The sequence below is a fragment of the Actinosynnema sp. NPDC004786 genome (assembly GCF_053601135.1).
Genome location: NZ_JBSGBG010000050.1, coordinates 1 through 57,671, shown reverse-complemented (window position 1 = coordinate 57,671; position 57,671 = coordinate 1). Strand labels below are relative to the sequence as shown.

At 74.7% G+C, this 57,671-nt stretch carries 43 protein-coding genes (1 of these 43 running past the window's edge); 16 read left to right on the top strand and 27 right to left on the bottom strand.

Annotated elements, in window-relative coordinates; genetic code table 11:
* From ACWEFJ_RS32905 to ACWEFJ_RS32890, 4 genes are all read right to left on the bottom strand, one after another.
* Nucleotides 1–763, bottom strand: the 5' portion of a protein-coding gene (locus tag ACWEFJ_RS32905) for a MerR family transcriptional regulator (RefSeq protein WP_378090753.1). The gene continues 104 nt to the left of window position 1, outside the view; the window shows 763 of its 867 coding nt (coding positions 1–763); it begins with the start codon at nucleotides 761–763; its stop codon lies off the left edge, out of view.
* Nucleotides 764–791: 28 nt separating this feature from the next.
* Complete coding sequence (locus ACWEFJ_RS32900; RefSeq protein WP_378090752.1) at nucleotides 792–1,076, bottom strand: WhiB family transcriptional regulator; 285 nt, start codon at nucleotides 1,074–1,076, stop codon at nucleotides 792–794.
* A 79-nt stretch (nucleotides 1,077–1,155) separates the two neighbouring features.
* On the bottom strand, nucleotides 1,156–2,118 hold the full coding sequence (locus ACWEFJ_RS32895) for a DUF5914 domain-containing protein (protein ID WP_449716123.1): 963 nt from the start codon (nucleotides 2,116–2,118) through the stop codon (nucleotides 1,156–1,158).
* A gap of 15 nt (nucleotides 2,119–2,133) precedes the next feature.
* The gene (locus ACWEFJ_RS32890) at nucleotides 2,134–3,261 is read right to left on the bottom strand and encodes a phytoene/squalene synthase family protein (protein WP_449716122.1); all 1,128 of its coding nucleotides are present in this window, start codon (nucleotides 3,259–3,261) and stop codon (nucleotides 2,134–2,136) included.
* A 147-nt stretch (nucleotides 3,262–3,408) separates the two neighbouring features.
* Here ACWEFJ_RS32890 and ACWEFJ_RS32885 point away from each other — a divergent pair, with 147 nt between their 5' ends.
* From ACWEFJ_RS32885 to ACWEFJ_RS32870, 4 genes are all read left to right on the top strand, one after another.
* Entirely contained in the window at nucleotides 3,409–4,515 is a 1,107-nt protein-coding gene (locus tag ACWEFJ_RS32885) for a polyprenyl synthetase family protein (RefSeq protein ID WP_449716121.1), read from the top strand.
* Nucleotides 4,516–4,531: 16 nt separating this feature from the next.
* On the top strand, nucleotides 4,532–5,998 hold the full coding sequence (gene crtI, locus ACWEFJ_RS32880; RefSeq protein WP_449716130.1) for a phytoene desaturase family protein: 1,467 nt from the start codon (nucleotides 4,532–4,534) through the stop codon (nucleotides 5,996–5,998).
* Between the two features lie 210 nt (nucleotides 5,999–6,208).
* The gene (locus tag ACWEFJ_RS32875; RefSeq protein ID WP_449716120.1) at nucleotides 6,209–7,240 is read left to right on the top strand and encodes a TerC/Alx family metal homeostasis membrane protein; all 1,032 of its coding nucleotides are present in this window, start codon (nucleotides 6,209–6,211) and stop codon (nucleotides 7,238–7,240) included.
* A 169-nt stretch (nucleotides 7,241–7,409) separates the two neighbouring features.
* Nucleotides 7,410–8,987: a lipase family protein gene (locus ACWEFJ_RS32870; protein WP_449716119.1), complete on the top strand. Its 1,578-nt coding sequence runs from the start codon at nucleotides 7,410–7,412 to the stop codon at nucleotides 8,985–8,987.
* A 4-nt stretch (nucleotides 8,988–8,991) separates the two neighbouring features.
* Here the strand turns inward: ACWEFJ_RS32870 and ACWEFJ_RS32865 are convergent, their stop codons facing one another.
* From ACWEFJ_RS32865 to ACWEFJ_RS32855, 3 genes are all read right to left on the bottom strand, one after another.
* Complete coding sequence (locus ACWEFJ_RS32865; protein ID WP_449716118.1) at nucleotides 8,992–10,845, bottom strand: hypothetical protein; 1,854 nt, start codon at nucleotides 10,843–10,845, stop codon at nucleotides 8,992–8,994.
* A gap of 1,044 nt (nucleotides 10,846–11,889) precedes the next feature.
* The gene (locus ACWEFJ_RS32860; protein ID WP_449716117.1) at nucleotides 11,890–13,221 is read right to left on the bottom strand and encodes a toll/interleukin-1 receptor domain-containing protein; all 1,332 of its coding nucleotides are present in this window, start codon (nucleotides 13,219–13,221) and stop codon (nucleotides 11,890–11,892) included.
* Between the two features lie 82 nt (nucleotides 13,222–13,303).
* On the bottom strand, nucleotides 13,304–14,311 hold the full coding sequence (locus ACWEFJ_RS32855) for a substrate-binding domain-containing protein (RefSeq protein ID WP_449716116.1): 1,008 nt from the start codon (nucleotides 14,309–14,311) through the stop codon (nucleotides 13,304–13,306).
* A 286-nt stretch (nucleotides 14,312–14,597) separates the two neighbouring features.
* On the opposite strand from ACWEFJ_RS32855, the gene ACWEFJ_RS32850 reads away from it, so the two are divergent.
* Nucleotides 14,598–15,617, top strand: a complete 1,020-nt coding sequence (locus ACWEFJ_RS32850; protein WP_378092580.1) for a LacI family DNA-binding transcriptional regulator — start codon at nucleotides 14,598–14,600, stop codon at nucleotides 15,615–15,617.
* Between the two features lie 147 nt (nucleotides 15,618–15,764).
* Here ACWEFJ_RS32850 and ACWEFJ_RS32845 read toward each other — a convergent pair whose 3' ends face one another.
* Entirely contained in the window at nucleotides 15,765–17,375 is a 1,611-nt protein-coding gene (locus tag ACWEFJ_RS32845; RefSeq protein WP_449716115.1) for a peptide chain release factor 3, read from the bottom strand.
* 249 nt (nucleotides 17,376–17,624) lie between these two features.
* Here ACWEFJ_RS32845 and ACWEFJ_RS32840 point away from each other — a divergent pair, with 249 nt between their 5' ends.
* Nucleotides 17,625–18,470, top strand: a complete 846-nt coding sequence (locus ACWEFJ_RS32840) for a DUF4082 domain-containing protein (protein WP_449716114.1) — start codon at nucleotides 17,625–17,627, stop codon at nucleotides 18,468–18,470.
* A 5-nt stretch (nucleotides 18,471–18,475) separates the two neighbouring features.
* Here ACWEFJ_RS32840 and ACWEFJ_RS32835 read toward each other — a convergent pair whose 3' ends face one another.
* The 3 genes from ACWEFJ_RS32835 to ACWEFJ_RS32825 all read right to left on the bottom strand — a co-directional run bounded on the left by ACWEFJ_RS32835 (nucleotide 18,476) and on the right by ACWEFJ_RS32825 (nucleotide 23,669).
* Complete coding sequence (locus ACWEFJ_RS32835) at nucleotides 18,476–19,831, bottom strand: cytochrome P450 (protein ID WP_378092586.1); 1,356 nt, start codon at nucleotides 19,829–19,831, stop codon at nucleotides 18,476–18,478.
* A gap of 35 nt (nucleotides 19,832–19,866) precedes the next feature.
* Complete coding sequence (locus ACWEFJ_RS32830; RefSeq protein ID WP_449716113.1) at nucleotides 19,867–21,450, bottom strand: 4-hydroxyphenylacetate 3-hydroxylase family protein; 1,584 nt, start codon at nucleotides 21,448–21,450, stop codon at nucleotides 19,867–19,869.
* A gap of 359 nt (nucleotides 21,451–21,809) precedes the next feature.
* A complete protein-coding gene (locus ACWEFJ_RS32825) occupies nucleotides 21,810–23,669 on the bottom strand; it encodes a PLP-dependent aminotransferase family protein (RefSeq protein WP_378092590.1) in 1,860 nt (619 codons plus the stop codon).
* Nucleotides 23,670–24,067: 398 nt separating this feature from the next.
* Between ACWEFJ_RS32825 and ACWEFJ_RS32820 the strand changes: the two genes are divergently transcribed.
* Genes ACWEFJ_RS32820 through ACWEFJ_RS32810 form a run of 3 tightly spaced genes read left to right on the top strand, consistent with a single transcriptional unit; the run spans nucleotide 24,068 to nucleotide 30,726 of the window.
* A complete protein-coding gene (locus tag ACWEFJ_RS32820) occupies nucleotides 24,068–27,271 on the top strand; it encodes a hypothetical protein (RefSeq protein ID WP_449716112.1) in 3,204 nt (1,067 codons plus the stop codon).
* Nucleotides 27,261–29,882, top strand: a complete 2,622-nt coding sequence (locus ACWEFJ_RS32815) for a CHAT domain-containing protein (RefSeq protein ID WP_449716111.1) — start codon at nucleotides 27,261–27,263, stop codon at nucleotides 29,880–29,882. The genes ACWEFJ_RS32820 and ACWEFJ_RS32815 overlap by 11 nt, the downstream gene beginning before the upstream one ends.
* A complete protein-coding gene (locus tag ACWEFJ_RS32810) occupies nucleotides 29,866–30,726 on the top strand; it encodes a toll/interleukin-1 receptor domain-containing protein (RefSeq protein ID WP_449716110.1) in 861 nt (286 codons plus the stop codon). The genes ACWEFJ_RS32815 and ACWEFJ_RS32810 overlap by 17 nt, the downstream gene beginning before the upstream one ends.
* Here the strand turns inward: ACWEFJ_RS32810 and ACWEFJ_RS32805 are convergent.
* Complete coding sequence (locus tag ACWEFJ_RS32805) at nucleotides 30,701–31,654, bottom strand: hypothetical protein (RefSeq protein ID WP_378092598.1); 954 nt, start codon at nucleotides 31,652–31,654, stop codon at nucleotides 30,701–30,703. The two genes, ACWEFJ_RS32810 and ACWEFJ_RS32805, sit on opposite strands and share 26 nt — an antisense overlap.
* A gap of 274 nt (nucleotides 31,655–31,928) precedes the next feature.
* Here ACWEFJ_RS32805 and ACWEFJ_RS32800 point away from each other — a divergent pair, with 274 nt between their 5' ends.
* The 4 genes from ACWEFJ_RS32800 (at nucleotide 31,929) to ACWEFJ_RS32785 (ending at nucleotide 37,796) form a co-directional block, all read left to right on the top strand.
* Entirely contained in the window at nucleotides 31,929–34,133 is a 2,205-nt protein-coding gene (locus tag ACWEFJ_RS32800) for an ATP-binding protein (protein WP_449716109.1), read from the top strand.
* 128 nt (nucleotides 34,134–34,261) lie between these two features.
* On the top strand, nucleotides 34,262–35,935 hold the full coding sequence (locus ACWEFJ_RS32795; RefSeq protein ID WP_449716108.1) for a protein kinase domain-containing protein: 1,674 nt from the start codon (nucleotides 34,262–34,264) through the stop codon (nucleotides 35,933–35,935).
* Between the two features lie 158 nt (nucleotides 35,936–36,093).
* The gene (locus ACWEFJ_RS32790; RefSeq protein ID WP_449716107.1) at nucleotides 36,094–36,990 is read left to right on the top strand and encodes a hypothetical protein; all 897 of its coding nucleotides are present in this window, start codon (nucleotides 36,094–36,096) and stop codon (nucleotides 36,988–36,990) included.
* A 152-nt stretch (nucleotides 36,991–37,142) separates the two neighbouring features.
* Nucleotides 37,143–37,796 (top strand): helix-turn-helix transcriptional regulator, encoded by a 654-nt coding sequence (locus ACWEFJ_RS32785; protein WP_378097058.1) that lies wholly within the window; start codon nucleotides 37,143–37,145, stop codon nucleotides 37,794–37,796.
* An 11-nt stretch (nucleotides 37,797–37,807) separates the two neighbouring features.
* On the opposite strand, the gene ACWEFJ_RS32780 is transcribed toward ACWEFJ_RS32785, so the two are convergent.
* From ACWEFJ_RS32780 to ACWEFJ_RS32750, 7 genes are all read right to left on the bottom strand, one after another.
* Nucleotides 37,808–38,563: an SDR family NAD(P)-dependent oxidoreductase gene (locus ACWEFJ_RS32780; protein ID WP_449716106.1), complete on the bottom strand. Its 756-nt coding sequence runs from the start codon at nucleotides 38,561–38,563 to the stop codon at nucleotides 37,808–37,810.
* A gap of 103 nt (nucleotides 38,564–38,666) precedes the next feature.
* Complete coding sequence (locus ACWEFJ_RS32775) at nucleotides 38,667–39,848, bottom strand: MFS transporter (protein ID WP_378097052.1); 1,182 nt, start codon at nucleotides 39,846–39,848, stop codon at nucleotides 38,667–38,669.
* An 89-nt stretch (nucleotides 39,849–39,937) separates the two neighbouring features.
* On the bottom strand, nucleotides 39,938–40,516 hold the full coding sequence (locus ACWEFJ_RS32770; RefSeq protein ID WP_378097049.1) for a TetR/AcrR family transcriptional regulator: 579 nt from the start codon (nucleotides 40,514–40,516) through the stop codon (nucleotides 39,938–39,940).
* Between the two features lie 40 nt (nucleotides 40,517–40,556).
* Entirely contained in the window at nucleotides 40,557–41,048 is a 492-nt protein-coding gene (locus ACWEFJ_RS32765; RefSeq protein ID WP_378097046.1) for a cupin domain-containing protein, read from the bottom strand.
* A 26-nt stretch (nucleotides 41,049–41,074) separates the two neighbouring features.
* Nucleotides 41,075–42,019 (bottom strand): GNAT family N-acetyltransferase, encoded by a 945-nt coding sequence (locus tag ACWEFJ_RS32760; protein WP_449716105.1) that lies wholly within the window; start codon nucleotides 42,017–42,019, stop codon nucleotides 41,075–41,077.
* Between the two features lie 78 nt (nucleotides 42,020–42,097).
* A complete protein-coding gene (locus ACWEFJ_RS32755) occupies nucleotides 42,098–43,279 on the bottom strand; it encodes an acyl-CoA dehydrogenase family protein (protein WP_449716104.1) in 1,182 nt (393 codons plus the stop codon).
* A 38-nt stretch (nucleotides 43,280–43,317) separates the two neighbouring features.
* A complete protein-coding gene (locus tag ACWEFJ_RS32750; RefSeq protein ID WP_378097038.1) occupies nucleotides 43,318–44,775 on the bottom strand; it encodes an FAD-binding oxidoreductase in 1,458 nt (485 codons plus the stop codon).
* Between the two features lie 276 nt (nucleotides 44,776–45,051).
* Between ACWEFJ_RS32750 and ACWEFJ_RS32745 the strand changes: the two genes are divergently transcribed.
* Together ACWEFJ_RS32745 and ACWEFJ_RS32740 are read left to right on the top strand one after the other, a co-directional pair.
* Nucleotides 45,052–46,758: an HAL/PAL/TAL family ammonia-lyase gene (locus ACWEFJ_RS32745; RefSeq protein WP_449716103.1), complete on the top strand. Its 1,707-nt coding sequence runs from the start codon at nucleotides 45,052–45,054 to the stop codon at nucleotides 46,756–46,758.
* 481 nt (nucleotides 46,759–47,239) lie between these two features.
* A complete protein-coding gene (locus ACWEFJ_RS32740) occupies nucleotides 47,240–48,352 on the top strand; it encodes a transcription termination factor Rho, short form (protein ID WP_449716102.1) in 1,113 nt (370 codons plus the stop codon).
* 151 nt (nucleotides 48,353–48,503) lie between these two features.
* On the opposite strand, the gene ACWEFJ_RS32735 is transcribed toward ACWEFJ_RS32740, so the two are convergent.
* The 7 genes from ACWEFJ_RS32735 to ACWEFJ_RS32705 form a co-directional block, all read right to left on the bottom strand.
* Complete coding sequence (locus ACWEFJ_RS32735; protein WP_449716101.1) at nucleotides 48,504–49,076, bottom strand: M15 family metallopeptidase; 573 nt, start codon at nucleotides 49,074–49,076, stop codon at nucleotides 48,504–48,506.
* Nucleotides 49,077–49,176: 100 nt separating this feature from the next.
* Entirely contained in the window at nucleotides 49,177–50,598 is a 1,422-nt protein-coding gene (locus ACWEFJ_RS32730) for an ATP-binding protein (protein WP_449716100.1), read from the bottom strand.
* Nucleotides 50,595–51,284, bottom strand: coding sequence for a response regulator (locus tag ACWEFJ_RS32725; protein ID WP_378096765.1), 690 nt, complete (start codon nucleotides 51,282–51,284; stop codon nucleotides 50,595–50,597). Before ACWEFJ_RS32725 ends, ACWEFJ_RS32730 begins: the two co-directional genes overlap by 4 nt.
* A gap of 131 nt (nucleotides 51,285–51,415) precedes the next feature.
* Nucleotides 51,416–52,471: an ABC transporter ATP-binding protein gene (locus ACWEFJ_RS32720; protein WP_378096762.1), complete on the bottom strand. Its 1,056-nt coding sequence runs from the start codon at nucleotides 52,469–52,471 to the stop codon at nucleotides 51,416–51,418.
* Entirely contained in the window at nucleotides 52,471–53,292 is an 822-nt protein-coding gene (locus ACWEFJ_RS32715) for a carbohydrate ABC transporter permease (protein WP_378096759.1), read from the bottom strand. Before ACWEFJ_RS32715 ends, ACWEFJ_RS32720 begins: the two co-directional genes overlap by 1 nt.
* The gene (locus ACWEFJ_RS32710; RefSeq protein WP_449716099.1) at nucleotides 53,289–54,203 is read right to left on the bottom strand and encodes a carbohydrate ABC transporter permease; all 915 of its coding nucleotides are present in this window, start codon (nucleotides 54,201–54,203) and stop codon (nucleotides 53,289–53,291) included. Before ACWEFJ_RS32710 ends, ACWEFJ_RS32715 begins: the two co-directional genes overlap by 4 nt.
* Nucleotides 54,190–55,581, bottom strand: a complete 1,392-nt coding sequence (locus ACWEFJ_RS32705; protein WP_449716098.1) for an extracellular solute-binding protein — start codon at nucleotides 55,579–55,581, stop codon at nucleotides 54,190–54,192. The genes ACWEFJ_RS32710 and ACWEFJ_RS32705 overlap by 14 nt, the downstream gene beginning before the upstream one ends.
* Before the next feature lie 202 nt (nucleotides 55,582–55,783).
* Here ACWEFJ_RS32705 and ACWEFJ_RS32700 point away from each other — a divergent pair, with 202 nt between their 5' ends.
* Entirely contained in the window at nucleotides 55,784–56,176 is a 393-nt protein-coding gene (locus tag ACWEFJ_RS32700) for an STAS domain-containing protein (RefSeq protein WP_449716097.1), read from the top strand.
* A 208-nt stretch (nucleotides 56,177–56,384) separates the two neighbouring features.
* Here the strand turns inward: ACWEFJ_RS32700 and ACWEFJ_RS32695 are convergent.
* Nucleotides 56,385–57,671: alkaline phosphatase family protein (locus ACWEFJ_RS32695; RefSeq protein WP_449716096.1), on the bottom strand; the 1,287-nt coding region annotated here is incomplete at its 5' end.

Below are 57,671 nucleotides of genomic sequence, written 5' to 3'. Positions count from 1 at the left end.
CCGCGAGGACGGCGGTGGTGCGGCGGCACAGGTCCTCGATCGGCACGGTGGCGGCCAGGTCGGGGTGGTGCGCCCAGATCACCGCCACGGCGGGCCGCAGCCGGTCCAGCGCGTCGCACAGCGCGGGCACCGGGACCCGCGCCCCGAGGCTGCGCCACGAGCAGGACTCCTCGGACAGCGCCGCGCCCAGCGCCTCCAGCGCCAGCGTGTGCTGCTCGTCCGGCGCGCACGACAGCAGGGCGGCCAGCGTGCCGGTGCCGCCCGCGTGCGGCACCGCGCGCAGCGCGTGCAGCAGGCCGGTGCTGGCCACGTGCTCGACCTCGACGCCCGAGCCGCGTCGGTGCACCCGTTCGCCCAGCTCGACCAGGAACGGCGACAGCACCGCCTGCCACGCCGCCACGACGCCGTGCGCGCCGATCAGGTCGGCCGCGAGCCGGCGCACCCCCGGCTCGTCCAGCCGGTCGGCGGCGGTGAGGACACCGCGCCGGGCCGCCTTGGCGGTGGCCGCGGTGAGCGCCGGGCGGGTCGGTTCGGGACGGGCCGTCGTCGGCTGTCGCGCCTGCTCGGCGGCCTGGGCCGGGGCGACGCCCCGCGCGGTGAGGGCGACCATGCGCCGCAACTGCTCGACCTCGTCGTCGCGGTAGCGGCGGTGGCCACCGGCGGTGCGCCCGGAGGGCCCCAGCCCGTAGCGCTGGTCCCACGTGCGGAGCGTGGTGGGCGAGATGCCGAGCATCGCCGCGACCGCGCGGGGTGTCCAGCTCATCGCACTCCGGGCCCGTTCCCTGGCACGCTCACTTCCTGGCGCGCTCGGAGAGCATAGCCCTCAACTCGCTCTCGCCGAGGCCGCCCCAGATGCCGAACGTCTCGTGCACCTCCAGCGCGTGCTCCCGGCACTGCCGCATCACCGGGCAGCGTTGGCAGATCGCCTTGGCCGCCGCCTCCCGCTGCTCGCGGGCCGACCCGCGTTCGTTGGGCGTGTGGAAGAAGTACGCGCTGTCCATGCCGCGGCACAAGCCGGACAGCTGCCAGTCCCAGGACTCGGCGACCGGGCGGGGCAGGCGGGAGAGCTCGGGCATGGCGCACGTCCTCTGCGAGTCGACAACGCTGGTCCACCCATCCTAAATTCGACTCAGAATCGCTTCAACTTGAGCGGCGTCAGCCCGGCAACGACCCCTTGGCCCGCAGCGCGTACCGGCGCTCGGCGTAGGCCAGGTCGTCGCGCCACAGCCGCGCGGCGACCCGGCGCATCAGCGGCCGGATGACCGGTGCGGCGTGCCTGACCAGCGCGAACCCCCGTCGCTCCGAGTGCGCGATGGTCGCCTCCACGACCGCCGTCCGGCCCTGGTCCAGCGGGGTGGCGTGGGTCTCGACCACGCTGCCCTCCCCCTCCCCCGAGACGATCCGCATGACGACCGTCCGCGGCTCGGGGCAGTCGAACTCGGCCGTCACCGGCACGCCGAGCCGGCCCGCGACCCGGAACGTCACCTCGACCAGGAACCGGTCGTCCTCCTCGGTCGGCGTCTCCAGCACCCGCAGGTTCGCGAACGAGTACGGGTGGAACCACGCGCCGTGCCACGGGTCCAGCCGGTTGGCCACCACGTCCTCCGGCTCGCAGCGGCCGACCAGGGACGCGACCGCGTCCACCGCGCTGCCGGCGGGGCGCGCCGGCAGCACCGGCTCGGGCAGCGGTTCCTCGCCGCCCACGTCGTCCAGCCGCACCCACACCAGGACGCCGTCGTCGTGCGCGGGGTACGGGCTCCACCCGCCGAACCGCCCGCCGCCCAGCGCGAGCCCGTGCCAGCGGCAGACCAGCTCCCCGCCGGCGACCGCGCCGTCGCACAGCGGCGCGCCGAGGTGCGGGCACGCCCCGGGACCGGCCAGCAGCACGCCACCGGGTCCGCGCCACAGCACGACCTCGCGCCCGGCGACGGTCCGGCCGAGCGGCGCGTCGCGCCCGACGTCGCGGCTCGCGCCGACGACGAACCAGTTGCCGGACGGCCGGGCGGTGGCGCGTTTCAACGCGGCCTCGATGAGCGCCGGCTTCGCGTCCCGCCAGGTCGGTTCCTGTTTGGACCACGCCGGACTGGTGAAGGTGCGCAGCGGCAATCGCTTCGGCATCTCTCTCCTCGGGGATCAGGCGGCGCGGGCGAGCACGGCCTTGGCGAACGCGGGCAGCGCCACGGCGAGCCGCCTGCCGTGGGACACCACGACGCGCCGGGACAGCACGTCGGCGCCGGCCTCCTCGACCAGGTCGAGGATCCGGCCGTACAGCCGGTACGCGGTGCTGACGCAGGTCCGCGACCGGGGCGCGAGCAACGCGATACCCGGCACGGCCCGCGCGTAGACCTCGCGGGCGCGGGCGACCTGGTCGCGCAGCGCCGCCGCGACCCGGTCGTCCGCCCGACCGGTGGCCCGCGCGTGCGCCAGCCGGTCGCGGTCCACGCCGAACGCGGCCAGCTCGTCGGCGGGCAGGTACACCCGGCCGCGGTCGAGGTCCTCGCCGACGTCGCGCAGGAAGTTGGTGAGCTGGAAGGCGATCCCGAGCGCGGCGGCGGCCGGCTCCGCCTCCTCCCTCGGCCCGACCGTGCCGAGCACCGGCAGCACCTGAAGGCCGATGACCGCCGCCGAGCCGTGCACGTACCGGGACAGCTCGGCCCGCGTCGCGTAGTCGGTCACGGTCAGGTCCATCCGCATGGACGCCAGGAAGTCGCGGAAGTGCTCCGCCGGGATGTCGTACCGGCGCACGGTGTCGGCGAGCGCGACCACGACCGGCTCGACCGCCCGGTCCCCTGCGGCCACCACCGGGTCGGCGGCCGTGCCGCGGTCCGACGCGGGCACGACCCGGTCGGCCGCTGCGGCGCGGTCCGACGCGGGCGTGACCCGGTCGGCGGCCGTGCCGCGGTCCGACGCGGGCGTGACCGGTTGGCGATCGGTCCGGACGGCGAGGTCCGGCCGTGCGCGCCGGCGAGGTCCGCGTCGGCCGGCGGCATCGGTGAGCGCGGACGTGAGGGCGGCGTCGGCCGCCGCCAGGCCCGCGACCTTCTCCTCCAGTCCACTGTGGAGGTCGTCCACGATGTCGTCCACCCACCGCGCGAACCCGTACAGCGCGTGCACGGCGGGCCGCTGCCCGGGGCCGAGCATCCGCGTGGCGAGGTAGTACGTCCGGCCGTGCGCGGCGTTGAGCGCCCGGCACCGCCGGTACGCCTCGCGCAACGACGGTTCGGTGATGCCGGCGGCATCCAGTTCCCGCTCAGCGGACATGCGTCGGCGTCCTCTCCCGTGACGGCACTGCGCTCACGCTAGGTCGGCCCCGGTCGCTTCGCATGACCAGTGCGCTCGTTGTGCGGACCCCGCGCGGCGCTGCTTAGCTCCAACCACGACATCCCGGACACCACGAGGGGGCGACGCATGTCGCTGTTGGCCGACCTGGACCCCGGCACGTCCACGTCCCCGGCTCCCGACGAGTTCACCGCGCGGTTCGCGGCCGCGCTCGACGACTTCTTCCGGACCCGCCCGCCGGTCGACGCCGCCCGCGAGCTGGTGGACGAGCTGCACGCGCTGGTCCTGGCCGGCGGCAAGCGGATCCGGCCGGCGTTCGCGTGGTGGGGGTGGCGCGCCGCCGGTGGCGAGGTGCGCGGCGACGCGGCCGAGGCGACCGTGCGCGCGCTGGTGGCGTTGGAGCTGTTGCAGTGCTGCGCGCTCGTCCACGACGACGTGATGGACCGCTCGGAGACCCGGCGGGGCCGGCCGGCGGCGCACGAGGCGTTCGCCGCACAGCACCGCCGGCGCCGGTGGGCGGGCAGCGCGCGCCGGCACGGCGACAGCGCCGCGATCCTGGTCGGCGACCTGGCGCTGGCCTGGGCGGACGACGCGCTGGTCACCGCCGGGCTGTCCCCGGCGGCCCTGCAACGGGCCTGGCGGCCGTGGCAGGCGATGCGGACGGAGATGATGGCCGGGCAGTACCTGGACCTGCGCGCGACCGCCGGCCGGGACGGTTCGCTCGAGGGCGCGTTGCGCGTCGCCGCCCTGAAGACCGCCGCGTACACCGTCGAACGGCCGCTGCACCTCGGCGCGGCCCTCGCCGACGCGCCGCCGGACGTGATCGCGTGCCTGCGCGCGTTCGGGCAGGACGTCGGCGTGGCGTTCCAGCTGCGGGACGACCTGATCGGCGTGTTCGGCGACAGCGGGGTGACCGGCAAGCCCGTCGGCGGCGACCTGCGCGAGGGCAAGCGGACCCCGCTGATGGCGCTCGCGGTGGCGCACGCCACGGCGGCGGGCGACCACGCCGCGGCGCGGACGCTCTCGCGCTGCCTCGGCGGCGCGCCGGTGACGGAGGAGCTGGTGTCCGCCGCACGGGCGCTGCTGGTCGACCTCGGCGCGGTCGAGGCCGTGGAGGGGCACATCGACGCGCTGACCGCGAGCGGTCTCGCCGCGCTCGACCGGGCCGACGTGGACGAGGTGGCCCGCGCGCGGTTGAGGCGCCTGGCGGTCCGCGCCGTCCGGCGTCACGGCTGAGGGGGAGGACACCGTGGTGCGCGTGGTGCGCGGCCGGACGGATTCGGTGGTGGTGGTCGGCGCGGGGCTGTCGGGTCTGTCGGCCGCGCTGCACCTGCGCGGCGCCGGGCACGAGGTGACGGTGCTGGAGCAGCACGCCCACCCCGGCGGACTGGCGGGCCGGCTGGACGTGGCCGGGCACCGCATCGACACCGGGCCGACCGTGCTGACCATGCCCGACCTGCTGGACGAGGCGTTCGCGGCGGTCGGCCGGCGGCTGGCCGACCACCTCGACCTGGTGCCGCTGCATCCGGCGTACCGGGCGCGGTTCGCCGACGGCAGCACGCTCGACGTCCACACCGACGCGGCCGCGATGGAGGAGGCGGTGCGCGAGCTGGCCGGTGACCGGGAGGCGCGCGGCTACCGGGCGCTGCGCTCCTGGCTCACGCGGCTCTACCGGGTGGAGCGCGACCGGTTCATCGGCTCGGCCTTCGACTCGCCCCTCGACCTGGTCGGCCGCGACCTCCTCGCGCTCGCCCGGCTCGGCGGCTTCGGGTCGCTGTCGCGGGCGGTGGGCCGGTTCGTGCACGACGACCGGCTGCGCCGCGTCTTCACGTTCCAGGCCCTCTACGCCGGGGTGTCGCCGGCCGACGCGCTCGCGGCGTACGGCGTGATCGCCTACATGGACGCGGTGGCCGGCGTCTGGTTCCCGCGCGGCGGCATGCGGGCGGTGCCCCGGGCGCTCGCGGACGCGGCGGAGGCGGCGGGCGTGCGGTTCCACTACGGCGCCGGGGTGCGGGAGCTGGAACGCGCCGGCGCGCGCGTGACCGCGGTCCGCACGGCGACCGACCGCTTCCCGTGCGACGCCGTGGTGCTCGCGACCGGCCCCGCGGGGAGCACCCGGTTGCTGCGCGGCGAACCGCGCCGGGTCCGGCCGCTGCGGTGGTCGCCGTCCGCGGTGGTGGTGCACCTGGGCGCGCGGCGCGTGGTGGACGACCTGGCCCACCACACGATCTCGTTCGGCGGCGAGTGGGAGGGGACGTTCGACGAGATCATCCGCCGCGGGCGCCCGATGGGCGACCCGTCCCTGCTGCTGACCACGCCGACCCTCACCGACCCGGGGCTCGCGCCCGCCGGGCGGCACCTGCAGTACCTGCTCGCGCCGTGCCCCAACCTGGACACCGGCCCGATCCGCTGGGACGTCGTCGGGCGCCGGTACGCCGAGGAGGTCGTCGGCGAGCTGGTCTCCCGCAAGCTGCTCGACCCCGGCGTCGAGGTGCTGTCCGTGACGACGCCCGCCGACTGGGCCCGCGCCGGCCAGGCCGCGGGCACCCCGTTCTCGGCCGCGCACACGCTCGGCCAGACGGGCCCGTTCCGACCGCGGAACCTCCCGTTCCGGCACGGCAACGTCGTGCTCGCGGGCAGCGGCACCACCCCCGGCGTCGGGATCCCGCCGGTGCTCATCTCGGGCCGGCTCGCCGCCGAACGGCTGCGGCGACCGTGACGGGTGGCCCGCCCCGGTTTGACCCGAAAGAGTGACCTACACACCTTTACCAACGCTTTACTGACGTCGCCCGGTGCCCGATACTGTCCGGCGAGGGGAGTACTTCCCAAGCGCCTGCCCGGTCAGTACGGACGTCCCGTCGGCGTCCCCGGGAGGCCGCCCCGCCAGGGGTGAAGGAGACCTCGAACTCTTGTCGTTCGAGGAGGTCCGATGCCCCTGTCAGCAGCAGTGCCGGCGAGCCCGGTCGAGCCCGTGGGGTCGCCGTGGTTGTGGTTGGTCAGCATCGCCGTGCTGGTCGTGTTGCTGATCGCGGACTTCGTGGTCACCCACCGGCCGCACGAGGTGTCCATCCGGGAGGCCGTGGGCTGGTCGGTGTTCTACCTCGCGCTGCCCGTGGTGTTCGGGCTGTGGCTGTGGAACCACGCCGGCGGTGACCGGGCGCTGGAGTTCATGACCGGGTTCGTGGTCGAGAAGTCGCTGTCGGTCGACAACCTGTTCGTGTTCATGCTGCTGCTGGCGGCCTTCGCGGTCCCCGCCGAGGTGCAGCAACGCGTCCTGCTCTACGGCATCGTCGGCGCGCTCGTGCTGCGCGGCGTGTTCATCGCGGCCGGCGCGGCGATGCTGGCCGCCGGGACGTGGGCGTTCCTGGTGTTCGGGCTGGTCCTGCTGGTGTCGGCGATCAAGGTCCTGCGCCAGGCGATGGCCGGGGTCGAGGAGGCGCGGGACGTCTCGCGGATGCGGTCGGTCCGGCTGCTGCGCCGGCTGATGCCGGTCACCGACGACTACCACGGCGCCCGGCTGACCGTGAAGGAACGCGGTCGCCGCGCGCTCACGCCGCTGGCGGTCGTGGTGGTGGCGGTCTTCGCCACGGACGTGGTGTTCGCCGTCGACTCGGTGCCCGCGGTCTACGGCATCACCGACGACCCGTACCTGGTGTTCGCGACGAACGCGTTCGCGCTGCTGGGCCTGCGCGCGCTGTACTTCGTGCTGCACACGGCGCTGGCGAAGCTCGTGCACCTCAACCACGGGCTCGCGATCATCCTGGCGTTCATCGGCGTGAAGCTGGTGCTGCACTGGGCGCACGGGATCTGGCCGGGCCTGCCCGAGATCCCCACGCCGGTCTCCCTGGTGGTGATCATCGCCATCCTCGCCGTCGTCACCGTGACCAGCCTGCGCAGCAGGCGGCGTGCCGAAGCCCGTGCCGACCGACCGGGCGAGAAGGCCGCCGCGCCAGGGGACTGACCATGGTGTTCGAGTGGCTGCTCGACGTGCTGGTCACCACCGCCCTCACCGCGCTCGTCGTGGGGGCGCTGGTGATCAGCTGCGCCGCGCTGCACCCGCCACGCGGTCCGCGTCGCTGACCGGGATTCACCCGGTCGGCGACGCCCGGACCCGCTAACGTCCCGGTGACGTGACCGCCACCACGGACCCGGGCCGCCGGCCAGGCGACCTGATCCGCGCCGACCCGCTGCCGCGCCGGTTCCGGCCGGCGCACGCCGAGGCCGCCTACCGTGTCTTCTACCAGGGCGTCGGCCACGACGGGCGCGGTCGGCTGGTCACCGGCTCGGTGTTCGTCCCCGAGGGCGCGCCGCCGGGCGGCGGCTGGCCCGTGGTCAGCTACGCCCACGGCACGACGGGCCTGTCCGACCGCACCGCGCCGTCCCGCACCGGCCTGCTGCGGCTGGAGCGCGAGCACGTCGCGGCGTGGCTCGCGGCCGGTTACGCGGTCACCGCGACCGACTACGAGGGCCTCGCCACGCCGGGACCGCACCCGTACCTCAACGGCGAGGCGGTGGCCGACGACGTGATCGACATCGTGCGCGCGGCCCGGCGGCTCGACCACCCGCTCGACCGGCGCTGGCTCGTCGCGGGCTTCTCCCAGGGCGGGCACGCGGCCCTGTTCACCGCCCTGACGGCCACGCGCTACGCGCCGGAGCTGGACTTCCTCGGCACGGTCGCGCTCGCCCCTCCGGTGCACCCGGTGCGGGTCGTCGCCACCCGCACCGGCGACGCGGCCGCGGCCGTCTGCGCGTTCGTGCCGATCGTCCTGGCGGGCCTGCGCGCCCGGTACCCCGACTTCTCCCCCGGCTTCCTCACCGGGCGCGGCACGGCGCTGGTCGACCTGGCCGCACGGGTGTCGCTGGTCGAGGTGTTCCGCGCCGCCAGGGCGATCACCAACCACGAGACCGGCATGACGGACCTGACCCGCCACCCCGACGTGGCCCGCGTGCTGGACGAGTGCCGCGTCCCGGTCGCCTGCCTGGACCGCCCGGTCTTCCTGGCCGCGGCGGGCAACGACGAGATCGTGCCGCCCGCGGTGATCCACGACTTCGCCGACGACATCGCCGCGGCGGGCAGCGCCGTGCGCCTGACCACGTACCCCGACGCCGACCACGGCGCCATCCTCGCCGCAGCCCGCCCCGACGCGACGGCGTGGGCGACCGACGTCACCGGCCACGCGCCCGCCCCGGTCACGCCGTCGCCCCGCTTCGACCTGCTCGACGCCACCGGCGACGGCTACCTGCGCCGCGACGACTACGAGGTGTTCGCGCTGCGCCTGGTCCAGGCGTTCGGCCACCCGCCGCGCTCCCCCGCCGCGATGGCCGTCCGCTCCGCCTACCGCGCGCTGTGGCGCGCCCTGGCCGCCGAGTCCGACACCGACGACGACGGCCGCGTCGACAAGGCCGAGTTCCTGGCGTGGGCGGGCCGCGCCACGCACGAGGTCTTCGACCGCACCCTGCGCCCGCTGGCCACGGCCGTGCTGGCGCTGGTCGACGTGGAGGGCACGGGCGTGGTGCGGCGCGACGGGTTCCTCACCCTCATGGCCCGGTGCGGCCTGCCCGACGCCGACGCGCGCACCCTGTTCGACCGCCTCGACGCCGACCACCGCGGCACGCTCGGAACCGACGAGATCGTCCGCGCCACCCGCGAGTTCTGCCTGGAGCCCGCGCCCGACAAGCCCGGCCACTGGCTGTTCGGCCGGTTCTGAGCCGTCACCGCACCGGGCACCGGGCGTCGTCGGCCGGCAGCGCGTGCACGCACGTCGGCACGGTGCCCAGGTCGGCGATGTCGGCCAGCTCCAGCAGCGCCACGGGCCGCGACGCGCCGGTCCGGTCGACGTCGAAGGCGATCGGACCGGAAGCGCCCCGGTAGCAGCTGCCGCGCGCGGCGTCCCGGTCGTCCGGCGGGCACGAGAGCTCCCGCAGCTCCTGCCCGATGGCGGCGCGGTTCGGCGGACCGACGGCGGCGTCGTCGAGCGGCACCCCGGCGGCGTCGACCCGCTGCCGCTTGAACCGGTTCTCCTTGACCGCGTGCACGAACAGCCCCGCGCCGTCGTACGACACGCCGACGCGCTCGCCGATCCACGGCAGCACGGTGGCGTCCTCCTGGAGCCTGCGGCCGAACTCGCGCCACGCCGGGCGCCCGCCCGCGCCGGACCGCAGGTCCCGCAGGCCGGCGCACAGCCGGGACGGCTCGTCCGCGCCGTCCCGCTCCGGCGACAGGCACGTGCGGTTGCCCTGCACGACCGCGCTCGCCAGCGACACGTACGCCATCGACCGCCCGCGGTGCTTCTCCGTCCGCTTGCCGCCGTCGGCGACGAACCGCGACGTGGTGTCGTTGCCGACCACCACGGGGGTGCGGTCCTCGCACTCCTCGTACAGGGTGTCCAGGAATCCGTCGAAGTCGTACTCCCGGCCCGCGTAGTACGCGATCCGGCCGACCTCCGCGGTGTCGCAGCGCGGTTCGACCCCGCGCACCGGGCCGCGCCACGCCACCAGCCACGACTCGTCCGCGCCGAGGACTTCGTCCAGGCCCTGCCGCAACGTCTTCAGGTAGCTGTCGCCCTCGACGTCCGCGGGCTGGTAGACCGTCACCTCCTTGCCCAGCCGCCGCGAGTACTCGCGCAGCAGCGCGATCTGCTTCTCGTTGCCGGGCACGAGCTGGAAGTACAGCGGCGACCGGTCGGCGAGCCCCTGCCCGGTCAACGTGGTCGCCACCACCGGGATGCCCAGGTCGCCCAGCGCGCCGATGGCGCTCTCCGTCGCGGGCACCGTGCGCCCCATCCCGACGACGCCCATCGCGGTGCGGTCGCCGGCGAACAGCGGGGCCAGCAGGCGGTCCACGACGGTCCGGGCGTGCCGCATCTTGTGGCCGCCGTTGGCCACGACGACCCGCAGCAGCGGCAGGTCGCCCTCGGTGTTGTCGTGCGACTGCCGGATCAGCAGCCCGGTCAGCTCCTCGGTGATCGCGCCGGCCGAGTCGTCCGGCACGGTCGGGCTGGTCAGCTCGGCGAAGTACACCACGGTCACCAGGGGCCGGTGGTCGGACGCGGCGGCCAGCCGCTCGGCTTCCCGGTTCAGCTCGAAGATCGCGAGCTGGGCCTTGCGCAGCCGGTCGTCCTCGCCGAAGACCTGTGCCGCGCTGTCGCTGTAGCCGACGCACTCGCCGCCGTCCGGCGTGTCGACCCACTCCGCCGCCACGCCGGCGCGCGCGGACGGCAGGCAGTCCTCGACGATCCGGGCGACCAGCCACCTCCCGCCGGTCAGGCTCGCCGCGACCAGCGCCGACACCGTCACGGCGGCGATGAACGACCGGCGCGCGGGCACCGGGACGGGACGCGGGCGCAGCAGGCCGCGGTGGGCGTCCCAGGCGCGGCGGTCCCGCTCCCCCGGCCGGTCGCCGCCCGCCTGCGGCAGCGCGACGGTGATGAACCGCGCGTCCGGGCGCAGGGTCTGCCGGCGTGCCGGGAGTTCCCGGTACCAGTCGCGGATCTCGTCGGTGATCTCGCTCGCCGGCTGCGGCGTGCGGTGCGCGAGCCGGGCCGGCAGGGACGGGGACGTGGCCACGAAGAGCACCGGATCGTGCTCGGTGGACTGGTTGCGGACGTCGTTGACCAGGCCCAGCAGCTCCCAGCCGCCGTTGTCCTCCCGGACGTGTCCAGCAGCACCACGGTGTACGCGGTCCGGCGCCAGCGCCGCAGCCGCCACGTGCCCGGCCCGTACAGCTCGCGCAGGTCTTGCAGGAACGCGTGCACGAGGAGCTTCTTGAGCTGCGGCAGGTTCTCGTCGTCCTGCCGGCCGACGGTGAGGAGTTCGGCGAAACCGGTGAAGCCGGCCGAGTGCCCCGGCAGCATGAACGGCTGGCGCATCAGCCACCTCGGCTCGCCGCCGGTCACTCGCGAGCCGCGCGTCCACAGCCAGAACCGCAGCGGCCGGTGCCACGCGAACAGCAGGGACACCAGGAACCGCGCCGGGGCGGGCAGCGACGCCGAGACCTCGATCGCCGCCTGCCGGGCCGCCTCCGGGCGTTCCCAGCGCGCGTGCCACAGCCGCAGCAGGCGGGTGATGTCGGTCAGCTCGTTGCGGTTGTCGCCCTCGGTGAGCCGCCGGCCGGTGAGCCAGTCGACGAGGCGGTAGCGACGGAACCGGCTCGGCCGCAGGGCCCCGAACCGGTCGGCGGACAGCCGGTGCCGCAACTCGTCCAGCACGGGCAGCAAGGGGCTCCTGCGCCGCGGCGACGGGTTCTCGCCCTCCGCCGGCTCCCACCGCGCGGCGGAGGCGGCGATCGCCTCGTCCACGTCGACGCGGACGAGCGGGATCCGGGGCGGGCTCGCGTCGTCCACGAGCCTGGCCAGGTCGGTCAGGAAACCGTCCGCCCCGCCGCCGATCAGGCACAGCAGCGGCAGCGGTCGGTCGCCGCGCAGACCGCCGTGCCCGGACCCCGACCACCGCGGCCGCTCGCTCAGGTCCCTGACCGCCGACAGCACGGCGTACAGCCCGCGGAACACAGCCTTCGCCACCGACCCTCCTCCGTCCACCGACCCAGCGAGAACTATGCGGGCGCGACGGCGATCCGTCGCCGCAGTGATCGGGCCGGGTCGGGTCGGCGGGTCAGCCGCCCGTCGGGCGCGGGACGAGCAGGAGCCCGTCGTCGGTGCGCTCCACCACGAAGACCCGCCCGTGACGCCGTGCCATCGGGGACACCGCGAACCGCCGGCCTTCGTCGTCCACCGGGGTGGCCAGGCTCCGACCGGCGCAGTCGTAGGTCAGCGACAGGGTGAACGTGTGGGCGGCACGGGCGGCGGCCAGGCGCAGCGGCAGCGCGGTCCGACCCAGCGCGGGCACGACGACGCGGCGCGCGGTGAAGTACGCGCCCTGGTCGACCCCGTTCCCGACCGACCGGGCGAGCGGGAAGGGCGCGTCGAGGTCGAACGTGAGCCCGTCCTCGTTCCGCGCGGCGGCGGGGACGAGGAACGCCGTCCCCGCGACGACCGGCTCGTCCCGCTTGTCGGTGACGACCACGTCGCGCACGACGGCGTCGCGGTCGTTGGGGTTGCGCAGGTCCAGCACCACGACGGCGGGCTCCCCGTCGCCGCAGAGCAGGTAGGCCCCCGCGGTCAACCGGTCGCGGAGCAGGCCGTCCATGCCGGTCACGTCGCTCGGCAACCGCCCGGACCGGGCCAGCACGTCGGCGGCGCCCGCGTCGTCCTCGCGGAACGCGTGCGACCAGCCCTCACCGGACGAGCGCAGCGAGTCGACGCGCACCTCCAGGGGCCGGACGTCGTCGCCCCACCGGGGCGGCACGTGGACCGTCGCGTCCCGGCCCGCCTGGACCACCACGGCCGAGTCGGTCGCCCGGACGTGCTGCGAGACGCCGGTCGCCGGGCGTCGGGGCGTGGCGGGCGGCGTGGGGAGCGCGTGGTCCCGGCGGTCGAAGACCGGCGGCGGGCCGAGCGGCGGCTCGGTCTCGTCGGGCTGGTCGAGCAGGAACCGCAGCAGCGGCTCCGCGCCGGCCACGGTGAAGTCCTCCACGTGGTACACCGTCGACGTGGCCGGGGCCAGGAAGTCCGGCACGCCGTCGCGCGACTGGCCGGGCAGGACCACCGGCACGAACTTCTGCAGGTCGTCCTGCGCGGCGTAGAAGGCGTCCCGGATCAGCCGCGCCTCCCACTGCACCCCGCGTCCCGCGTCCGGTCCCTCCCGGCCCTCGGCGCGCCTGCGGTACTGCTCCGACGCCACGCACAGCACCACGTCGGCCTCCCGGACCTGCTCCCCCATCCACAGCGCCCAGTCCTGCCTGCGCTCGTTCGCGGTCCGGTCGAGCTTCGCGTCGACGCCGTGCCGGCGGAGGAAGATCCACAGGTTGCGCACCTGGTCCGAGTGCTCCGCGGACTCCTGCGCGTACGAGATGAACACCCGCTTGGGACGTGAATCCCCTCCCACACCCACCCCACCGGTTCGACGATCATTCACCGTCAACTCTAAAGGGGCGCGGCGCGGCCGAGGACCGGTCCCGACGACCTCGTCAGGAGCGGGGCGGCGCGGTGCTCTGCCGCACCACCAGCTCGGTGGCCAGCTCGACCCTCGGGTGCGGCGGGCGCCGACCGCGGGCGAAGGCGAGGACCATCTCCGCCGCGGCGGCGGCCATGTCGCGCAACGGCTGCCGGACCGTGGTCAGCGGCGGACCGCTCCACTCGTGGATCGACAGGTCGTCGTAACCGACGACGGACAGGTCGCGCGGCACCGACAGGCCCAGTTCGTGCGCCGCGCGCAGCACGCCCAGCGCCTGGTAGTCCGAGCCCGCGAAGATCGCCGTGGGCCGGTCGGGCCGGTCCAGCAGCTCCAGGCCGTGCCGGTAGCCGCTGGCGGCGCGGAAGTCGCCGTGGCGGACGTGGTCGGGCGGCGCCGACAACCCGGCGGCGGCCAACGCGCTCCGGAAACCCTCCACCCGGGCGCGGCTGCACGGCAACCGGGTCGGGCCGGAGATCACCGCGATGCGCCGGTGCCCCAGCTCGACCAGGTGCCGGGTCGCGGCCAGTCCGCCCGACCGGTTCGCCGAGCCCACGGCGGGGACACCCGGAGGCAGCTCCTGCGCGGTGTCCACGAAGACGAACGGGATGTCGGCCGCGGTCAGCCTCCGGCGCTGCCGCTCGTCCAGCTCGACCACCACCGGGATCACCCCGAGCGGACGGCGGTCGAGCAGGTCGTCGAACCAGTCCTGGCGGGGTTTGTGGTCGCCGTCGAGTTCCGACAGCACCAGCGCCGCCTGCTCGGCGGCCAGCACCCGCTCCACCCCGCGGATGATCTCCATGGCCCACTCGGAGTGGATGTGGTCGAACACCAGCTCCAGCAGCGCGGGCCGGGCCGGCCGCCGGACCCGCCCGGTCCGCGCCGGGTGGCGCTCGCCGGCGGCCGCCCCACCGGGCGTCCACGACGGGACGACGCCCGCCATCACGGGCTCGTCGGAGCCGCCGCGCCGCTGGTGGGGCACCCGCTGCGAGCCAACGCTCCACCAGTGCGGCGACGTGCTCATGCCTGTCCCTGTCCGCGAGATGGTCCTACGCACGATCAGGAGCGCGCGCGGGACGCCCGGTCCATCCGGCCGAACGCCACGCGCCGCGGTCCCCGACAACCGCAACTCCGACGTCCACGGTACGACGTGGAGCGGCGCGAGCCCGTTGAGACGCGATGTTGCGTGATGTTTCGTGGACCGGCGAGGTCGGCCGTTCGGCATTGACACATTTCGCCGCCCTGATCGAAACTTCAGCAGGCGTCGTCCCCGATCATGATCGTCGCCCCCTCCGCGGAAGGACAGCCCGGTGATCACCACACCAGACGGCGGCGGCGCGACGATCGCCCAGATCGCCGAGCTGGCCGGTGTCTCCGTCGCCACGGTCTCCAAGGTCGTCAACGGCCGGGCCGACGTCGCGCCCGACACCCGTGCCGCCGTGTGGAGCGTCATCCACGAGCACGGCTACCGGCGGCAGAAGAAGAAGGCCAACCGCGCCACCCTCGTGGAACTCCTCCTGCACGAGGTCAAGGGGCCGTACGGGATGGAGGTCATCAAGGGCGTCGAACGCGTCGCGGTCGAGCACCAGCTCGCCCTCGTCGTCTCCGAGCTGGAGGCCAGGCCCGCGCCGGGCCGCAACTGGATCGAGGCGGTGATCGGCCGGCGGCCCACCGGTGTCGTCGCGGTCTTCGCGGGCCCCGCCCGCGCCCAGCTCGACCAGCTGCGCAACCGCGGCATCCCGCTGGCGATCGTCGACCCGATCGGCGAGCCGGACCCCGACCTGCCGTCGGCGACCGGCGACAACTGGGGCGGCGGCCTGGCCGCGACCCGCCACCTGCTGCGCCTGGGGCACCGGCGCATCGCCGCCATCACCGGACCGCCGCTGTCGCTGCCGAGCCGGGCCCGCCTCGACGGCTACCGGGCGGCCCTGGAGACCGCGGGCATCGCGTTCGACCCCGACCTGGTCCGCGAAGGCGGGTTCCACCTGGAGAACGGCCTCGCCCACGGCCTGGACCTGCTGACCCGCCCGACACCGCCCACGGCGGTCTTCGCGTTCAACGACGCCCAGGCGATCGGCGTGTACCAGGCGGCCCACCGGCTGGGACTGCGCATCCCGGAGGACCTGAGCGTGGTGGGCTTCGACGACCTGCCGACCGCGACCTGGGCGATCCCGGCACTGACCACCGTGCGCCAACCACTGCGCGACATGGCCGCCACCGCCACCCGCATGGTGATCGACCTGGCCCACGGCACCACCCCCACCACCCACCGCTCGGTGTTCGCCACCGAACTGGTCGTCCGCGCCAGCACCGCCCCACCCGCCACCTGACCGCCCGCGCCCGAACGCCGCGCCTCGGCGGTGCGAGGGAGCCTCGACACGTCGGGCGGGTTGTAGAGGTCGCCGCCGACTCGGGCCGGCACGACCGACGCCGTCGCCCGGCCGGAACAGGTCCACGGCACGCCCCGGCGGACCGCGTCACTCGCCGCCCGCGACGAGCGGTTCGAGGGTGACCTCCGGGTGCAGGCGGCGCAGGACGGCCAGTGCGGTCGAGTCGGTGAACAGCGCCAGGTGGGTGCCGTCGGCGCGGGTCAGGACCTCGCTGCCCCGGCTGTCCACGACGGCCCGGTGGTCGGGGTCGGGCAGTCGGCGCGCGACCGTGTACGGCAGGCGTTCCAGGCGCACGGGCGACTTGAACTCGGTGTCCAGGCGGTAGGCGGCGACCTCGAACTGCATCGGGCCCACGGCGGCGAACACCGGTGAGCCCTCGCCTCGGCGCAGGGAGCGCAGGACCTGCACGACGCCCTCGGACTCCAGCTGGTCGATGCCCCGGCGGAACTGCTTGGCCCGGCTCAGGTCGGCCGGGCGGGCCACCGCGAAGTGCGCGGGCGCGAAGCTCGGCAGGCCCGGGAACCGCACGGCGGGCCGGCCGGTGTGCAGGGTGTCGCCCACGCGCAGGGCGGTGGCGTTGACGAGCCCGATCACGTCGCCCGGGTACGCGGTGTCCACTGTGGACCGCTGCTGGCCGAAGACCTGCTGCGCGTACTTGGTGGCGAACGGCCGCCCGGTCGTGGCGTTGGTGACCACCATGCCGCGCTCGAACACGCCCGAGCACACCCGGGCGAACGCGACCTGGTCGCGGTGCGAGGGGTCCATGCCCGTCTGGACCTTGAACACGAACGCCGAGAACGGCGCGTCCAGCGCCCGCGGCCGCGCCTCGACGTCCCGCCGCGGTTCGGGGCGCGGGGCCAGCTCCACCAGCAGGTCGAGCAGGTGCCGCACGCCGAAGTTCAGCACCGCCGACCCGAACAGCACCGGCGTGGCCGACGCGGCCAGGAAGCGCTCCCGGTCGAAGTCGCCGCCGGAGGCGGACATCAGCTCCGACTCCTCCACCGCACGCGTCCAGCGGGCGCCCTCCTCGGCCTCGGCGCTGGCCGGGGGCAGGCGGTCCTCCCCCGCCGCCGTGGCGCCGCCCGCGGTGCGGGAGTAGCGGGTGAAGTGCCCGTCACGGCGGTCCAGCACGCCCCGGAAGTCGCCCGCCTCGCCGACCGGCCAGGTCAGCGGCATGGGCTGGAGCCCGATGCGCTCCACCAGCTCGTCGCACAGCTCCAGCGCGTCGCGGCCCGGACGGTCCCACTTGTTGACGAAGGTGATCACCGGGATGCCCCGGTGCCGGCACACGTCGAACAGCTTCAGCGTCTGCGGTTCCAGGCCCTTGGCCGCGTCCAGCAGCATCACCGCCGAGTCCACGGCCGCCAGCACCCGGTAGGTGTCCTCGGAGAAGTCGGCGTGGCCGGGCGTGTCGAGCAGGTTGACCACCGCGTCGCGGTAGGCGAACTGCAACGCCGCCGAGGTGATGGAGATGCCGCGCGCCTTCTCCAGCTCCATCCAGTCCGACACCACGCCGCGCCGGCCCGCCTTGCCGTGCACCGCGCCCGCCTGCGAGATGACCCGCGCGTGCAGCGCCAACGCCTCGGTCACCGTGGACTTGCCCGCGTCCGGGTGGCTGATCACCGCGAACGTGCGCCGCCGACCCGCCTCCCGCAGCACTTCGGCGGGTGGTGCGGTCGACGGACCTGCGGCGGTCATGCGGGGCTCCCGGACTCGGCGGACGACCCGCGAAGCCTACGACCGGCCCGGCGCGCCCGACCGCCGGACGCCCGAAGCGGACCCCCGGCGGGGACAACGCCTCGCCGGGACGCGGCGGCCCCGAGCCGGCCGACAGGCGCACCCCGGTCCGGCCGCACGGAGCAGGGAGGCGCGACCGACCGGCCCAACGCGCGCCGACGAACCGGGATTCGGGGTAACGGACCCCTCGAAGGGGTCGATCCCGGAGAGGTGAAACGAACCCTCGCGTTGGCGACCGCCCTCGTCCTGTCCGGATCGGTCCTCGTCGGCACGGCCGCCGCCGCGCCGATCGCCGGTCCCCGCACGCCCTCCGCCGGTTCCACGGTCGCGGTGGGTGAGCCGGTGCTGATCGCGGGCACCGCCGCCAACGGCGAGTCCGGCGACGTCACGGGCGTCGACATCACCTTCGACGGCGGCGCGACGTGGTCGCCCACCGAGTACGGCGGCGAGCGGTGGCTCTACCGCCACACCCCGGCCGCCGAGGGCCCGGTCACCTACCACCTGCGCGCGTCCGGCTCGCAGGGCCCGGGCGCGGTCACCGGCCCGTACCACTTCTTCGCGGGCGGCTCGGCCGAACCGCCCGCGCTGGGCTGCTCCTCGTGCCCCCTGTTCCTGCCCGCGCTGCCCGACCGCCCGACGGTCGCCGACGCCGACCAGGCCGCCGTGGAGCTGGGCCTGCGCCTGAGCTTCGACCGGCCCGGTTTCGTGGCCGGCGCGACGATCCACCGCGGCGCCTACACCGGGCCGCTGACCGTGCACCTGTGGTCGGCGGACGGGGCGCTGCTCGCCCAGGCGGTCTCCGCGGCCGAGCCGTACGTCAGCACCGTCACGTTCCCGTCCCGCGTCCCCGTCGTCGCGGGCCGGGAGTACGTCGTCTCCTATTTCACCCCGGCGGGCGGGTACGCCTCGACCGAGGACTACTTCACCGGCGCGGTGGTCATCGCCCCGCACACCATGGCGAAGTCCGCCGGTGTCTACGCCTACGGCGGCGGGTTCCCCACCGAGACCTGGCACGACAGCAACTACTGGGTGCAGCCCCGGTTCGAGCTGTCCTGAGGCGGCTACCCCACGGCGGGCGTCCGGCGGGACGCCCGCATCCGCAGCCGCCGCGGCCGGATCACCGCGGCCGCGGCGGGCCGGACGTCCGACTCGCCGGGGAGGTGCTCGAACCGCCACCGGGCGACGATGGACGCGAGCGCCAACGTCGCCTCCATCAGGCTGAACCTGTCGCCGATGCACTTGCGCGCGCCGTTGGCGAACGGCACGAACGCGTGGCGCGCGGGTTTGCGCGCCGGTTCCCAGCGGTCGGGGTCGAAGCGGTGCGGGTCGGGGTGCAGGCGGGCGTCGTGGTGGATGGGGTACGGGCTGTAGGCGATGACCGTGCCCTCGGGCAGCCGGTGCCCGCCGAGTTCGGTGTCGGCGGTGGTCTTGCGGGTGAGGACGTAGACCGGTGAGCGCAGCCGCAGCGTCTCGGTGACGACGCGCCCGGTCAGCTCCAGGGCGTCCACGTCGTCCGGGCCGGCGGTGCGACCGGCCAGCACGGCGTCCACCTCCGCGTGCAGCCGCCGTTCGACGTCGGGGTGGCGGGAGATCAGGTGCAGCGCCCACGCGAGCGTGACCGCGGTCGTCTCGCTGCCCGCGAGGTGGAAGGTGAGCATCTGGTTCACCACCTCGGTGTCGGACAGCGTCCGCGCCGCGCCGGTGGACTCCTCGTCGTACCCGGCGAGCAGCGCGGACAGCAGGTCGCCGCGGTCGCCGCCCTCGCGCCTGCGGGCCGCCACGATCGACTCGACCGTGCCCCTGATCCTGGCGTGCGCCCGGTCGAACCGCACGTTCGCCGGGAACGGCACCCTGGTCAGCGCGCGGGGCATCATCATGCGCGGCAGGATGTCCGTGGCCAGCACGTCCGCGTCCTCCTGCGACTGCCTCAGCTCGGCGGGCGAGAGCGTGTCGGAGAACATCGTCGCGGTGAGCACGTTGGTGGTCAGCATGGTCATCTCGGCGGTCACGTCGAGCACCTCGCCGTCGTGCCACGCGTCCACCCGGGCGGCGATCTGCGCGGCCATCGTGCGCCCGTACGCGCCGAACCGGCCGACGTGGAACGCGGGCTGGAGCAGCCGCCGCTGCCGGCGGTGCTCGTGGTGCGGGCAGGTGGACAGGTTGTCGCCCACCACCTCCCGGACCCGCTCGGTGAACGGGCCGCCCTTGTCGAACGTGCGGTCGTCGCGGAACACCTGCTGGGCCAGCTCGGCGTCGCAGACGACGACCGCCTTGACCGGGCCGAGCGCGATCCGCACGAGCGGTCCCTGCTCGGCGAGCGAGCCGAGGAAGCCCAGCGGGTCGCGCATCATCGGCCACGCGTGCCCGACGACCGGCAGCCGTCCCCGGGCCATCGGGATCCTGGTCGACCGGTCCACTGGGCGCTCCTCCCGTGCGGGGGTGGTGGTGCGGGTCAGAACCTGCCGATCCGGTTGACGTCGTCCGGGTTGACGAGGTCGGGCGCGGTCCAGCCGTCGAGGTCGTACTCGGACAGGCACAGTTCCGCGAAGTCCTCGTAGGCGCGGGTGAGGCCCATGGCGTCCTGGGCGGCCAGGATCTCGGTGCGGACGGCCTCGTGGTTGCCGGCGTAGTTCCGCTCGTACAGCTCGTGCCGGCCGCCGAACTCGGACCCGATCGCGTCCCAGAGCAGCTTCATCACCTTGACGCGCTCGACCGACCCGTAACCGTTGGAGCCGCGGACGTACTTGTCCAGGTACGGCCGGACGTCGGCGTTCTTGAAGTCGGCGGCGTGCGAGTTGAGGTAGATCAGGCCGGCGCCGAGGTCCTGCTGGATGATCTCCTTCACCCGCGGGTAGCCGACGGTCATGAACCAGCGGTAGGCGAGGCCGGAGTTCACGTTCGGCTGCACGGCGTCGCCGACCCACGGGTCGGGGTTGTGGGCCATCGAGTCCGTGAGCGCCCACATCATCGTGCGCCAGGCGAGCACCTCGCCGATCCGCGACTGGACGCCGCGGAAGTCCCGCGTGCCGGTGATGGACAACGCCTTGAGCAGCAACCCGGCCAGGAAGTCGAGCTTCACCGCGAGCCGCGTGCACCCCTGCAACGTCAGGCGGGACACGAAACCGGAGCCCGCGACGAAGTTGTTGGTCTTCTCCACGTCGCCGTAGACGAACACGTTCTCCCACGGCACCAGGACCTTGTCCAGGACGAAGATCGTGTCGTTCTCGTCGAGCCTGCTCGACAGCGGGTGGTCGAACGGGCTGCCCATGACGGCCGCCGACATCGTGTAGGACGGGCGGCAGATGAGCTTCATGCCGGGCGAGCCCATGGGGATGGTGCAGACCAGCGCGAACTCGCGCTTCTTCAACGGCATCCCGTAGTGGGCGATGAAGTTCAGGTGGGTGATCGCCGAGCCGGTGGCGACGACCTTCGCGCCGCTCACCACGAGCCCGTTGTCGGTCTCCTTCTCCACGTGCACGAACACGTCGGCGACCTCGTCCGGCGGGCGGGAGCGGTCGACCGGCGGGTGGTTGATCGCGTGGTTCCAGTAGAGCACCTTCTCCTGGGACTCCCGGTACCAGCGCAACGCGTTGTCCTGGTAGGGGTGGTAGAACTCGGAGTTGGCGCCCAGGGTGCCGAGGAAGGCCGCCTTGTAGTCGGGGCTGCGGCCCATCCAGCCGTAGGTGATGCGCGCCCACTGCGCGATGGCGTCCCGGTCGCCGACCAGGTCGGCGGCGGTGCGCGCGGTGCGGAAGAAGCGCATCGTGTAGCCGCCGTTGCCGGTGTCGGTCGGGCGGGTCAGGACGTCGCGGGTCGCGTCGTCGTGCAGGGCGTCGTAGAGCCGTGCGGTCATCCGCACCGGGTTGCGGAACGCGGGGTGGGTGGTGACGTCCCGGACCCGCTCGCCGTACAGGTAGATCTCCCGGCCGTCGCGCAGGCTCTCGATGTACTCGTCGCCGTTCAGGGGGCGCGCGCCGGGGTTCTCCGGCGCGGCGGCACGGGGTCTGTCGGCGGGTTCGGACTCGGTCCGGGTCATGGACGGGTCCCCTCGGTGGGAGCGGCAACGACAGCCGAGCGTCGCGCCGCCCGCCCGTGACGGTCAAGGGGAGTCGCGCCAACGGGTTCGGTCACTCCGGGTGCACGTCGGGGAACGGCTCCCGGCGGGGTGCGGGCGGGCCGGCGCGACCCGACCGCGCGGGAGCGGCTCGGCGCCGGCAGGGGGTCGGGCGGCGCCCACCGGGGACCCACCCGCGCCCGCCGCCGTGGGCACGCCGGCGCCGTCCTTGCCCATCGGGGCCTCGCCCGGCGGCCGGCGCCCGACACCCGGCCGCGGCGGTCGGCCCGCCGGGTGTTGCCGCCGTGCCCGCGGCGGGCTGTCCTGCGACGTGCCGGCCGTCACTGGAACCCGCGGCCGATGACCGGGACCAGGGCCAGCGGCCGCACGTCGGCGGCGAAGGTCGGCGCGCCCGCCCGGCGCTCCGGTCGCGGCTCCGGTTCGGGGCGGTCGAAGGCGCCCTCCGCGAACAGGTCCTCGATGAACGCGTCCACCTTCTCCTCCGTCACCGACGGCATCGCGAAGACGTGCGCGTAGTGGCGCAGCTCGCCGGAGTTCATCAGCATCGGCTGGCAGGACAGCGACCACTTCCCGACCACCGCGTCGTTCGGCTGCCGGAAGCGCACGGTCAGGGCCATCGGGCTGCGGTCCACGTACAGGCCGCCCTCGGGCAGCCGGTCCTCCCGGTCCAGCCGGTCCTCCAGCTCGCGCAGCGAGCTCTCCAGGTACCGGGTGACGCGCAGCGCCCGCACCGCGGCGGCCGCGTGCTCGCGGATCGACTTGGACGCCAGGTGGTTCCACAGCACCAGCGGGGACAGGCCGTTGCGCGACCCGGCGAACGTGGTGTCGGGCGACCCGGTGTAGGCGGGTTTCGCGGGCGGCTCGACCCGGAACTTGTTCTTGGTCATGAACACGCCGCACGGCCACGGCGCGCCCGGCCACTTGTGCCCGCTCATCACCAGGGAGCTGACCACGTCGACGCCGTGGACCTCCAGCCCGAAGTCGAACTCGGGGATCTTGCCCTTGATCTCCCGGTGGAGCTGGATCGCCAGCTCGCTGCCGCGCTCCTCGGCCGCCGCGATCCGCAGGAACGGCATGAACCCCGCGCCCAGCGCGCCGTCCACGTGCACCCAGAAGCCGCGGCGGCGGTCGGTGTGGCCCGGCTCGAACTCGATCTCGCGCTCCAGCAGGCCGTGCTCGGCGAAGATCGGCACGAGCCGGCTCGCGACCTTCTCCACGTTGTCGTACGCGCCCTTGAAGGTGGTGCCGAAGTTGAGCAGCAGCAGGATCGGGTGACCGCGTTCGGCGAAGAAGCGGACCAGCCGCTCCAGCTCGTCCACGTCGATCTCGCCGCTGCCGTCCGCGCCGCCCTTGGACGGCACCTCCATCGGCCACTCGTCGGCGATCGGGCACTGCCCGGGGTACTCCCGCCTGCCCACCGCCGCGAAGGTGTCGATCGCCAGCGTCCGGACGGCCTTGATCACCGAGTAGTGGGTGTCCTCGGAGTAGAACGCGACGGGCCGGTAGGCGTTGTCGTCCCGGCCGGGCGCGCCGTCGTCCCCGGTCGCGGGTGACGGGGCCTGCACGAACACCATCTGCGACACCGCCCGCCCGTCCTCGCCGGGCTCGGAGATCAGCTTCCTGCCCGACAGGTAGTCGCGGGCACTGGCCAGCGCGTACAGGTTGCCTTCGGTGGACCCCATCGTCAGCACGTAACCCCAGTAGCTCTCGGGGTTGTCGGCGTCGTACGGCCACGACGCGCGCCACAGCGAGGCGTAGTGGTCGAGCACGGCACGTTCCACGATCTTGGTGTTGATCTTGTAGTTGCCCTGTTGGAACGGGTCGCCGATGTTGTTCAGGTGGAACTCCAGGAACCGGGCGAGGTCCTGCTGGTAGTGGGCCATGTCCTGGTTGCCCTGGAAGCCGACCATGGTCGCGTGCTTGCCGACCAGGTAGGTCTCCAGCCGGTTCAGGGCGCGCTTGCGCTGCTGCGGGCTCAAGCCGTCGGCGGGGATCTCGAACTCCCCGATCTCCAGTTCCGGGTCGGTCGGGTAGACCTCCCGCGGGTCCTGGGCGGGTTGGGCGATGACCGACGCGCGGCCGTCCCCCAACCCGGCCGAGGTCAACAACGACGACCACGTCGCGTCGTCCGGGCCGTAGGGGAAATCGGCCTGCCGCGACCCGTCGGAGTGCCCGCTCATGGCGTCCTTTCCTCGACTTCGGTGTGCGTCGGAGCGTGCCACCGCCCGGACCGGGAACCTCAAGCCGGGCGATCAGGTTCGCCGGTCCGTGGTGGAGGTTCACCCCGTCGGCGGCGTCGGGCGCACGCCGAGCGTGATCGCATTCCCGCACGGGTCCCGCTCGTCCACCCGGATGGCGACCGACCGCTCCCCTTTCGGGTTTGCACAGCTCGGCGGACCACACCGCCGCGGCGTTGTCCGCACGAATCGGGCGAACCCCGTGCGAATCGCGCCCGCCGGACAACTTGCGGACACAAAAGTGACAGGAATTCGAGGCGGCCGGAGGGCCGATCGAGCGCGGCTATGCTGTCGATCACCATTCCACCCGTGCCATTCCCGCAGGCCGGAGGACCGCCGCCATGCGCACTCGGCTCCACGCGACAATCACCCTGTTACTCGCGGCGCTGGTGCTCGCGAGCTGCACGTCGGGCCCGGAGGAACCAGCGCCCGGACCGCCCGAGTCGGCCGATTTCGTGATGTCCTACGCGGCGGCCGCGGACCGGCTCGGCGCGCTGGACCAGGTGGAGGCGCAGGAGCAGTTGCGGGACTGGGCGCGCACCGCGCTCGCCGCGCACCTGGAACTGGGCGCCGCGGCCTTCCGCGACACCGCCTACGACACGCTGCCGATCCGCGACGGCGGGTTCAGCGACCTCGCCCGGCAGGACACCGGTCCGGGCCGGGCCCTGTTCGACGGCGAGACGCTGCACCTGCTCGTGCCGCGCGACGACCCGCACCGCTCCCGCACCCTCGGGCAGCTGCTGGACCAGCACCGCACCGACTCCGGCGGCGACCCGCGGCAGGTCCGCGTCCACCCGTACGCGGTGCACGCCGAGACGTCCACGATCGACATCACCGCCGAGGAGCCGATGTCGTCGGCCGACTTCCGGGCCGCGCACGGCTACGTGTCGATGCGCGTGGACGACCGGGCGGCGCTCGAGGACTTCCTCGACCGGACCGAACTGCTCTCCACGCTGGAGACCCGCGACGGCGGGATCGTGGCGTCCGGCTGGAACTGGCCCGACGTCGCCGACGCCGAGCTGACGCTGGAGGAGGTCTCCACGCTCCAGCGCGGCTACCTGCGGGGTTCGCCGACCCCCGGCTTCTCGCTCGACCCGGGTCCGCCGGAGACCGCCGAGGACCTCCGGGCGGTGCTGCCGAACGTCAGCGGCGAGCTGGTCGACCGCGTGCTGGGCGACTACTGGGACGGCTCGCTGTTCACGTCGTCCGACGACCTGGCCGCGTACGTCGAACTGGCGCTGTACGGGAACGGCCTGTCCGCGGCCGAGCTCGGGCAGCTCGGCCTGACCGACGACCGGGTCCAGCTCTGGGCCCTGCTCGCCGCGATCAACGGCCGGTCGGTCTACAGCCAGGCCCGCTACGACGGCGGCCTGGCGGGCACCACCGTCGGCGCCACCCTCTTCTACACCGACTACGTGGCGAAGGACTGGGCCAACGGCGTGGGCACCGGCGTGCCCGCGCAGGCCGTGGCGGGGTTCGTCCCCGACCCCGAGGCGCGCACGCCGTGGAGCCACTGCGACACCACCACGCTCAGCGAGAGCGGCCGGCTGTGGCTGGGGCAGAACGACGCGGCGTTCTCGTTCGACGACCGGGCGATCAGCATCGGCGCGCAGTCCACCCGGTTGTTCTCCCGGTCCGACGGCGACGACGGCGGCGAGGTCGAGCCGAGCTACGCGTTCGGCCGCGGCCTGAAGTGGTGGGACCGGCACTACCAGGCGGTGGCCGACTACGAGCCCCAGTACCAGCGCCTGGACCACATCATGAGGTGGAGCGGGGCGCTGGAGTGGCTGGTCGCCAAGACCTCGGCCCGGCTGCCGCAGCTCGACGACTCCGAGATCCGGTCCGACCTCACCTTCGCCCAGTGGTACGCGGGCAACCAGGACCTGCGGGAGCGGTCGCCGATCCGGTTCGTCACCCCGCCCTCGGCCACCCAGGAGGCGGTGGTCCCGGCGCCGTCGCGGACGTTCGAGAGCTGCGGCTACCACATGATCTCCGGCGGCGTGTCGCTGGGCGACGTGATCTCGCGCAAGGGCGGCGAGGCCGGCCGGGCGGACCTGCCCGCGCAGGTCAACCGGGCCGGCGTGAGCGGCGGGTCGAGCTTCGACACCGCGACCGGCTCCGGCACGGTGAAGCGGGAGGTGCGGGACGCCGACGGAACCGTGGCCGCGAGCGTGGAGCACCACGTCGAGACCCGGGGCGACACCGTCACGACCACGACCCGGAGCAGCCCGCGCGAGGTGGTGTCGCTGGGCGGCCTGAAGCTCGTGCTGGACGGCGAGCGCACGGTGCGCCACGAGGTGGACGCCGGTGGCGGCCGCGTCACGCAGCGGCTCTCGGACCTCGGCCACGACAGCGGCGAGCTGACCGCGGTGAAGGACCGGGGCGTGGTCACGGTGCAGTGGCGGCGCGGGGTCATGGAACGGGCCCGCACCCTGCTCGACTCCCTGCAGAACCGGTTGGCCGCGTCACCGGGCGACACCCTGCCGCCGGTCGAGGACGGTGTGCTGCAGACGTTCCGGGACGCGAGCGGCGCGGTGGAGCACCGCGTGGACGGCCAGTGGTCGGTGCGCGTCGGCGGCGACCAGCCGCCGCCCGGCGACGTGACGTTCCGGCTCGGCGCGCCCAGCCCCGGCGGCGGCGACCCGCGGTTCTACTACGGCACCATCCACCGGCACGGCGACCCGCCCGCCGACGGCTGGGTGGACGTCACACCCGCCGCCGCCGAGCAGGCCGCCGTCGCGGTGCCGGCGGACCGGCCGCCGGCCGACGCCCGGTCGCTGCGCGTCACCGCGCCGGATGGCCGGGAGTCCACCGTGCACCTGGTGGACGGCCACGCGCGCTACCCGGCGGGTGACGCGGTCCTCGACGCCACGCCGGAGGGCATGGCGCTGACCGCCGCGCTGCCCCACGTGCTCCAGGCGAGGGACGCCGCGGCGGCGGCCGGGGACGGGCTGTTCCGGCCGGTCCGGCTGTCGGAGGACGGCCTGGCGCTCGTCGGCGAGGCGGAGGTCAGGCTCCTGTGGCCCGACGACGCCTGGTCCATCCGGGTCCGCGCCGCCCTCGTCGGCGACGCGACCCGCGACGTCGTGGTGCGGTTCGACGGCGACGTGGCGCTGCTGGTCGACCGCGGGCCGCTGCAGGTCGGCCCGCGACGGACGATCACGCTGGGCGAGGCCGTCGAGCAGTCCTCCGGCGACGTGTACGCGCACGAGGGCCTCCGCGCTTCGCTGACCGTGGAGCACGGCCGGATCGTGGCCGCCGCGATCCCGCGCGACCTGAAGGTGCGGGTGCGGGAGGCCGTCGTGGTGGGCTCGGCCGCGCTCGACGTCGTGACCCGGCCGGACGTCCGGTCGCACGGCGGCGCGGAGTGGCTGCGGCTCGACCGGGCGGTCCGCCCCGTGGGCACCGGCAACAACACCACCGTGTCGGCCTCGCCCGCGCCGACCGCCGCGCCGGGCCGGGACGTCACCGCCGGCGCGGGTGCGACCATCCTGCTGGTCTGCCCGGACACCGACGACGCGCCGGCCGGGTGCGATGAGGACTGAGTTCGAGGTCGACCCGGACGGCGCGCTCGGACGGGCGCTGGGCGCGGCGCGGCGGGCGGTCGACCGCGCCGACGCGGGCCGGGTGGACGCCGCCTACGAGACCGTGTTCGAGCTGGCGGACGACGTGCTCCGCGAGGCGGTCGCGCTCGACCACGTGGCCGCGCTGCTCGCCCTGGGCGCGGTCACGGCGGCGGAGCGGCGGTGCGCGGAGTACGCCGAGCCGCTGGGCCACGACCACGTCGGGTTGCGGTTGCTGCGCGCCGAGGTGCGCGCCGCCGCCGGGGACCAGGCCGGTGCGGGGGCCGACGTCACGGCGGTCCGGGCCGCGCTCGTCGGTGGAGGGGCGCTCGACGCCGAGGACCACGCGCGGCTGCTGCGGCTGGAAGGGCTGGTCGCGGCCGACCGGGGCGACCTCCCGCTCGCGGAGCGGAAGCTGACCGGGGCCCGCGCCGCGTTCCTGCGGCTGGACCACGAGCGCGGCGTGGCGGGGGTCGACGGCGACCTGCTCGCGCTCGCCGTGCGGCAGGGCGTGGCGTCGGCGGTGTCGGACGCGGTGGCCGGGCCGCCGCCGCGCACCACGGCCGAGTACCTGCTGCGCGCCCTGGCGTTGCGGCGGGAGCTGCGGTACGGGGAGGCGTGCCGGACGTTGCAGGACTGCCTGGAGCGCACCCAGGTCGATCCGGCGCTGAGGTTCCCGGTGCTCGCCGAGCTGGTGACGACGGCGTGGCTGACCCGCCGGCCGGAGCTGGCCGCGCGGCTGCGCCCGCTGCTGGTCGAGGCCGCCGCGCAGGCGCCCGACCCCGTCGCGGCACGGCAGGAGGCGGACCGCCTCTTCCCCGACGGGCCGGCCGGACCGCCCGGCTCGCCCCGGTTCGGGCGACGGGTCGAGTACGCCCGCCGGCTCGTGCTCGCCGGGCGGGTGTCCGAGGCCGAGGAGCTGCTGGTCGAACTGCGCGACCAGGCGAACGGCGACCACGACGCGGCGATCTGGCACCTGACCGCCGGCGAGCACGAGTGGGCCAGGCACCGCGGGTCCGGCGACGCCGCGTTCCTCGACGAGGCGGTCAAGCACTGGGAGGCCGCCGCCGCGCGGGCGTCCTCGACGGCGCTCACCGAGGTCCGCGAGTACGCGTTGCGGCTGCTCGGCCGGGCGCTGTTCAAGCTCGGGGACGACGACCGGGCGGACGCGTGCTGGGTGGAGGCGCACCGGCTGGAGGAGCGGGTGGCGCGGTTGCAGGGCGACGAGCTGCGGGCGCGGATGCTGCTGTCGGCCGCCGACGAGCACGACGAGCGCATCCGGGCGGCGCACGACGCGGTGACCGACGACCGGCGGCACGCCGTGGCCGGGATCGCGGTCGCGGTGGAGCACGCGCGGGGCGCGACGATCCTGGACGTGCTGCGGTCCGACCGGCCCGCCCCGCCACGCGACCTGCCGCGGGTCAGCGACCTGGACGGCGCGTGGCGGTGGGTCGGCGGGGTGACCCGGGACCTGCCGAGGTCCCAGGTGGTGTGGATGCTGCACGCCACGCCGGACCGCGTGCACCACGTGGTGCTCGGTCGCCGCACGATCCGCCACTGGTCGACGCCGGTCGACCGGCAGCGGCTGGTCGAGGCGGTGACCGGGCTGAAGGCGTGGTGGGGCGCGGACGTCCTGGACCTGGGCGTGCACACCGGCGAGTTCGACCGCTGCCTGGACCGGATCGCCGGGTTGCTCGGCCTGGCCCCGCTGGCGGCCGAGCTGCCGCCGGGGGTCGACCGGATCGCGGTGGTGGCGGGTGGGGTGCTGTCCGACGTGCCGTTCGCCGCCCTGGTCCTGCCCGACGCCGGGGGACGGCGGCTCGGCGACCGCTTCGCGTTGTCGGACCTGCCGTGCCTGTCCGCGCGCCGGCCGCTGCGCCGCCGGTCGCGGTCCCGGCGCGGCGACCGGGCGCTGGTGGTCCGCCCGCCGGGCGCGCTGCCCAGCGCGGCCGGGGGTGGCGCCCGCGGCGAGGTGCTCGCCGAGCACCTGACGACCGCGGCGGGGCTGCGTGCCGAGCTGGCGCGCCGCCCGTACCACCGGGTGCGCATCGACAGCCACGGCGCGCACGACCGGGACGACCCGGACCGGTCGTGGCTCCAGCTCCGGCCGGCGGGCCCCGCCGGCCGGTTGCGGTCCGACGACCTGCGTCGGCTCGACCTGAGCCGCTGCGGCACGTTCGTGCTGGGCGCGTGCGAGTCCGGGATGGCGAACCGGGTCGGCCGGGACGAGCCGGTCGGTCTGGTGCGGGCGGCCCTGGAGGCCGGCGCGGCGGCGGTCGTCGCGGCCCGGTGGGTGGCCGACGACGCGGTCGCCGCGACCGTGCTGGACCGGTTCGAGCACTACACCCGCTACCTGCCGCGCGACGTCGCGCTCAAACGCGCCCAGGACGACGTCGTGCGCCACCGCGTCGTCGTCCAGGCCCACGACGAGGCCGAGGACGCGTGGAAACCGCTGTCCGACCAACACCACCCGGCGCGGTGGTCCTGCTGGACCGTCTACGGCGACCCCGGGTGGCAGACCTCGGCCGGGCCCGTGCGCCGGGCGCTGCGCCGCACCACCGACCACTGGAGGCGTCGTGCCGCACACCGCTGAACCACCGAAGGTGTTCCTGTCGTTCGCCGGGAACGACCGCGAGTCGGCCCGGCTGCTCGCCAAGGAGCTGGGCGCGCGCGGCCTCACCGCGTTCGTGGACGAGCTGAGCATCCAGCCCGGCGCGGACCTGCTGCTCACCATCAACCGGGCCATCGACGAGTCGCAATTCTTCGTGCTGCTGTGGTCGAAGCACACGGTCAACCGCAAGTGGGTGGCCGCCGAGTGGACCGCGGCGCTGGCCCGCGACCTCGACCAGCGGCGCTGCTTCCTGTTCGTGGTCCGGCTGGACGACACCCCGCTGCCGACCCTGCTCGCGCCGCGCAAGTACCTCGACGCGGGCGGCGACCTGATGCGCGTCGCGGCGACCCTCACCGAGGTGTGGCGGGGCGACGTCGCCGTCGGCACGCCGGTGCTGCCGCCGCCCGGCCGGCCCGCCGCCACCGGCCCGACGATCACGCTGTACGTGCGCAACCGGGCGCTGGCCGTGGCGCACGCGGTCGACGTGCCCGCGGCGGCCACCGGCCGGGACCTGAAGAACGCCGTGCGGCTGGCGCTCGCGCTGCCCGACGAGGAGACGAAGTTCGACGGTGCGCTGGGCCTGCGGTTCGACTACGGGCTGGTGCGCGACGGGACGCCGATCCCGGACGGGCCCGCGGCGGTGGCCGGCCTCGCCGACGGCGACACGGTGGACCTGGAGGTGCGGGTCGAGTCGTTCGGGCCGGACGGCACGTTCGCGAAGTCGACCTACCGGCCGGGGTCGCCCGGCGGCCTGCCGCCGGAGATGGTGCGGACGCTGGTGGACTCGGCGTTCCACCACCTCATCCCGCGCCGTCGGCCCACGTGATGCCGTAGGACAGGTTCGGCTTCAGGTCGGTGAACGTCAGGTGCACCTCGCCGCAGGCGTCCGCGGCGACCCGGGACCGGCTCGACTCCGGGTCGCCCAGCTCGATCGGCAGCGTGTCCCGCAGCCGCCAGATCACGCCGGGCGCGCGACCGGGCCCGAACCGGACGTGGAGCCGGAACACCGCGCACGGGTAGCGCGGCGTGCACACGTAGTACGGCGCGATGCCGCGCTCCGGCGAGAGCCTGATGCGGATCGCGTACTCGTGCTCCTCGTCGCGCCGCAACGGTTCCGGCGGGCGCAGCGCGAACCCGATCCGGTTGGTGGACTGGCGGGCGCGGCTGGTCAGCACGCCGCCGTAGAGGACGTCCAGGCCGACGTCGTCCAGCGGGCCCCGGCCGGGGTCGGGCGGCTCCACGGTGACCGACAGGCCGATCTCGTCCAGCCCGTCCCGCTCGGCCACGATGCGCCGCCGCTCGACCACCTCCGGCACCGGCAGGTCGAGCACCACGGCGGCGCTCAGCTCGGCGGTGCGCCACGGCAGGTCGGGCTCGGGCCGGCGGAGGTCGGGGTCGAGCGCGCGTTGCGCGATCCGCAGCAGCGCGTCGTCGATCCGCCGGCGCGCGGTGCGGTCGTCGCGGTCGATCCGCAGCGCCAGCGACCGGACCCGCTCCCGGTGCAGCCGGGCGTCGTGGCCGAGGCCGAACGCCAGGTGCGCGGCCTCCTTCAGGTCCTCGGGCAGGGCGCGGGCGTGCGCGGTGAGCCAGTCCCGGAGCCGTCGCCTCACCTGGGCGGGCCCGTCGTCGTCGGCGACGCCGACGAGCCGGCCCAGCGCCGGCCCGACCCGGGCGTCGAGGTCGGCGCTCTCGATCCCCCGGCCCTTGCGCAGCGCCTTCAGCTCGGCGACGAGCCCGGCCACGTTGATCTCCACCCCGCACCTCCCCTGCGTACCGACGCTCGGCACAGGGTGCCACGAGCCGATCCGCGACCGGGGCCGGTCGGGCGGTGTTTCCGGGTTTCCGGTTGTTTCCCGCGCCCGGAAACCCCTGCCGCCGGCCGGCCGCGCCCGACATCCTTGCGGTGGTCGGGAAAGAGGTCCGGCCGCCGGCGAACGCGGAGGTGAACGACTGTGCACACCCATTTCACCACGGTGTTGATCTGCGGTTTCCCGTTCGGCTGACGGACCGCCGGGCCATAATGCGCCGGTGACCGATCGGGCGGCGGAGTTCGGCAGGCAACTGCGGCTGCGGCGGGAGGCCGCGGGGTTGTCGCTCACCGCGTTGGCGGCGCGGGTCCACTACAGCAAGGGCCACCTGAGCAAGGTGGAGAACGGGCACGCCGCGCCGAACCGCGAACTGGCGCTGGCGTGCGACACCGCGCTCGGCGCGGCCGGCTCCCTGGCGTCCCTGGTGGTGGCGCGGGAACCGGTCGGGTTCTCCGGTCTGCCGGCGGTGACGTCGCACTTCACCGGGCGCGAGGCCGAACTGCGCCGGATCGAGGAGGTGCTGGTCGGCGGTCGGGCGGCGGTGTGCGTGCTCGACGGCATGGCGGGCGTGGGCAAGACGGCGCTCGCGCTGCGGGCCGCGTGGACCGCCGAGGCGCACTTCCCGGACGGCTGCCTGTTCCTGGATTTGCGCGGGTCCACCCCCGGCGACGGCGGGCCGACCGGGGGCGACGTGCTCGACCGGCTGCTGCGGGTGCTCGGCGTGCCGGCCGAGGACGTGCCGCGCGACGAGGACGGGCGGGCGAACTTCTACCGCGACCGGCTGCGGGGCAGGCGGATGCTGCTCGTGTTCGACAACGCCCGCAGCGCACGGCAGGTCATCCCCCTACTCCCGGCCGAACCGAGGTGTCGAGTGCTGATCACCAGCAGGAACCGCCTGAACGCGTTGGACGACGCGGTGCACGTGTCGGTGGCCATGCTGTCCACCGCGCAGGCGGTCGAGCTGTTCCGCGCGGTGGCGGGCGACCGGGTGCCCGCCACCGCCGACGACGTGGTGGCGCGGATCGTCGAGCACTGCGGCCGGCTGCCGCTGGCCGTCCGGATCGCCGCCGCCCGGTTCCGCGGCAGCCCGGGGTGGACGCTCCCGGACTTCGCCGCGCGGCTGGCGGACGAGGCGGTCCGGCTGCGCACCCTGGACGACGGGGAGCGCAGCGTCACGGCCGCGTTCACGCTGTCGTACCGGGGCCTGCCCGCGGACCAGCGGCGGATGTTCGGCCTGCTCGCCCTGCACCCCGGTCGGGAGGTGGCGTTGCGCGGCGCCGCTGCGCTGGCCGGCGTGGGTGTCGAGGAGGCGGAGCGGTTGCTGGCCCGGCTGCACGACGCCCACCTGGTCGTGCAGCACCCCGGCGGCTACACCGGCTTCCACGACCTGATGCGGGCGTTCGCGATCGAGCACGCGCTGCCGGACGTGCCGCCGGCCGAGCGCGACGCCGCCGTGCGCCGGCTGTTCGACCTGGCGCTGGCGACCACGGCGGCGACGGACGAGCTGCTCGTGCCGCAGCGCTACCGGCCGCGACTGGAGCCGGCCGACCCGCCGCCGGTGGTCGAGGTGTTCGCCGACCGCGAGGCCGCGATGGCGTGGCTGGACGCGGAGTGGCCGAACCTGGTGGCGTTGTGCGGGTACGCGGCGGACCGGTCGTGGCACCGGGGGTGCTGGCAGTTGGCGTTCCTGCTGCGGGACTTCTTCTTCCGCACCAAGCTGTGGGACGCGTGGATCCACACGCACCGGCTCGCCGTGACGGCCGCGCGGGCGGACGGCGACGCGAACGCGTTGGCCATGACGTTGAACAACCTCGGCATGGCGCACGTCGACCGGGGCGACCTGGCGGCCGCGTCGGAGTACTACGAGGAGGCGTTGGCGTTGTTCCGCGCGGCGGACGACGAGCCGGGCACCACCAGCGCGCTGTCGAACCTGGCCTGGGTGAACCTGTACCTGGGCGACCACCGCACGGCGTTGCGCGACATGGGCGCCGCGCTGGCGGCGTACCGCCGGACCGGGGCCCGGCGCAACGCGGCGATCACGTTGCGCGGCATGGCGTTGACCGAGACGGAGCTGGGCGCGTTCGAGGACGCGCTGCGCCACGGGGGCGAGGCCCACGACGAGTTCCGCGACCTGGGGCTGGAGCTGGACCTCGCGATGACGCTGAACTGCCTGGCGTGGACCCACTTCCGGGCGGGCCGCCCCGAGGAGGCGGTGGCCTGGTACGAGCGCGCCGCCGACACCGCGGCCCGCTGCGGCAGCAGCCACGAGGTGGCCCGGGCCGAGACGGGCCTGGGCAACGTGGCCGCCGCGACCGGCGACCACGCCACCGCGCACCGGCTGTGGACCTCCGCCGCGGCCGACACCCTCGACCCGGTGATGGTGGGCGAGGAGCGGGTGCGGCGCTCGCTCGCCGCCGCCTCGTAGGGGCCGGGCCGGTCCCGGGGCATCGACGGTCGCCCGCCCGCGGGGGCACGCGGTTCCGTTGGGCCGACCGGAGCAGTGACCGGCCCACCCCGCCGCGGGGCCCGGTCCGACTGCGAGACTTCCCGACCATGCGTGAGGTGGGCAACGGGCGCTACCGCTTGGTCCGCGAGCTGGGGCGGGGCGGCATGGGCGCCGTGTGGCTCGGGCAGGACGCGGTGCTCGGCCGGGACGTCGCGGTCAAGGAGCTGATGATCCCCGGTGGCGTGCCCGCCGCCGAACGCGCCGTCTACCAGGAGCGCGTGCTGCGGGAGGCGCGGATCGCCAGTCGGCTGGCCGACCCGGCGGTCGTCACGGTCTACGACCTGATCAAGGAAGAGGACCAGACGTACATCGTGATGGAGCTGATCAAGGCTCCCACGCTGGCCGAGCTGGTCGAGCGGGACGGGCCGCTCGACGTGCGGGCGGCGGCGACGCTGGCGGGTCAGCTGCTGTCCGCGCTGGAGGCGGCCCACGAGTCCGGTGTGGTGCACCGGGACGTCAAGCCCGGCAACGTGATGGTCCCCGCCAGGGGGACGGCGAAGCTGACCGACTTCGGCATCGCCCAGAACCTGGACGACCCGCGGCTGACGGCCACCGGCGCGTTGATCGGCTCGCCCGCGTACATGTCGCCGGAACGGCTCTCCGGCGCGCAGGCGTCGCCCGCCTGGGACCTGTGGGCGTTGGGCGCGACGCTGTTCTTCGCCACCGAGGGGTACGGCCCGTTCGACCGGGACAGCACGTCGGCGACCATGCTGGCGGTGCTGAACGAGCGCCCGCGGCCGCGCCTGACGCCCGGCCCGTTGGCGGACCTGATCGTCGGGCTGCTCGACCCGGACCCGCAGCGGCGGCTGGGCGCGGCCGGGGCGCGGCGACTGGTCGAGCGGGCGCTGGCCACGCCACCGGACCCCACCGCGCCGGACCCCACCGCGCCGGTCGACCCGCCGACCGTCCGCACGCCCCCGATCACCGGTGGCGCGGCGTCGAACCGCGTGCCTTCCGGCGGCACGCCCGCCGACGCCGCGCCGTCTAACCCCACGCCCCCGGGCGGCACTCCCCCCGTTGCGACGGCGTCCGGCGTCACGCACTCGGGCGCTCCCCCGTCCGCGCTCGCCCGCAAGCGCCGCACGGGGCTGATCCTGTCCGCGACGTTGACGCCGCTGTTCGCCATCGGCGCGGTGGTCCTGCTGTACTTCACCGTCCTCAAGCCGCAGTTCAACTGGAGCGTGGGCGTCCCCGACCCGACGACCACCACCCCGCGTCCGACGACCACCGCCCCGACGACCTCCTCATCGGCGCTGCCGACGTCCTCCCCCGCGCTCCAGCCGGTGTTGACGGTCGGTCCGGACGGCGACATCGTGGCCAACGCGCTGGTGGTGACCGAGGGCGAGTGCCTGACCTGGGTGCCCGCCAAGGGCGCGGGGCGCATCGGGGGCGAGCGGACGGTGGGCTGCTACGGCCCGCACGACGTCGAGGTGATGCACGAGGTCTACTCCGACACCGACGCCGACACGGACGTGCCGTACCCGTCGGCGGAGGAGCTGGGCAAGCAGGTCGCCGCCGAGTGCACGCGGGCGTTCCTCTCCGACAAGGTGCGCGGCCCGGACAAGGAGGCCGTGCTGCGGTTCTGGGCGGTGATCCCGAGCGCCGGCGCGTGGCGGCTGCGCGTCGAGAACGGCCACCGCGTGTCCTACCGGCACTCGGTGTGCTTCGTCGGCCGGGCGGACGGCGCGAAGCTGACCGAGCCCGTCGTGGTCGACGACTGACGCCGCGCCGGGCGGTTTCAGCCGAATGACGCACGTCCGCCGCCTCCGACCAGGCTTACAGTCGGGCCACCTGAGAGGGAGGCCGCCATGACGCCGTCACGATCACCCGCCCGATTACCCGTCGCCCCCGCCGCCGGACCGCTCCGGGGAGGTGCGTGATGCCCACCGACTTCGAGCCGCTCGTCCGGCACGTGCAGTCCGAGAAGGGCGGCTGGTTCGGGTTCCTGTTCGCCGGCGGCTGGCACGTGTCGGTCTTCCCGACCGGGCCGCGGGGCAGGCGGACGTTCACCGAGTTCCACGTGACCCGGGAACAGCAGACCGGCAACCGGCACCACTTCTACACCGACGACGGTCACGTCCAGCTCAACCACCTGGACAACATCGTGCTCACCGACGTCACCGCGTGGGCGCACGCCAACACCCTGGCCGCCGAGTTCTACCAGCGGGTGCTGAACCTCCACGTGACCGCGGAGGACCTGCGGCAGGAGCTGACGACGTTCCAGCGGCGCACCGGCCGGGTGCGGACGATGGACGAGTACCGGGCCGCCGAACGCCTGCGCGCGGAGCAGGCGTCCACGCCGGTCGTCCAGCGGACCCCCGTGGTCACCGAAGAGATCGACATGTTCGACTTCACCGACGACGAGCCGGTGACGACCACCGCGGCACCGCCGCCGGGCGCGCCGCCGCAAGGGCAGCTTCCGGGGCAAGGCGCACCACAAGGGCCGCCCGGCGCGCTCCCCCAGGGACCGCCGCCGGGACCGGCGCACGGTCTGCCGCCCGGCCCGCCCGGCGGTCTGCCGCCCGGCCCGGGGGCCGTGCGCGTGCCCGCTCCCGTCGTCGCGCCACCGGTCCTCGCCGGGCCGCTGCCGCCGACGACCCTGGCCCTGCACGAGGTGTACCAGCGCCACCTCCGCGCGCTCGTCCTCCCCGACGACGTCCGGCGGCGGTGGTCGGAGGCGTTCGACCAGCTCTACTCGCGCCTCGGCCGGCACACCACCGTGGCGGAGCTGAAGGTGTTCTACGACCAGGTCTTCACCAGCGGTCTGAGCATGTGACCCGACCGGGCCTTTCCGTCCCCGGAACGCCCGTCGCCCATCATACGAATGGGTGAAAAATGCGGTCTCCGGCGCGCAATTGCGTGCCGGGACCGCAATCCCGTCTTGCTACACTCGGAAGCCTATCTGAGGGGGCAGATGTGGAACGAGCCATGGGGTCCGTCGACCCGATAAAAGTGCTGATCGGCATTCGGAACGAGTTGGCCCGGTACGGGCTGGAGCGCCTGCTCGCGACCCTGCCGCGGGTCGGGCGGCTCGACGTCCGGAATTCGCCCGAGGAGGCCCTGCGGGAACTCCGCGGCGGCGCGTTCGACGTGGTCGTGGTGGCGCTCGGCGAACTCGACCAACCCCTGGCGACCGACGACGCCCGGTCCGCGGCGAGGCGGCTCGTGATCATGGGCGGGCTCGGCCCCGAGGACATCCTGCGGGCCGCTGACGTGGGCGGACACGGTTTCCTGAGCCTGCCCGAGATCAACGCGGTGACGTTGGACGAGACGTTGCGCCGGATGGTGGGCGGCGAGGTGCCGATGCCGGTGAAGATGGCGAACAGCCTCCTCGCGGAGGTCCGCGGCGGCGCGCGGACGGGCGTGGTGCCGTTCCCGGCGAGTTTGACGCCGCGCGAGCAGCAGGTGCTGTCGTTGCTCGTGCTCGGCCTGACCAACAAGCAGATCGCGCGCAAGCTCCGCATTTCCTCGCACGGGGTGAAGAGGTTGGTCGCGAACATTCTGGCCAAGCTGAACACGCCCAATCGCACGTTGGCCGTCGCGAAAGCGCTGCGGGACGGTTGGGCGCCCGTCCCGGCCTGACCGGGGTCACCTCACAGGACGCTTCCCCCGTCCACCACGAAATCGTGCCCGACGAAGAAGGACGCCTCGTCCGAGCACGCCCAGAGGATCGTGCGGGCCACCTCCTCGATCGCGGCGACCCGGCCGGCGGGGACCACCGCGGCGAACCGCTCGTCGCGCTCGGCGAGGCTCTCGCCGGGCGCGAACGCCATCGCGGTGTCGGTCGGGCCGGGGCTCACCGTGTTGATCCGGATGCCCTCGCGCGCGTACTCGCGGGCCGCCGTCCGGGTCAGCGCCTCGACCCCGGCCTTGGTCGCCGCGTACGCGCCGAAACCGGGCAGCACCGAGTGCCTGCCGACGGTCGACGCGACGGTGACGATCGCCCCGCCGCGCCCGCGCATGGCCTCGACCTCGGCGCGCAGGCACCGCCACGTGCCGGTGAGGTTGGTGCCGACGACCCGCAGCCAAGCCTCCTCGTCCAGCTCGCCGACCGGTCCCAGCTCCCGCACGCCCGCGTTGTTGACCGCGACGTCCAGCCGCCCGAACCGGTCCCCGACCGCGGCGAACAGCTCGGCCACGGCGTCCGCGTCGGCGATGTCGGTCGGCACGGCCAGCGCCGTGCCGCCCCGCTCGCGGATGCCGCGCTCGGTCTCCGCGAGCCGGTCCGGGTCGCGGCCCGCCAGCACGACGGCCGCGCCCTCCCCGGCCAGCGCGATCGCCACCGCCCGCCCGATGCCGCTGCCCGCGCCGGTGGTCAACGCGACCCGGTCGGCGAACCGCCCCGTCACCGGCCCACCGCCACGATCACCGAACCGCCCACCACGGGCGCACCACCACGATCCCCGAATCGTCCCGCCACCGGCCCGCGACGACGGCCCGCGAACCGCCCCCTCACCGGCCCACCGCCGCGGTCGCCTCCGACGGGCGCGGTGTGGTGCGGTGCGACCGCAGCAGCTCCGGCACGATGCTCGCGAAGCCGAGCACGGCCAGCGCCACCCCGATCCACAGCGGCGCGCGCAGCCCGTACCCGGCGCTGATCGCGAGGCCGCCGGTCCACGAGCCGATCACCACGCCGAGCGTGATCACCGAGGTGTGGACGGTGTTCACCAGCGGCCGGCCGTTGGAGGTCCGGATGACCCGCGCCGCCATCGCCGGGTTCATCGTCACGCCGACGAGCCCGATCGCCACCAGCGCGGCGACGGCCACCGCCGGGACGTCGGCGAACAGCCCGAACACGGCCAGCGCCGCGGTCAGCGCGACCAGGCCGACGGCGAGCACGGCCATCGTGTGCCGGTCGGCGAACCGGCCGACCACGGCGTTGCCGACGACGGTCGCCACGCCGTAGCAGGCCAGCAGGACCGGCACGCTGCCCGCGTCGAACCCGCTGACGTCGGTGAGGATCGGCGTGAAGTAGCTGAACGCCACGAACGTGGCCCCGATGATCAGCATGCTGGTGGTGTACGCGGCCCACAGCCTGCCGTCGCGGAACGCGGCCAGCTCCTGGCGCACGCCCGGTTCGTGGCCCGCCGGCGCGGCGGGCACGGCGCGCAGCGTGATCAGCGCGACCACCAGCGCCAGCACGGCGACCGCCCAGAAGGCGGCGCGCCAGCCGAACGCCTGGCCGACGAACGTCGCCGCGGGCAGGCCGAGGACGGTGCCGATCATCAGGCCGCCGATCACGATCGACGCGGCCCGCCCGGTCCGCTCCGGCCCCGCGCTGTCCACGGCGATCGCGAACGACATGCCGAACACCGACGACGCGGCGATCCCGGTGACCACGCGGGCCACCAGCATCACGCCGTAGTCGCCCGCCAGCGCGCCGATCACCTGGCCGACGATGAACACGCCGAACAGCGCGACCAGGGTGTTGCGGCGCGGGAACCGGAGCAGGCCGACGGTGAGCAGCGGCCCGCCGACCGCCATGCCGGCCGCGTAGACGGAGATCAGGTAGCCGACCGCGGGGATGGACACCCCGAAGTCCGCGGCGAGCGCGGGCATCAGCCCGGACACCATGAATTCGCTGGTGGTCACGGAGAAGATGCCGAGACCCAGCACGTAGACGGCGATGGGCATGGGTCCGTCCTCGTCGGTCGATGAGCGGTTTTGTACTGATCGGTTAAAAACGCGGGCATAACGCTGTGACCACGGCCCTCCCCCCGTGGTCACAGCGCCGCGAGCGTGCCTTCCATGACGTCGACGAGCGTTGCGCGGTCTCGAACGACCTTGGCCAGCACGCGCAGTCCGTAGTACCCGGCGAGGAAACCCCGGGCCAGCTGCCGCGCGTCGCGGTCCGCGGACAGCTCCCCCGCCTTCTGCCCGGCGAGGATCACGTCGTGCAGCAACGCCTCCACCCGGGCGAACTGGCGGCGCACCTCCGCGGCGATCTCGTCGCTGCGGCCCGCCGCCTCGGAGGCGGCGTTCATCGCGAGGCAACCGCGGCGCTCCGGGTCGCCCAGGTCCAGCTCGATCACGGCGGTGAGCAGGGCCCGCAGCCGGTCCTTGGCGCTGCCCGGACCGCACAGGATCTCGACCTGCGTGGCGAACCCGACCTCCGCGTACCGCACCAGCGCCTGCCGGTACAGGTTCGACTTGCTCCGGAAGGCGTGGTAGAGGCTGCCCCGGCCGAGGCCGGTGCGCTCGCACAGGGCTTCCGTCGACGTGGCCTCGAACCCGTTGGTCCAGAACACGTCGAGCGCGGCATCGACGACCGCCACGTCGTCGAACTTCTTCGGCCTGCCCATGGGAGGACGCTAACCCGTTCTGTATCGGTCGGTCAATTACTCAGCGTTCATCCGATCGGGGGAACGAGCCGAAGCTCGCGCCCACCTCCAGCAGGCGGTCGAGCGGGACCGGCGCGGCCGGCGGCGGGGGCGCGCCGGGCACCGCCGGCTCGCCCAGCGCCCGGAAGAAGCCCTCGAAGCCGCCGGGCGTGAACAGCAGCAGTTGCCGGGCGACCCGCGTGGTGGTGTTGCGGAACGAGTGGGGGATGCCGCGCGGCACGAACACGAAGTCGCCCGCGCCCGCCGTGTACGTCCGGCCGCCCGCGTCGATCTCCAGCTCGCCCGCCAGCACGTAGAACGCCTCGTCCTCGTGCAGGTGGGTGTGCGGCGGCGGACCGCCGCCGGGCGGGACGTCCGCCTCCAGCACGGTCAGCGCGCCGCCGGACCCGGCGTGGTCCAGCTTCACGGCGTACACGTCGCCGTTGAGCCACACCGCGTCCCCCTCCCCCGCGCCCACGTGGACCGGCTCGACCCGGCCGCGGCCCTGGGCCATGTCGCCTCCTCGGGACGTCGCGCCGGTCATCGGTGGTGCGGGTGCACGATGGCGTAGTGCAGCTCGTCGGCGAACGTCCCGTCGCGGTTGCGCAGCCGGGACTTCCGCTGCCCCTCGAACTGCCAGCCCGCCGCGACGAGCCCGCGTGACGAGGACGCGTTGGCGACCTTCACGCCCGCCTCCAGGCGCGCGTAACCGCCCTCGGCGAACGCCCACTCGGTGACGATCCGCAACGCCCGCGCCATGTACCGGCGGCCGCGGAACGCGGGCAACACCCCCACGCCGACGTCGGCCACGCCCGGCGGCACCACGGGCCGCAGCACCACCTTGCCCGCGACCTGGCCGGTCTCGTCGTCGACGATCGCCAGCAGGGCCCGCGACCCGACCACCCACTCCAGCGTGGCGCGCTCGGCCCCGGCGGCCGTCTCGCTCTCCGGCACGGGGTCGAACAACGACCAGCGGCGCGCCTCCGCGTTGCTCTGCTCCAGGTGCAGCGCCACCGCGTCGGCGGCGGTGGCCACGCGCAGCGTGAGCACCCCGTCGCCGATGCCGTCGCGGGGCAGGGCCGGCAGGGCCGGCGCGATGGGTTCCGCGCCGTCGCCGGGCAGCCGGGCGAAGACGGCCCCGTCGGCCGGGCCGCGGGCGGTGACCACGGAGCACCGCTGCACGCCCTCGTAGCGGAACCCCGCGCCGAGCGCCGCCCTGGCCAGGTCGAGGTCGTCCAGCGGGCACCGCAGCTGCGCCCGCGCCGTGCCGCGTCGGAACGACCAGCCGGCCAGCGCCCGCACCGCGTCCACGGCCAGGTCCGGGTCGTGCCGGTGCAGGGTGAGTCCGAGGTCGGCCGACGTGAGCGGCCCGGACGACAGCCGCACCGCCGCCGAGCCGAGGTCGTGCCCGCTCGCCCGCTCCACGAGCGTGAAGACGCGCACCCCCGCACCGGCGTCGTCCGCCGCGGCGGGGACCAACCGCACCCTCGGGAAGGTGGTCGCCCCCGGTTCCGTTCTCGTGCTCTCGGTCATCTTCTCGAGCCCCCCAGCGTCGATTCGGTGTCAGAGGAACGGGTTGGCGGGTGTGCCGCCCAGCAGCAGCTCGCCCGAGGCCCGCACGATCGAGTGCTGCGCGACGGCGTGCTGGCACATGGTGGTGAGGTCGCGCAGCCACCGGTCCAGCGGCGACGTCCTGCGGTACACGGCCGCGCCGCCGACCAGGTCGTACAGCCGGTTCACGATGGACCTGGCGGTGCGGAACGCGTGGTAGCGCGCCAGCGCGGTGGCGGCGCGCTCGTCCGGGGTGAGCCGCGCGCCCTCGGCCAGCCGCGCCCACTGCCGGTCGAGGGTGGCGTAGACGGCGTGCCGGGCGGCGGCCAGCTCCATCTCGGCCGCGCCGACCGCCGCCTGCACGTCGTGGTTGGCCGACCACCGCTCGCCGGTGGCGCGGTCGACGCGGGTCTCGGCGAGCGCGCGCACGTGGTCGATCGCGGCGCGGGCCACGCCGAGCGGCACGCCGGGCATCTTGCGCACGGTGGCGTCGGGCGCGGCGTGCAGCGGGCCGTCCCGGCGGGGCTCGGCGAAGCTGAACGTGTGCTCCTCGGGCACGAAGAGGTCGGTCGCGCGGTAGTCGCCGCTGCCGCTGCCCGCGAGGCCGGTGGTGTGCCAGGTGTCCACCAGCTCGAACTGCTCGGGGTGGGCCAGCACGACCCGCCAGTGCACGGGTGCGCCGTCCGGGCCGGGCTCCGGCTCGCCGTCGCGGTGGACCGCGCAGCCCGCGGCCAGCCGGTCGCAGTGCGTGCTGCCGCTGCCGAACCGCCACTCGCCGCTGACCAGGTACCCGCCGGGCACGCGTTCGGCCCGGCCCTGCGGGTGGATCCACCCGGCGGTGATCATGTCGAGCCTCGGGTAGAGCCGCCGGGCCACGGCGTCGTCCAGGTACCCCGCGTAGATGCCGGAGTCCGTGCCGATCATGGCGCACCACGCGGCGGACGCGTCGCCGGTGGCCAGCACCTCGACGACCTCGGTCTGCTGGGCGGAGGTCATGCCGGGTCCGCCCCACGACGTCGGCACGGCCATCCGGAACACGCCGGCGGCCCGCAGCAGCTCCACCACGTCGGCGGGCAGCCGGCGGGCCTGTTCGATGTCGGCGGCGCGTTCCCGCAGCACGGGCGCGAGGTCCCGCGCCCGGTCCAGGATGTCTCGGGCGGTGAGGTGCGTTTCGAGCGTTCCGGTGCCGGTCATCCGCTGTCGTCCCCCGTTCTGGCGGTGGTGGTCCGGGGTCACGCGTAGCGCCCCGGCGCGATCGTCCCGGCGGGGTCGATCGCGTGCTTGAGCCGGCGGGCGAGCGCCCGTGCGGCCGGGTCGGGTCCCAGGCGGTCCAGCCAGTGGGCGTGGTCCACGTCGAGCCGGTACGGCACGTAGCCCGCGTCGGCGAACAGCTCGTAGGCCCGGTCCAGCGCCAGGTGGGCGCGGCCCGCGCCCTCGGGCGTGCGGTCGAACCTGATCGGGACGACGAAGTCGACCAGGTCCGGGCCGAGGGCGTTGAGCGTCGCGCCGGGCCGGGCGCCGGTCTCGGCCCGCACCCGGTCCAGCAGGGCGAACGCGTGCGCGATGTCCCGGCCGGTGAAGGGCACCAGCGGCAGGAAGAACAGCCAGCCCCGGCCGAGGCGGTCGACGTGCTCGGCCGGTTGGCCCAGGGTCGCGGCGAGGAGGTCGTCGTTCGCCCCCGGGTCCCCGGCGTACAGCTTCGCCACCGTGCGCGCGACGGGGTCGGTCGGCTCGCCGGGGTCCTCGGTGAACAGGTCCGCCGCCTCGGCCCGCAGCACGGCGGTCAGCGCGGCCACCGCGGCGCGCGTGCCCTCGACGCACACGTGCGCCTGGAAGCCTTCGCCGCCCCCGCCGTAGATCCGGGCCGCGGTGCGGTCGAAGACCTTGACCACGCCGCCCACGAGCCCCTGCGCCGTCCACCGGCGCAGCCGGTCCACCGCGCGCGGCAGCGCGTCCGCGGTGAAGTTGAGCCGCAGCACGCGCTGCGCCTCCGGCCGGGGCGCGAGGTGGACCGCGGCGGCGGTGACCACGCCGAGGTCGGACTGGACGAACAGCGGGGCGAGCGACGGGCCGAGGCCGTGCCGGTACACCGGGGTGCGCCGGCCAGGCCGCGGCCACCAGCCGACGCGCACGAGGTCGCCGTCGGGCAGCACGACCTCCAGCCCGAGCACGTCGTCCACCCGCTGCCGGCGCAGGCCCACGCCGCGGTCGAGGGCGTTGCCGACGACGCTGGTGTGCGCCGACGACGCGGTCACGTTCAGCACGCGCTCCGTGCCGTCGAGCAGCGCGGCGAGCCGGCCCTGGGTGACGCCCGGCTCGACGACCGCCCACCCGTCGGCCACGTCCAGCTCGCGCACCCGGTCGAGGCCGGCCAGCCGCAGCACGACCGCGTCGTCGCGCGCGGGTTCGCCGGAGCCGAGGCCCCAGTTGCGGCCGGTGCTGATCGCGTGCAGCCGCCCGACGCCGGCGAAGGCGCGGACGACGCGGCGGACCTCGCCCGCGGTGCGGGGCGAGACCACGCCGTGCACCCGGCGGGGGCGGAACTCGCCGACGTTCGGCCGGGGCGACGGGTCGGGGTGGACCTGGACGCGGTCGGCGCCCACGATCCCGGCCGCGACGCCGAGCGCCGCGCGCAGGGCCTCGCCGGTGCGCTCCTCGTCGTGCACGGGTCGTTCTTCGGAGATCGTCATGGGTTCCTCACTGCCGGTCACGGGACGGCGTGGCCGATCGGGTTGGGAAAGCGTGACGGCGGCGGCGGTGGCCGGGAAGGCCCGTGGGGTGCGGCGCGGTGGCGACCCCGGGGCCGGCCGGCCGGCCAGGTCGGGTGGCCTGGCCAGGTGGTGCGCCGTTCACCCGTTGGAGCGATCATCGCGGCGGTCGGGCGGTGAGCGGCCCGGTTCGGCCGGCGCGCGGACCGCGCGTGCCCCATAACTCTGGGCGGGTTCACCGCACGAGAGAGGTCGGGGATGGCACAACCGAGGCGGCTCCTGGTCCTGGCGGCCGTGATCTGGACGACCGTGGCCGGCACGCCGCTCCTGTCGCCGGTCGCCGGCGCGGCGGCGCAGCGCGGCGGCGACGCGCTGCGGGTCGAACTGGACGGCGAGTCGATGACGTGGGAGCGGATGGTGGGTGTGCTGGAGGCCGACGCGGTGGAGGTCCACCTGGGGCTCAAGGCGCGTCGGGCCATGGCCGCCTCGCGCGAGGGCGCGGTCGCCGCCGTCGAGGGCGGGCAGCGGGTCTACGGGTGGAACCAGGCGCTCGGGCCGTTGAAGGACGAGCCGCTGCCGGCCGGGGAACGGGTGGAGTTCCAGCGCCGGGTGCTGCGCTCGCACGCGGCCGGGGTGGGGCCCGCGCTGTCGGACCGGGTGGCCCGCCTGGCGCTGGTGCTGCGGGCCAACACCATGGCCCGCGGCGCCATGGGCGTGCGGCCGGAGTTCGTCGACCGGATCACGGCGCTGGTCAACGCGGGCGTCACGCCGAGGATGCCGGAGATCGGCTCGCTCGGGACCGGGGACCTCCAACCGATGGCGGCGGCGGGCCTGGTGCTCACCGGCGAGCCCGCGCCCGCCCGGTTCCGGGGCCGGGAGGCGCCGGCGCCCGAGGTGCTGGCCGCCGCCGGCCTGCCGACCGCGTTCCAGCTGGAGCAGGGCGAGGCGCTGCCGCTGATCAGCGGCAGCAGCGTGCTGACCGCGCGGTACGTGGACGCGGTCGTGCGCGCCGAACGGCTCGTGGACGCGTTCGACGCGGCGTTCGCCCTGTTCCTGGAGGCGACCAGGGCCGAGCAGGGCGCGTTCGACCCCCGCACGCACGACGAGCGCCGCATCCCGGCCGAGGTCGAGGCCGCCCGCCGCACCAGGGCGCTGATCTGCGGCACGGGCTGGATGACCGAGGAGGGCAGGCGACGGCTGGGCGAGGAGAGCCCGCGCATCCAGGACGCGGTGTCCGTCCGCGCGACGCCGCACATCCTCGGCGCGCTGCGGCAGACCCTGGCCGACGCCCGCGGCCACGTCGAGCGCGAGGCGAACGCCTCCACCTCCAACCCGCTCGTGTTCCCCAAGCCCGGCGGCGGGTACGAGTTCGTCATGGGCGGCAACTGGGACGCCGCCCTGCTCGGCCACGCCATCGACGCGCTCAACGCGCAGGTGGCCGACCTCGGCGTGCTGTCGCAGGAGCTGTCGGGCCGGTTGCTGGCGGACAAGTGGAGCTACCACCTGCCCGCCAACCTGGCGGGTGGTGAGGTCGGCCTGAACTCCGGCATGGTGCAGGCGCAGACCGTGGCGGTGGCGCTGGTGCCGGAGATGCAGGCGCGGGCCACGCCCGCCGGGACGCTGTCGCGGCCGGCGAAGTTCGGCCAGGAGGACCACAACACCATGGCGATGGCGTCGGTGCGCGGGCTGCACGAGAACCTGGACCGGCTGGAGACCGTGCTGGCGGTGCAGGTGATGATGGCCGCGCAGGGCATCGACCTGATCAAGGACAGGATGTCCGGCCTGCCGCTCGGCGCGGGCACCGCGACGCTGCACGAGACCGTGCGGCGGCACGTCGCGCCGCTCGGCGACGACCGCTACCTGACGCCGGACGTGGAGAAGTCGGTCGAGCTGGTGCGCGGCGGCGAGCTGAGCCGGGACGTCCGGGCCGCCACCGCGCCGTCGGCCGACGAGTGCGCGGCCTGACGGCCGACGGGCGCACGCCCGACCTCGGACCGGCGCACGCCCGACCGCGCCGTCGGCCGGGCGTGCCACGCGGCCGGGGTATGCCCGGCCGTGCGATCGGCCGACGTGTGGCCTGGCGGGGAACCAGCGCGCCCGGCCGCGCCGTCGGCCGAGGACCGCACGACCCGACCACCGACCGTCGCACGCCGACCGCACCGCCGGGCGGTCGGCGTGCGACGGTCCCGAGTGGACGTTCGGGGTCCCCGACGCCCTCGCGCCCGACCTCCGTCGTGGTGGCGTGACGGCGCGGTTGCGCGTCGTGCGCACCAGCGGCTAGCATGCCCGGTATCGCGTTCTCGTGGACGTAGGCGGCGGTCAGCCCCCACCACGAGTCCTCTCGAAATCCCCGCACCGACCGGACGTGGCTCGCGCAGCCTTACCCGGGTCGTCGGCGGGTCGTACCGCGGCACGTCCGCGTCCTCACCCACCCAGGGAGAAACCCTTGTCCCACAACGACACCGACGCCCGGCTCGGCTCCGGCGTCCTCGACCTGACCGACCGCCGCGCGGTGCTGCGCGCCGACGGCTGCCTGCCCGGACCGCGCGACATCACCGTCCCGGCGCGACTCGTGGCCGAACACGGGCTGCGGCGCGGCGACGAGGTCCACGGCCGCGTCTCGGCGGACGGCGCGCGGGCCGCGTCGCTGCTCACCGTCGACGCGGTCAACGGCGCGCACCCGCGCCACTCCCGCGCCCGGCCGACCTTCGCCGACCTCGTGCCCACCCACCCGGACCGGCGGCTGCGGCTGGAGACCGAGCCGCACGAGCTGACCACCCGGGTGATCGACCTGCTCATGCCCCTCGGCAAGGGGCAACGCGCGCTGGTCGTCGCGCCGCCCAAGGCGGGCAAGACCACCGTGCTGCGGTCGATCGCCCACGGCATCGCCAAGAACCACCCGGAGTGCCACCTGATGCTCGTGCTGGTCGGCGAACGGCCGGAGGAGGTCACCGACCTGTCCCGCGCCGTGCCCGCCGAGGTCGTCGCGGCCACGTTCGACCACCCGCCGCGCGACCACACCGCGCTCGCCGAACTGGCCGTCGAACGGGCGAAGCGCCTGGTGGAGCTGGGCCGTGACGTCGTGGTGCTGCTCGACTCCGCGACCCGCCTCGGCCGCGCCTACAACCTGGCCGCGCCCGCATCCGGGCGGATCCTGTCCGGCGGCGTGGACGCGGGCGCGCTGACGCCGCCCAAGCGGTTCCTCGGCGCGGCGCGCAACGTCGAGGGCGGCGGTTCGCTCACGATCATCGCCACGGCGCTGGTCGACACCGGCTCGGCGGGCGACGCGGTGCTGTTCGAGGAGTACAAGGGCACCGGCAACGCCGAGCTGCGCCTGGACCGCAGGACCGCCGCCCGCCGCGTGTTCCCGGCGGTGGACGTGCACCAGTCCGGCACCCGCCGCGAGGAGCTGCTGCTGGCCCCCGGCGAGGCGGCGGCGGTCCGCCTGCTCCGCCGCGCCCTCGCGGGCCAGGACGACGCGGTGGACGCGCTGCTCGACGGCCTGCGCCAGACCTCCGACAACGCGGAGTTCCTCGCCCGCCTCACGACGCGCCGCTGACGGCATCCCTCCCGGTTCGTCCCCGCCACCGACACACGGCGACGCGCCCGACCGCGTCCTGCCACACCCCTGACGCGCGCCGGTCGCGTGCGAAGGCCCGGCGGCGTGGGCGCACCGACCACGGCCGGCCGAAGGGCAGCCGCGAAGCCGGTCACCCCGCGGCGTCGCTGAGCGGCACGGGGCACTCGCCCCCGGGTTCGGTGGACAGCTCGAAGTGCCACATCTCGTTGGCATAGGTCTGGCACAGGCCGTAGTCCGCGCCGTGGCGCACGAGCCAGTCGGCCGCGTCGGTCGGGCCGATGTCGATCGCCTTGCCGGTCACGTGCGCCGACTTCTCCGGCGTGCTGACCAGGCGACGCGCCTCCGCGAGGCTCCCATGGACGGCCACGGCCTCGTCCAGCAGGCGTTGCTGGTACTCCCTGCTGCGCCACCCCGACGTCACCCTCAGCTCCACGCCCGCCGCACGGGCGTCCCGCGCCGCCTCCCGCACGGCCGCCAGGAGGTCGGGGTCGAGCCCGCGGATCGCCGCGTGCTCCGAGTCGAACGGCGAGATGGTGCCGTGCTCCGGGATGCTGCCGTCCTCGCCGACACCGCCCCGGTTCCCCGGCGGACCGCCGGGCACGGGATCGGACGCGCAGGCGGACAACGCCACCACGAGCGCGCCGAGCACCGCCGTCACGGTGCGCCGGCGGTGGACGTGGTCGTGGACCGGTCGACAGGCCATGGTTTCTCCCCATCGGGTGTGTCGGAGCGGGACGCCCCCGACACTGCCGACGCGATGTCCGCGGCCGATGCGCGTGATGTGCGCGTTGTGTGACAGCCGCTCAGGGCGCGACGCCGCGCGGCACGGTGAGCGTGAACACCGCGCCGCCGTCGTTGACGACCTCCAGCCGGCCGCCGTGCAGGTGCGCGTTCTCCCGGGCGATGGCGAGCCCGAGGCCGCTGCCCTCCGTGCGGCTGCGGGCGCGGTCGCCGCGCACGAAGCGGTCGAACACGACGGGCGCGAGGTCGGCGGGCAGGCCCGGTCCGGAGTCGGCGACGGACACCCGCACCCGCTCGGGCTCCGTGCCGTCGACGGTGACCGTGATCGGCGGTTCGCCGTGCCCGACCGCGTTGGTGACGAGGTTGCGCACGATCGTGTGCAGCCGGCGCGGGTCGCCGTGCACCGTGGCATCCCCGGTGCGGCGGACCGGGACGTCCGCGCCCGGCGCGGTCACCTGCACGGCGTCGATCGCCAGCGCTTCGAGGTCCACGGCCTCGGGCCGGAACTCGACCGCGCCGGCGTCGAACCGCGACACCTCCAGCAGGTCGTCGACCAGCCTGCCCAGCCGGCGCGCCTGGCTGCCCAGCAGTTCCGCCGACCTCGCCCGGTCGGCGGGGTCCGGGCTGTGCAGGCCGTCCGCCGCGGCGACCATCGACGCCAACGGCGTGCGCAGGTCGTGCGCCACGTCGGCGACGAACCGCCGTTGTTGCCGGTCCTTCAGCCGGAGCTGGTCGATCGACTCGCCGAGCCGCTGCGCCATCGCGTTGAACGAGCCGGCGAGGTCGGCCAGCTCGTCACGGCCCTGCACGGGCAGCCTGGTGTCCAGCGCGCCCTCCCCGAACCGCCGGGCGGCCAGCGCGGCCGTGCGCACGCGGCGCTGGATCGTCCGCGCCGCCGGCACGCCCAAGCCGCCGCCGAGCAGGGCGATCACCGCCGCCACGCCGGCGAGCCGGTCGCGCAGGAGGGCGAGTTCCCGGTCGAGGCCGCCGGTGTTGTAGAACTCGGCCAGCAGCAGGCCCGGCTCGACCTCCCCGACGATCACGAGCTGCGGGCCCTCCGGGGTGGTCGCGGTGTAGCTCACCGAGTGGCCGTGCCGACGTGCCGCGTCCACCGCGTCCGCGGGCAGTCGGCCGCGGACCGCTCCCCCGGTGCCCGCCACGGGCAGGTACCCGCCGTCCGCCACCCCGGAGACCGGGCCGGAGGTCGGGGTGAAGTTGACCAGCGCCCAGGTCAGGCCGAGCCGCCCCCGCATGTACTCCGCCACACCGGACACGGCGGAGTCGAACGCGGTGGCGCGGACCAGGAACTGGTGCGCCTGCTGGGCGTCGGAGTCGAACGCCGCCTCGGCGGAGGCGGCGAACCGGTCCCTGGTCGTCGCGGCCTGGAGCCGGTAGGTGACCAGCGCCATCGCCACGGTGGTGACGAGCGTGACGGCCAGGACGGTGAGCACCACGGCCGCCCGCAGGCTCGGCCGCCACGTCACGGCTTGACCAGGCGGTACCCGAACCCCCGCACGGTGCGCAGCAGCACGGGGTTGGCCGGCTCCCGCTCGATCTTGGCCCGCAGGCGCGCCACGGCGGCGTCGACCAGGCGCGAGTCGCCCGCGAACCCGTAGTCCCACACCCGCTTCAGCAACGTCTGCCGGCTCAGCACCTGGCCCGCGTGCTCGGCGAACTCGGCCAGCAGCCGCAGCTCGGTCGAGGTCAGGTTCAGCTCCTCGCCGTTCCTGGTGACGACCATGGCGGCGACGTCGAGCCGGAGGTCGCCGATCAGGTACACGTGCGACTTCGGCGGCAGCGCGGGCACGGCGCGGCGCAGGATGGCCTTGACCCGGGCGTCGAGCACCCGCGGCTCGACCGGTTTGACCACGTAGTCGTCCGCGCCACACTCCAGGCCGACGACGACGTCCACGGCGTCGCCGCGGGCGGTCAGCAGGATCACCGGCACCGTGTCGTCGGCGCGGATCCGGCGGCACACCTCGAACCCGTCCACGCCGGGCAGCATCACGTCCAGCAGCACCAGGTCGGTGTCCGCCCGCCGCCGCGCCAGCGCGTCCAGCGCCTGCTCGCCCGTGGCCGCCACCGCGACGTCGTGGCCCAGGCCGCGCAGGGCGCGCGACAACGCCTCGGCCAACATCGCGTCGTCCTCCACGAGCAGCAACCGCGACACCGGTGGGACCCCTCGCTCTCGGCACGGCTTCCGCCCCACCGTATACCAGCGGTTACGCCGAACGGCCCACCGTCACGCCGGGTGGGTGTAACAGGCGTGCGACGAACTGTGACGAACGCGCACGACGCAGGTCAGCCGCCCAGCAACCGGCCCTCCTCGGCCCCGTAGAACAGCAGTCGACCGGCCGGCGCGGCCACGGTCAGGCGGTCGCCCGGGGCGGGTTCCCGGTCCTCGGGCACGGTGAAGCCGACCAGCGCGCCGCCCGGGCAGTCGAGCGTGACCAGCGAGGACACGCCCAGGTTCTCGACCGCCGCCACCCGGCCGGTGATGCCGTCCCCGGCCGGGACGAGGTACTCGGGCCGCACGCCGACCACGACCGGTGTGCCGTCGGGCTGCCCCGGCGGGCCGGGCAACCGGGACCCGGCGCACTCGACGTGCCCGTCGCGGACCACGCCGTCGAGCAGGTTCATCGGGGTCGAGCCGATGAAGTTGGCCACGAACGTGTCCGCGGGCCGTTGGAACACCTCGCGCGGCGTGCCGAGCTGGCGGATCCGACCCCGGTCCATCACCGCGATCCGGTGCGCCAGCGCCAACGCCTCGGCCTGGTCGTGCGTCACGAAGACGGTGGTGAGCGCCAGGTCGTGCTGGAGCCTCTTGAGGAACGTCCTGGCCTCCAGCCGCAGCCGCGCGTCCAGGTTGGACAGCGGCTCGTCCAGCAGCAGCACGTCCGCGCCCGCCGCGACGGCCCGGCCCAGCGCGGCGCGCTGCTGCTGGCCGCCGGAGAGCCGCCCCGGCCTGCGGTCGAGCAGATCGGCCAGGCCCAGCCCGGCGGCCACCTCGGCGGCCACCTCCCGCCGCCGCGCCCCGGGCACGCGGCGCACCCGCAGCGGGTAGGCGATGTTCTCCGCGACGGTCATGTGCGGGAACAATGCGTAGTCCTGGAACACCATCGCGACCCCGCGACCGCCGGGCTCCACCCGCGTCACGTCGCGGGAGCCGATCGCGATCGACCCCTCGGCAGGCCGCTCCAGGCCCGCGATCGTGCGCAGCAACGTGGTCTTGCCGCACCCGGACGGCCCGAGCAGCGCGAACAGCTCGCCGTCCGGCACGCGCAGGTCCAGCCCGTCCACCGCGCGGACCCCGTTCGGGTAGACCGTGGACACCCCGGTGATGTCGATGCCCGCCATCAGCCCTTGATCCCCCCGTGGAAGCGGAACCCGTAGGCCCGGTTGACGACCAGGTACAACACCACCACCGGCACCGAGTACAGCAGCGAGAACACCGGGATGACGGTCAGGTCGGCGGTGCCGCCCTCGTCCTGCAACGTCCGCAGCAGCACCGCCGCCGGCTGCCTGCCGACGTCGCGCAGCAGCAGGAACGGCAACAGGAAGTTGCCCCACGCGTTCACGAACGACCACACCAGGATCGTCGCGATGCCCGGCCGGGCGATCGGCAGCACCACGTGGCCCAGCACCTGCCGGGGCGACGCGCCGAACACCCGCGCGGACTCCTCGTACGAGCGGGGCACGGCGTCCACGAAGTCCTTGAGGATGAAGATGGCCGCGGGCAGCATGCCGCCCGCGATCACCAGCGCCGTGCCGAACCGGGAGTCGATCAGGCCGAGCTGGAGCATCAGCACGAAGATCGGCACCATGGCGGCCGTGCCCGTCACCACGCTGGACAGCAACAGCAGCACGTACAGCAGCACGTCACGGCCGGGGATGCGGACGCGGGACAGCGAGTAGGCCGCCAGCGCCGCGAACGCCGTCGTGACCGCCGACGCCACCACGCACAGCACCAGCGAGTTGACCAACGACCGCACCGCGTACGGGTGGCGCAAGGTGGCGTGGACGTTCGACAGCGTCCACTCCGGCCACCGCAGGCCGAACCCGGGCCGGGCGTCGAACGGCGCGCCCGCCAGCCACAGCATCGGCACCGCGAAGAACGCCAGCACCGCCGCCACCAGCACGGAGGAGCCGATCCGGCGGACCACCCACCCCGGTGTCACGCCCGCCTCCCGCGCAGCAACCGCAGGTACACCAGCGCCACCACCAGGTTCGCGACCAGCAGCAGCGACGACATCGCCGACGCGTACCCGAGCCGGCCGCTCTCCAACGCCTGCCGGTAGATCAGCACGGGCAACACCTCCGACTCGTGGTTCGGGCCGCCCGCGGTGAGCAGGAACGGCGTGAAGTCGTTCGCCGTCCACAGGCTGATCAGCAGGGTGTTGGTCAGCACGTGCCCCCGCAGGCGCGGGAACACCACGTCCCGGACGGTCTGCCACCCGCTCGCCCCGGCCAGCCGGGCGGTCTCCAGGTGCGACGGCGGCACGGTGGCCAGCGCGGAGGCGTACAGCAGCATCGAGAACGCCGTGCCCCGCCAGGTGTTGAACACGATCAGGCTCGCCATGGGGTGCTCGACCAGCCACGCCGTGCCCGGTTGGCCGAGCAGGACGCCCAGCGTGCCGCCGTCGCGGCTGAGCACGGCGAACCACAGGTAGGCGACGACCGGGCCGGGCAGGATCCACGCCGGCAGCACGAAGCCCTCGACGGTGTGGCGGAGCACCGGGCGGGCGCGGCGCAGGAGCCAGGCCAGCCCGAAGCCGAGGGCGTTCTGGCCGACGACGGCCGAGCCGAGCACGAACAACGCGGTCAGGCCGAGCGAATTGGCGAACAGCGGGTCGTCCAGGGCGGCGGTCAAGTTGTCCGCGCCGACCACCCGCGGCGCGGCGGCGGACGGCCCGGTGAGCTGGTAGTCGGTGATCCCGATGTAGAGCGTCCACAACGCCGGGAAGACCAGGAACACACCGATCAACACCAACGCCGGCACCACGAACCCGACCGCCCGCGCGGTCCCCAACCCGACCGTGTCGCGCCCGACCGCGCCCCGTCCGCCGTCGTCGCGGTCATCCCCCGGCAACGTTGCCCTCGCCGACCGCCCTGACGACCGCCTCGTGGTACGACCGCGCGGCCTCCTCCGGGCTCCGCCCCGACACCACGTCGGCGGTCGCCTGCTGCAACGCGGCGGACACCCGCGGGTAGTCCGCGAGACCCGGCCGGTACCGGGTGATCGGCAGCACCCGTTCGGCGACGAAGCGGAGCATCGGGTCGCCCGCCAGCACCTCGTCGTTGACGTCGGACCGCTGCGTGACCTGCGCGCCACCCGCCAGCGCCGCCTTGACCGCCTCCGCGGAGTTCATGAACTCCACCAGCTCCCACGCCTGCCGCGGGTAGCGGCTGTTCGGGTTGACCACGCGCACCCCGCCGCCGGACATGCTCACGAAGTCCTGACCGCCCACCCCCGCACCCGGCACGCGGGCCGGGATCAGCGCCCAGCCCACCACCGCGTCCCGGTCGGCCATCTTCGCGACGCCGTTGCGCGGCTCCACCACCGAGCGCCAGAAGTAGTCGCTCTCCGGCAGGATGCCGATCCGGTGCTCGGCGAACAGCGCGAACGACCGGTCCCGCCCCTTCGCCTCCTGCTGCACGACCGGATCGCCGAGGCCGTCCGCGTAGACGCGCCGGTAGAGCGACAGCACCTCCCGGACACCCGGCGTGGCGCCCTGCCACTTGCCGTCGTCGTGCACGAGCGCCCCCGTGCCCGCCAACGCGGGCAGCACGCCCTGCATGGTGGTCGCCTCGCCCATCGCGGTGCCGGCGTTGAGCTGGAGCGGTGTCACGCCGGGCAGCGCCTTCAGCTTCGCGGCGGCGTCCAGGACGTCGTCCCAGCTCCGCGGCTGCCAGTCGGTCGGCAGACCGGCCCGCGCGAACAACTCCTTGTTGTAGAACAGCACCCGGCCGTCGGTGCCCATCGGCACGCCGTAACGCCCGCCCTCGAACTCGCCCAGACCGTGCACGGCGGCCGGGATCTGCCGCCAGCCGTCCCACGCGTCCACCACGTCCGCGCCGACGACCTCGGCCAACGGCCTCACGTGACCGGCCTGCGCGAACTCGCCGAGCCAGATGCCGTCCAGTTCCACGACGTCCCCGCCGCCGCCGGTCTTGAAGTCCAGCGCGACCTTGGTCTTGTAGTCCTCGTCGCCCGCGCCGTTCTGCTCGAACCGCACGGTCGCGGTGACCCCCTTGGCGCGTTGCGCCTCGGTGAACCTCGGGATGACCCAGTTCGTGATCCAGTCCGCGCCACGCGCGTTCTTCCCGCCCGCCACCGCGTTGGCCGTGATGGTCAGCGTGACGTCCTTGGCGTCGGCGTTGCGCCCTGGGTCCGCCTGCCGGTCCTGGCCGAGGCACCCCGCGAGCACACCGGCCACCGACAGCAGGACGATCGTCGTCCGCCGCATACGTGCCCCCACGAGAGTGCCCGTCGCTACGTCACCCCTCAACATGGCACCGGGGCCGCGCGAGCGCAGCACGTCCGGTCGGCATCACCCGTTTGACGGCCGCGGACGGCCATCACCGACCGTCGCCTCGGGGTTCGCCACCGTGATCGCGTGGCATGATGGCCTGTTGCAGGGTTGGAGCGGTAGGCCGGGAGGCGCGTTCATGAGCGGTCGGGGCGAGGCCGGCGGGCCGGTCGCGGTGCGGTCGGTGCGGAGGGGCGACGCGCTGGTGGTCCAGGTCGAGGGCGAAGTCGACATGGACACCTGCGACGACGTGCGCGCCGAGGTCGTGCGCGGCCTGGGCGAGCGACCGGCGGCGGTGGTGCTGGACCTCAACGGCGTCGTGGTCTTCGGCTCGATCGGCCTGTCGCTGCTGATCGAGGTGCGGCACCGGGCGGAGGCGCTGGGGATCGGGTTCGCCGTCGCGGTCGACCGGCGCACCGTCCTGCGGCCGTTGGCCGAGACCGGGGTGGCCGACCTGCTGCTGGTGTTCCCCGAGGCGGACGAGGCCGTCGAAGCGGCGCTGACCGCACCGCGCCTGCACGCCACCCCCTGACCGGGGAGACCGGACGGTTTGCGCTCGGGGAAGGGCGGGCACCCCAACGGTGACCGCCCCGCCGCCGACGCCGTGCGGATGGGGTGTCTGGGGAATCGCCGGGATGGCGCGGTGACCAGTACCTCCCGCGCCATCGCGGGCCCCACCAATCTTCGTCCACACAGGACTGATCAATGGTGACTTTCAGTCCACACTGAAGTGATTGAGGTTATCGAGTAGGTATTCCTTGCAGGTTGAGGAGCAGGTCGCGGACGACGGTGGCCGGCAGGTGGCCGTCGCGTTCGACCACTTCGGGTGCGTGGGGGTCGGAGCAGAGCAGGACGGGGCCGTCCTGGGGTCGGTCGGGCAGGCGGCCGTGGGTGCCGCGCACGCAGCCGGGGTCCAGGGGCACGGTCCGCATCGTGTAGCGCAGGCCGAGTTTCTTGCGCACGAGGTTGAGCCCGGCCTTGGCCTTGGCCAGGCGGTCGGCGGGGTCGAAGAACAGCTCGGCGGGGTCGTAGCCGGGTTTGCGGTGGATGTCCACCCCGCGGGCGAAGTCGGGCGCGCGGTCGTCGTCCAGCCAGTAGTAGTAGGTGAACCACGCGTCGGGCTCGGCGACCACCACGAGTTCGCCGGAGCGTTCGTGGTCCAGGCCGACCGCAGCCTGGGCGTCGCGGTCGAAGACCTCGTCCACGCCCGCCAGCTCGCCGATCACCGCGCGGGTTTTCGCCAGGTCGGCGGGGTCGCGGACGTAGACGTGGGCGATCTGGTGGTCCGACACCGCGAACGCGCGCGAGGTCCACGGGTCGAGGTATTCCATCCCGGCCTGCGTGTGGACCTCCAACAGTCCCGCGCGGCGCAGGGCGCGGTTGATGTCGACCGGGCGACGCGCCCCGGTGATCCCGTACTCCGACAACGCCACGATCGTCGCGTCGAGCTCCAGCAGGGGCTTGAGCGCGCGGTCCACGTCGGCGGCGGCCCGGATCGCCTGCGGCGAGTCGGGCCCGAAGCGTTGCAGGTCGTAGTCCAGGTGCGGCACGTAGACCAGCAGCAGGTCGGGCCGCTGTTCGGCGAACACCTTCAGCGCCGCGCCCACGATCCACTCGCTGGACCGCAACGACGCCGTCGGCCCCCAGTACTGGAACAACGGGAAGTCACCGAGGGCACCGGTCAGCCGATCGTGCAACTCGGGCGGCCGGACGTACGCGTCCGGAGACTTGCGCCCGTCCGCGTGGTAGATCGGCCGCGGCGTCACGACGACATCGGTCGACGCCCCCATCGCATACCACCAGCACACGTTCGCCGCCCGATAACCCGGACGGAACCGCCGCGCCGTCTCCCACACCTTCTCACCTCCCACCAACCGGTTGTGCTGCCGCCACAAGTGCACCTCGCCCAGCTCACGGAAGAACCACCCGTTCCCCACCACCCCGTGACCCGACGGCGCCAACCCCGTCAACCACGTCGACTGCACCGAACACGTCACCGCCGGCAACACCGTCCCCAACCCCGCCCG

What these genes read in the sequence shown, in the direction of transcription:
- ACWEFJ_RS32755 (WP_449716104.1), bottom strand. Translation starts at nt 43,279, where the DNA reads ATGACCGGCACCGGAACGCTCGAAACGCACCTCACCGCCCGAGACATC.
- ACWEFJ_RS32790 (WP_449716107.1), top strand. Translation starts at nt 36,094, where the DNA reads ATGCCCACCGACTTCGAGCCGCTCGTCCGGCACGTGCAGTCCGAGAAG.
- ACWEFJ_RS32775 (WP_378097052.1), bottom strand. Translation starts at nt 39,848, where the DNA reads ATGCCCATCGCCGTCTACGTGCTGGGTCTCGGCATCTTCTCCGTGACC.
- ACWEFJ_RS32825 (WP_378092590.1), bottom strand. Translation starts at nt 23,669, where the DNA reads ATGAGCGGGCACTCCGACGGGTCGCGGCAGGCCGATTTCCCCTACGGC.
- ACWEFJ_RS32785 (WP_378097058.1), top strand. Translation starts at nt 37,143, where the DNA reads ATGGGGTCCGTCGACCCGATAAAAGTGCTGATCGGCATTCGGAACGAG.
- ACWEFJ_RS32875 (WP_449716120.1), top strand. Translation starts at nt 6,209, where the DNA reads ATGCCCCTGTCAGCAGCAGTGCCGGCGAGCCCGGTCGAGCCCGTGGGG.
- ACWEFJ_RS32890 (WP_449716122.1), bottom strand. Translation starts at nt 3,261, where the DNA reads ATGTCCGCTGAGCGGGAACTGGATGCCGCCGGCATCACCGAACCGTCG.
- ACWEFJ_RS32885 (WP_449716121.1), top strand. Translation starts at nt 3,409, where the DNA reads ATGTCGCTGTTGGCCGACCTGGACCCCGGCACGTCCACGTCCCCGGCT.
- ACWEFJ_RS32745 (WP_449716103.1), top strand. Translation starts at nt 45,052, where the DNA reads ATGGCACAACCGAGGCGGCTCCTGGTCCTGGCGGCCGTGATCTGGACG.
- ACWEFJ_RS32750 (WP_378097038.1), bottom strand. Translation starts at nt 44,775, where the DNA reads ATGACGATCTCCGAAGAACGACCCGTGCACGACGAGGAGCGCACCGGC.
- ACWEFJ_RS32895 (WP_449716123.1), bottom strand. Translation starts at nt 2,118, where the DNA reads ATGCCGAAGCGATTGCCGCTGCGCACCTTCACCAGTCCGGCGTGGTCC.
- ACWEFJ_RS32845 (WP_449716115.1), bottom strand. Translation starts at nt 17,375, where the DNA reads ATGACCGCCGCAGGTCCGTCGACCGCACCACCCGCCGAAGTGCTGCGG.
- ACWEFJ_RS32735 (WP_449716101.1), bottom strand. Translation starts at nt 49,076, where the DNA reads ATGGCCTGTCGACCGGTCCACGACCACGTCCACCGCCGGCGCACCGTG.
- ACWEFJ_RS32855 (WP_449716116.1), bottom strand. Translation starts at nt 14,311, where the DNA reads ATGAGCACGTCGCCGCACTGGTGGAGCGTTGGCTCGCAGCGGGTGCCC.
- ACWEFJ_RS32720 (WP_378096762.1), bottom strand. Translation starts at nt 52,471, where the DNA reads ATGGCGGGCATCGACATCACCGGGGTGTCCACGGTCTACCCGAACGGG.
- ACWEFJ_RS32820 (WP_449716112.1), top strand. Translation starts at nt 24,068, where the DNA reads ATGCGCACTCGGCTCCACGCGACAATCACCCTGTTACTCGCGGCGCTG.
- ACWEFJ_RS32705 (WP_449716098.1), bottom strand. Translation starts at nt 55,581, where the DNA reads ATGCGGCGGACGACGATCGTCCTGCTGTCGGTGGCCGGTGTGCTCGCG.
- ACWEFJ_RS32770 (WP_378097049.1), bottom strand. Translation starts at nt 40,516, where the DNA reads ATGGGCAGGCCGAAGAAGTTCGACGACGTGGCGGTCGTCGATGCCGCG.
- ACWEFJ_RS32700 (WP_449716097.1), top strand. Translation starts at nt 55,784, where the DNA reads ATGAGCGGTCGGGGCGAGGCCGGCGGGCCGGTCGCGGTGCGGTCGGTG.
- ACWEFJ_RS32900 (WP_378090752.1), bottom strand. Translation starts at nt 1,076, where the DNA reads ATGCCCGAGCTCTCCCGCCTGCCCCGCCCGGTCGCCGAGTCCTGGGAC.
- ACWEFJ_RS32765 (WP_378097046.1), bottom strand. Translation starts at nt 41,048, where the DNA reads ATGGCCCAGGGCCGCGGCCGGGTCGAGCCGGTCCACGTGGGCGCGGGG.
- ACWEFJ_RS32795 (WP_449716108.1), top strand. Translation starts at nt 34,262, where the DNA reads ATGCGTGAGGTGGGCAACGGGCGCTACCGCTTGGTCCGCGAGCTGGGG.
- ACWEFJ_RS32815 (WP_449716111.1), top strand. Translation starts at nt 27,261, where the DNA reads ATGAGGACTGAGTTCGAGGTCGACCCGGACGGCGCGCTCGGACGGGCG.
- ACWEFJ_RS32830 (WP_449716113.1), bottom strand. Translation starts at nt 21,450, where the DNA reads ATGACCCGGACCGAGTCCGAACCCGCCGACAGACCCCGTGCCGCCGCG.